This is a genomic window from Microbacterium sp. Soil_C_42 (assembly GCF_057656735.1).
On record NZ_JBDGJU010000004.1, the window covers coordinates 55,600 to 111,656 of the forward strand.

The following is a 56,057-nucleotide window of genomic DNA, read 5'->3' on the forward strand; positions in this document are numbered from 1 at the left end:
GGGCGTCTCGTCGACCCATTCGAACGCGCGGCCGAGCGGGATGCCCAGCTCCGCCTCGGCGAGGGCGCGGATCGCCGGGAAGGCGACCGGCGGGACCTCGTCCTGCAGCCCTTCCAGCTCCTTCGTGATCTCGGGCGGCAGCACGTCGAGCCGCGACGAGAGGAACTGGCCCACCTTGATCATGAGCCCGCCGTACTGGACGGCCAGCACGTGGAACCGGGAGGCGATGTTCTGGAGGCGGCGGGTGCGGCCGCGCGCGGCGAGCGCGCCGAAGCCGAAACGCGGCAGGATCAGCTCGTACCACCACGCCTGCGCGATGTACCGGCCGGCGAAGCGCAGGATCCGGCGGTAGCGGGCGCGCGGGTTCCCGACGTCGGCCATCGAAGCTCCTCGGACGGTGCTGTTCAGCGGTTAGGGGTGCCTGCGATCCCGGTCGCCCGGGATCGCGTGCCCCGCCGAACCCGCGGACTCGGGCCGACGCCGTCTGCCGGCACGCCGGCCGTCAGTCCTGAGCCAGGATCGAGTAGAGCTTACGCCGCGCGTCGTCGAGCACTTCGACGGCCTTGGCCACCTGCTCGGGCGTGCCGCTGCGGCCGACCGTCGCCGCCGCCTGCGCGAGCTTCGCGCCGGCCTTCGGAAGCGCGGTGCGTCCGGAGTCGCGCGACCCGGCCGCCTCCCACGGGGCCGACTGCCCCTCGGCGGCCGACGCCTCCGCACGGCCCGCCTCGGTGAGCGAGTAGGTCTTCTTGCCGTTCGATTCCTCGGCGGCGACGAGTCCTTCGTCGGCGAGCATCTGCAGCGTCGGGTACACCGAGCCGGGGCTCGGCTTCCACGCGCCGTCGCTGCGCTCCTCGATCTCCTGGATGATCTGGTAACCGTGCATCGGCTTCTCGGCGAGGATCGCGAGCACCGCTGCGCGCACGTCTCCCTTCGTGGCCCGCGGCGAGAAGCTCTTCTCGAACGTGTCTTTCAACTGATCCATCGCGTCCCAGAAGCTGCTCGGAAGCCCCGAGCCCTGCCCTGATGGACGCGAACCGAACCCCTGGAACGAACCGCTCATGACGACCTCCTGAACGAGTGTGTGCCGACACCCTGACGATACCTACCGATATATCGGTGAACAAGGGACGGGCCTGAGCGTTCGCTGTGCAGTCCGCAGCACGGATGCCGGAGCATCCGGGTGTCTCACCAGCCGAGCGAACCCGGCTCTCCCTTGAACGGGCCGACGACGTCGGGAGTGATCCACCCGCCGTAGAAGCGCCCGGGCTGGGGCACGGCCTCCACGCCGTCGAGCGTGCAGGCGTCCATCTCACGCGGGTACACCGCGACCCGGCCCGCGAGTTGCTCGAAACCCGGGGAAGGGCGCGGGTACGTCCACGCCGCGCGCGGGCGCACCTCTTCGCCTCCGCGCACGTCGAGATAGGCGGCACCGCCTTTGAACTCGCAGTACGAGGATCCCTCGCCGGGTGTGAGCGACCCCTCGGCGAATGCCTGGATCGGCAGATAGTAGACCGGCGGGTGGCTCGTCTCGAGAACACGGACGACATCGTCGGTGTCGACGATGACCTCGCCGCCCAGCCGTATCTGCACGCGGCGCCCGACCCGCTCGAGACGCGGCGGGCGCGGGTAGTCCCAGACAGATTCCTGGCCGGGTCCGGCGGGTAGGGGTTCGGGTCGCATGGCAAGCCTCCTCGCGGCGCCGGTCAGCGCCCGTACTCCTCGAGCCAGCGGAGCCAGACCTCGCTGATCGTCGGATACGACGGCACGGCGTGCCAGAGGCGCTCGACCGGAACCTCGCCCACGATCGCGATCGTGGCCGCGTGGAGCATCTCTGCGACGTCCTGCCCGACGAACGTGGCGCCGACGAGCACGCGGCGCTCCTCGTCGACGATCGCCCGCGCTCGGCCCTGATACCCGTCGGCGACCTCGCTCGCCCCCGCGATCCCGTACAGGTCGTAATCGATGACACGGATGCGGAGACCTGCCTCGCGCGCCGACTTCTCGGTGTGCCCCACCGCGGCGACCTCGGGATCGGTGAAGACCACCTGCGGCACCGCCGAGTGGTCGGCCGTGGCCACATGCCTCCCCCACGGGGCGTCGTCGACGTCGGCGGCCTTCGCGCGCGCGGCGATGACGTCGCCCGCGGCTCGGCCCTGGTACTTGCCCTGATGGGTGAGCAGTGCGCGGTGATTCACGTCGCCGACCGCGTACAGCCAGTCCACGCCGCGCACGCGGAGCGTGTCGTCGACGTCGAGCCACGAACCGGGCTCGAGCCCGATCACCTCGAGCCCGAGATCCTCCGTGCGCGGCACCCGGCCCGTCGCGACCAGCACCTCGGCTGCCCGCACCTCGGACCCGTCCGACAGCGCCAGCACCACGTCGCCGGCGTCGTCGCGGGAGACGCGCTCGACCTCGACGCCGGTCTTGACGGTGGTTCCGGCATCCGTCAGCGCCTTCTCGACGGCCTCGCCCGCGAAGGGCTCGACGCCTCCCAGCAGGCTGGAACGGGCGATCACGGTGACGGTGGAGCCGAACGACGCGTACAGGGTCGCCATCTCTGTGCCGACGGTGCCCCCGCCGAGCACCGCCAGCGACGCCGGAACGTCGTGCACGCCGGTGGCCTCGCGGCTCGTCCACGGCGCGACCTCGTGCAGCCCCGGTACGTCGGGCAGGAGCGCCGCCGAACCGGTGGACACCACGACCGCGTGGCGGGCGACCAGGTCGGTCTCCGTGCCGTCGGCACCGGTCACGGTGACCTCGCGCTCGCCGGCCAGGCGCCCGTGCCCGCGGACGAGATCGATGCCCGCGCCCCGGAGCCACTCGACCTGCGACGTGTCGTCCCAGTTGTGCACCAGTTCGTCACGGCGCACCAGGGTCCTGGCCACGTCGACGTTTCCTTTCACCGCCTCGGCGGCGCCCTTCACGCGCTGCGCGGCGCGCACCGCGGCGCCCGCGCGCAGCATCGCCTTCGAAGGGATGCAGGCCCAGTACGAGCACTCGCCGCCGACGAGCTCGTTCTCGACCACGACGACCGACAGGCCGCCCTGGGTCGCCCTGTCGGCGACGTTCTCGCCGACAGGACCGCCGCCGATGACGATGAGGTCGTACTCCCGAGCAGTCATGGGGTTCAACGTAGCGGCCCGCGATGACACCGGCGACGGCCTTGCCGTCAGCGGGCACAGGCGGAAGGATGGCGCAGGTTACGGCCTCTGTCCAGCGCCGCCGCCATGTCCGAGGGCTGTGGTTATCTGGGAACCCCGGCCGAAAGGGCAGCATGGCGATCGAATTCCGTGGGGTCTCGAAGCGATATCCCGACGGCACGGCCGCCGTCGAGGACTTCAGCGTGCTCATCCCCGCGCACAAGACCACGGTGCTCGTCGGCTCGTCCGGCAGCGGCAAGACCACGTTGCTGCGCATGATCAACCGCCTGGTCGATCCGACGGGCGGGGTCATCACCATCGACGACGAGCCGATCTCGGAGCGCGACCCCGTCACGCTGCGCCGCGGCATCGGCTACGTGCTGCAGAACGCCGGCCTCCTCCCCCACTTCTCGGTCGTCGACAACATCGCGACGGTGCCGGTGCTGAACGGCGTACCGAAGGCGAGGGCGCGCGAGCGGGCCCTGGAGCTGATGGATGTCGTGGGCCTCGAGCGCGGTCTGGCCAAGCGGTATCCGAGCCAGCTGTCCGGCGGCCAGCAGCAGCGCGTCGGCGTCGCCCGCGCCCTCGCCGTCGACCCGAACATCCTGCTGATGGACGAGCCCTTCGGCGCCGTCGACCCCATCGTGCGCCGCGAGCTGCAGACCGAGACGCTCCGCCTGCAGAAGGAGCTCGACAAGACGATCGTCTTCGTCACCCACGACATCGACGAGGCGTTCCTGCTCGGCGATCAGGTGGTGATCCTCGAGAAGGGCGCGCGCATCGCCCAGATCGGCAGCCCCACCGAGATCATCGAGAACCCGGCGAGCGACTTCGTCGCCGACTTCATCGGCGTCGAGCGCGGCACGCGGGCGCTGCGCGCCAAACGCACCGCGCGCGGCACGGTGCTCGTCGACGAAGCCGGCCGCACGCAGGGCGTGCTCGTGGGGGACGAGCCGTGAGCTGGGTCGCCGATAACATCGACCTGATCTGGGCGCTGACGCTCGATCATCTGCGGCAGAGCACGATCGCGATCATCGCGGGCTTCGTGCTGTCGGTGCCTCTGGGGTGGCTGGCGTTCCGGTACACGAGGCTGCGGGGCACCGTGCTGACCGTCGTCGGGCTGCTGTACACGATCCCGTCGTTCGCGCTCTTCGCACTGCTCACCACGCTGTTCGGCATCCCCTACCAATCCGAGCTGAACCTCGTGGTGGGGCTCACGATCTACGCCGTGGCGATCTTGACCCGATCCGTCACGGACGGGCTCGCCTCGGTCGACACAGGCACGAGATCCGCCGCGGTCGCAGTGGGTTTCGGCGCCTGGCGACGTTTCTGGACCGTGGACTTCCCTCTGGCCGGCCCTGTGGTGCTCGCGGGGCTGCGCGTGACGGCGATGTCCACGATCTCGCTGGCGACCGTCGGAGCGCTCATCGGCGTTCAGAACCTGGGCTACCTGTTCACGAACGGGTCGCAGCGACGCATCATCGCCGAGGTGTTCGCGGGCGTCGTCGCGGTCGTCGTGATCGCGGTCGTCATCGACCTCCTGCTCATGCTGGCGGGGCGCGCGCTCATGCCGTGGACCCGGCGCCTCACTGCGCCGCGCCGCGCCCGGCCCCGGGCGGTGACCGTATGAACCTGCTCGCCGAGGCGTTCGCCTGGATCTTCTCCCCCGCGCGGCTGGCGGGCTCCCTGCCGCTGCCGACCGCGATCGCCCAGCACCTCGCGTACACGTTCGGCTCGGTGGCGATCGCGGCCGTCATCGCCGTCCCCGTCGGCTGGCTGATCGGTCATACCGGCAAGGGTCGCGAGGTAGCGGTGTTCCTTTCGGGGGCCGCCCGCGCGCTGCCTGCGCTCGGGCTCGTCGTGCTTCTCTACCTGCTGTTCGGGGTCTCGCTCAAGACCGAGGCCGCCGTCGCCGCTTTCGTGGTGCTCGCCATCCCGTCGATCCTCGCCGGGGCGTATGCCGGCATCGAGGCGATCGACCGCTCGGTGATCGACGCCGGGCGCGCGATGGGAATGACCCAGTGGCAGATCCTGTTCCGGATCGAAGTGCCGCTCGGACTCTCTCTTCTCATCGGCGGGTTCCGCTCTGCGACGCTGCAGGTGGTCGCCACGGTGACCATCGGCGCCTACATCGGGGTGGGCGGCCTCGGGTTCTACATCCTCCAGGGCATCGCGCTGCGCGACTTCGCCGAGATACTCGGGGCCTCGATCATCGTCGTGGTCCTCGCCCTCGTGCTCGACGGGCTCTTCGCCCTGCTCGCCCGCTTCGCCGTGCCTCGCACCGACGGCCCTCGCCGTCGGCCGTCACGAGCTTCCCGCACCGACACGGTCCGCTCGCTGCAGGTCTCCCACTGATCCCCCACCACCACACCGGAGGTACGACAATGTCCACAGCACGAACCCGCCTCGCGGCCGCCCTGGCCGGAACCGCGATCGCGGCGCTCGCCCTCGCGGGCTGCGCCTCGAGCGACCCCCTCGGCGACGACAGCGGCGACACCGGCGACACCGCTGACTCGTCGACCATCGTCATCGGCTCGCAGGCCTACTACTCGAACGAGATCATCGCCGAGATCTACGCGCAGGCGCTCGAAGGCGCCGGCTTCACCGTCGAGCGCAACTTCAACACCGGCCAGCGCGACGTGTACATCCCGTCGCTCGAGGACGGCTCGATCGACCTGTTCCCGGAGTACACCGGCAATCTGCTGCAGTACTTCGAGCCCGACACGACCGCGACTACTCCCGATGACGTCTATGCAGCCCTCGAGGACGCCCTGCCGGACGGGCTGACGGTCCTCGAGCAGTCGCCCGCCACCGATCAGGACTCGTACAACGTCACGGCCGCGTTCGCCGAGGAGAACGGACTCACCTCGATCGCCGACCTCGCCGGCATCGACGGCCTGGTGCTGGGCGGCGCGCCCGAACTCGAGGAGCGTCCATACGGCCCCCAGGGTCTCAAGGATCTTTACGACGTCGACGTCACCTTCAGCGCCACCGCCGACACCACCGTCGACGAGCTGGTCGCCGGCAACATCCAAGTCGCGAACGTCTACAGCGCCGACCCGCGCATCGCGACCGACGAGCTGGTGACGCTCGAAGACCCGGAGGGCCTCTTCCTGGCGTCCAACGTCGTGCCCGTGGTGAACGCCGATATCGCCGACGAGATCGCCGACGTGATCAACGCGGTGAGCGCCGCGCTGACGCCCGAGGGCCTCGTCGCGCTGAATGTCGAATCGACGGTGGACCAGCGCTCGTCTGAAGACATCGCCAAGGATTGGCTCGCCGACAACGGCCTCAGCTGACACCGCGAAGCCACCGACAGCGCCTCCGGCGTCGCCCGCCCAGGGCTGCGCAGGGGGCGCTGTCGTCGTGCCGGGGAGCCAGAGGCGCCCGAACCCGGGCACGCGACTTCGCTAGGTTGGCACCCAGCAGACCGCGAACAGGAGCCTCATGCCTGATCCCCTGCCTCCGGGCGACGCCGACACGGCGACTCCGGGCGCGCCCGCCGACGCATCGACTCCGGACGGCGCGCCCACCCCGCGGCGCTATCGCACACCCGACCTCGACGCCCCGCAGTACGCGGTCCCGGCCTACGCGGCGCCGGAACCCGGTGACGCCGCACCCTCGCCCACGTCGCCGGGCGCCCCGGGCCGGTACGCGGCACCTCACGGCTACGCGCTCGCCGGCACGGACCCGCGCGGAGCCGACCACCTGCTCCCTCCCTACGCGCGGGACGGCGCAGCTCAGGCATCCGGTCACCCCATCGGGCCCGGGTACCCCACGACCTCGGAGTACCCTGCTGCGCCGGGCTCGCCGACGGCACTCGGTGCAGCCGGGTACCCCGTGCCCGGAGGCCGTGACAGCCGGCCCAAGACGGTCGCCATCGTCGCGCTGGTCCTCGCCGGCGCCGGCGTGGTCCTGCTCTTCGCCGGTGCAGGGCTCGGGTCGAGCTCCGGCTTGCTCGCTCCTCTGCTGCTCCTCGCGGCATTCGTACTGTCGCTGGTTGCTGTGCTCAGCCGGAATCAGGGAGGCAAAGGCCTCGGCGCGGGCGCGCTGGCGACCTCGGTGCTGGCCGGCCTGGTGTCCATCGTGATCGCGGTCGCGTGGCTCGGACCGTTCAGCACTTCCTCCAGCGACGACGTCGTTGTGGACTCCGGCGACGGCTACTAGGACGAGTACGCCATCCCCGGCGTCGCCGCGCCGGGCACGGACGGCCAGCCCGAACCCGGCGCGCAGTTCCCGGCCCCCCAGCGGCCGACGGTGACGGAGACCGCGTTCGGGCACGACCTGGACGACATCTGGTGGTACGTCGTCGTGGTCGACAATCCGAATGCCGACTATGTGTTCGACGCCGTCCTCGACGCACAGGCGTACGCCGACGACGGCGCCGTCATCGGTTCCTCGACCGCCATCGCGACTCTGCTGTCTGGCCAGACCGCGGTCGTCGGCTACGTCACCATCGAGGGCGGAGAGCTGATCGACACCATCGAGGTGACCGTGCCTGAGGCCTCGCACGCGACGCTCTCGCCGGCTAACGAGACCGGCTCGTTCAGCGTCGACGGGCTCACGGGCACGCCCGATCCCGCCGGCACATCGACGCGCACCCCGCCGGGCACCGCGACGGGCACCGTGAGCGGGCGCTTCGCGGACGACCAGCGCTACGTCGCCGTCACCGTCGTCGCGCGGGCGGTCGACGGCCGCATCGTGCGCTCCGCCACGGCGTATGTCGACGAGGTGCCCGGCGACGGGACTCCGGTGCCGTTCGAGGCGTGGTTCGCCGAGTTCCCTCCCGACGTGACCCTCCAGGCCTCCGCTCACCGCTGAAGCGCCGTACGCTGTCGCCATGGCCGTGGGCGACGCGATGGTGTGGGGATTCGTCTCCGCGGTCGTCGCGCTGCCGGTGTACTTCCTGTGGTTCGCGTTCGACACGCACCGCCGTCGCCGGCGCGGCGAGACGCCGTCGCACTCGTCGGGCGGACTGCTCGGTGTCGAAGAGTTCTTCTACCCGACGGCGGAGAACGCCCGCGCGGTGTGGGAGGCGGAGCAGATCACGCCGGCACCCGCCCCTCTCCCCGGCGACGGCCCCGGCGTGATCGAGGGCAACCGGATCGTGATCGAGACCGGCCTCCGCAAGACCGCCTGAGACCGCTCGGATCAGCGCCGGCGCACGCGACGCACGATCGCGACGATGACCCGCCAGCCCACGAGGGCGACCAGCAGCGTGAGCGCCGCCACGATGATGAACGCGAGCGCGGTGCCCTGACCCGACACCCCGCGCAGCAGCATCCCACCGGCGACGGTGATCGCCCAGACGCCCAAGCCGGTGCGCACGGGCGCCGCCGGTGCACGCCACGCTCGCGTGACGAGCCAGCCGACACCCAGGCCGGCGAGGAACGGCCAGGCGGTCTGCCAGAGGCCGGTCCAGACGTCGGAGTCATGGCTCGCGCGACCGATGGCGGCGAACGCGATCACCAGCACGACGTCGACCCCGAGCGCGACCAGGACCGCGGCGCGGCTGACGGGACGAGCAGCGGCCACCGGTTCCGGCGCGGTCACGCGACGGCTTCTCTTCGCGGCGCCAGCCCCGGCGTCAGGGCCTCCCGCTCGTCGAACACGAAGCAGTCGCCGCTCCAGTGGTCGCCGCCCACGTGCTCGAAGTAGCCGAGGATGCCACCGTCCAGCTGGTAGGCCTCGACGCCCGCCTCGCGCAGGTAGATCGCGGCCTTCTCACATCGGATGCCACCGGTGCAGTAGCTCACGACGGTCTTGCCTGCGAGGTCGGGCGCTGCGGCGGCCGCGGCAGCCGGGAACTGGGTGAACCGCTCGATGCGCCAGTCGAGCGCACCGTCGAAGGCGCCGTAGTCGACCTCGAAGGCGTTGCGGGTGTCGAGCAGCACGACCTCGCGGCCGTCATCGTCGTGACCGCTGTCGAGCCAACGACGCAGCGTGGCGGGAGCGACGGCGGGCGCGCGATCGCCCTCCGGGCGAATGGTGGGGTGGTCCATGCGGATGATCTCGCGCTTGACCTTGACGAGCATCTTGCCGAACGGCTGCGCGTCCGACCAGCTCTCCTTCGTCGTGAGCCCGGCGAAGCGCGGATCCACCCGCAGCTCGGCGACGAAGCCGCGCACCTCCTGGGCGTCGCCCGCGAGGAAGAGGTTGATCCCTTCCTCGGCGAGCAGGATCGTGCCCTTCAATCCCGCAGCGACCGCGCGCTCTCGCAGCAGCGGGCGCAGCTCGCCGGTGTCGTCGATGCGCGTGAAGAGGTACGCCGAGATGTTGAGAACGGATGCCACCCCTCCAGCCTAAGGAGCCCCCGCGGCGTCCTGTGCAGGAGCGGCCGCGCACCTGGCGGGTTCAGCGCCCTGAAACCGCCGCACACGGCGGTCGCGGCATCCGTCACCATGAAGTGAGGATCGACGTACGCCGCAGCGCCGCGGCGGACCAGAACGACGGAGACCCCATGCCCGAACTGACCGCACCACCCTTCGATCCCGAGCTCCACGCCGCGCTCGACCTCATCGCCGAGGTCATCAAGCCCACGCTGACGCCCGACATGATCCCGCTGATGCGCGAGATGCCCGCCGACCCGACGCTGGATGAGCAGGTCGCTGCCGTCGGCGCCGTCCACGAGGAGCGCACGATCGCCGGCTACGACGGCGGCGAGATCGTGCTGTCGATCTACCGTCGCCCCGACCAGACCACGACGGGGCCGGGGATCTACCACATCCACGGCGGCGGCATGGTGCTCGGCAACCGCTTCATGGGCGTGCAAGCCTTCCTGCCCTATATCGCCAGCCACGAGGCCGTGGTGGTGAGCGTCGAGTACCGCCTCGCGCCGGAGTTCCCCGACCCGGTGCCGGTGGAGGACTGCTACGCGGGCCTCGTGTGGACGGCGGAGAACGCCGACGAGCTCGGCATCGACCCGACGCGGCTGATCGTCGGCGGGGCGAGCGCGGGTGGCGGCCTGTCGGCCGGAGTGACGCTGCTCGCCCGCGACCGCCAGGGTCCGCCGCTGCGCGCCTCGCTGCTCATCTATCCCATGCTCGACGATCGCAACGAGTCGGTGTCGGCCCTGCAGATCCAGGGAATCGGTGTGTGGGACCGCACGAGCAACTTCACCGGATGGAACGCCCTGCTCGGCGACCGCCGCGGCACCGACGACGTGTCGATCTACGCCGCTCCCGGCCGCGCCGAGGACCTCTCGGGTCTGCCGCCCACCTTCATCGACGTCGGCAGCGCCGAGGTGTTCCGTGACGAGGACGTCGCGTACGCGTCGCGCATCTGGGCGGCCGGCGGGGTCGCCGAGTTGCACGTGTGGCCGGGCGGCTTCCACGGGTTCGACGGGTTCGCACCGCAGGCCCAGATCTCGATGGCGATGATCGAGACGCGCAACCGCTGGCTCACCCGCATGCTCGACGCCTGAGTCACGCTGCTGATCCCCGCCCGCGTAGGGTGGGGCTCAGCAGCGTCGAAGGGGATGCCGATGAAGGAACTCGTGGGCAGGCTCAGCGCCCTCGATCCCGAGGCGAGCGAGACGCTCAAGGTCATCGCGTACTTCGATGCGCTGGTCGACGGCCGCGTCGGCGCCGAGGGGATGCTGCGCGGAGCCGCCGTGCTCAGCGGCGCGCCGATCGGGCACGTGCGCGCCGGTCAGGCGGAGGGGCGCCGCTTCGGCGTGGATGGTGCCGAGTCGGCGCCGGGCCGTCCCGACGACTGGCCGGCTGTCCCTTCCGCCGACGGCTCGACGGTGTGGCTCGAGCGCGCCGGGGCCGCTCACGCGAACGACGCCATGGTGCTCGAACGGCTGGCGATCGCGCTGTCGATCCAGTCGGTGCGGCTCGACACCAGCGCGCCCACGCGTCGCGCGGTCGAGGTGCTGCTGGCGGGCGACGCCTCGGAACAGGAGCGCGAGGAGGCGGCCGCCCGGCTGTCGCTGGGCGCCCACACCGCGATCCACGCGGTCGCCGTGCCGCCGACGGTGCGCCTCGAGCGCCCTCTCGCCCACGCGGTGGTGGCGACGCGATTCGGCCTCGCGCGCGCCGCTCTCTCGCCCGACGATCGCGCGCCCGCACCCCGAGCGGGCATCGGGACGGCAGCCTCGGGGCTGTCCGACCTGCGCGAGTCGTGGCGCTCCGCCCTCGTCGCGCTGCGCCTCGCCGACGACGACGAGCCCGTCGTGCGCGCCGCCGACCTCGGCCCGCTGCTGGAGCTCGCCGAGACCGAGGACCTGCGCGCGTCGCCGCATCCCGACGTGCTCGGGATCGACGCGCTGCTGGCGACCGCCTGGAGCGAACGGATGCTGCGCGCCCTGGCGAACGGCGCTTCTCAGCGCTCGCTGGCCGCCGCCGCCGGTGTGCACCATTCCACGATGGGCGCACGGCTGCACGAGCTTCCGACGCGGCTCGGGTACGACCCGTCGACAGCGCGCGGGCGCACACGCCTCGACGTCGCGCTGATGCTGCACCGGCTGGCGCACGCGCGGTTCGATCCCGGCCGCGATCCGTAGACCCGCATCGCCTCGCGGTCAAGGGCCTCGCCACGAGATCGCGAGCGCCGCACGCTGGAGTCAGTGCAGGGGGCGCGACGCGCGGCCCTCGTTCCTCCCAGGAGACCTCATGACCGACCCCACAACTCCCCAGCCGCTGCCGGACCAGACCCCGCCGGGTGGGATGCCTCCCGGACCGGGCAGCCCTGACCCGGGTCCCGGCCCCAGCATCCCGTCGCTGCCGGACGAGCCGCTGGCTCCCTGGCCCGACGAGCCGCTGGCGCCCCACCCGGAGGAACCGCCGCTCCCGCAGACGCCCGAGACGCCCCGACCGTAGGCGGCGCTCCGGGTCAGGCGCGCACGGCGTCGCTGCGGTCCTGCAGCAGCTGTTCGGCTACGGCCCACATCCGCGCACCGTCGACAGGGTCGGCGAGCCGTCGATACGGGCGCACGGGGCCGGCCGCCCCACCGAAGTGCAGCGCACCCGTAGGCCCGAAGAAGCCTGGGGGCGGCGCATTCGTCACCGCGGCCAGCAGCGCGGGCTGCGCGGCCTGTGCAGGCGTATTGCCGAGGCCGTCGGCGAGTCGGCGTCCGAGCCCGCCGCGATCGCGGGCGCGCATGGCCGGCGCGATCCCGGTGTCGGGAACCACGCCGGGATGACTGAGGTGCACCGTGACGCCCTCGTCTTCCGCCGCCGCGCACCGGGCGAGTTCGTAGCCGAACAGGCCCAACGCCACCTTCGACGCCCCGTACGCGCGCAGCGGGGAGTAGCGGCGCTCGCTCTGCAGATCGTCCCAGCCCAGGCGCGAGACGCCGGCGGCCAGACTCAGCTGCACGACAACGCGCGCTCCCCGCTCCTTCAGCAACGGCAGCAGAGCCGTCGTGAGCGCGAAGTGCCCCAGGAAGTTCGTCTGGAAGTGCAGCTCGAAACCATCGGCGGTCATATGGCGCTCGCGGTCGCCGAGCAGCACGATGCCGGCGTTGAGCACGACCAGATCGAGGGGCGTGCGATCGGCCAGGATCGCCGTGGCGAGCGCGCGCACCGAGTCGAGGCGCGCGAGGTCGAGGTCGACCAGGTCGGCACGCGCGTCGGGCGCAGTCTCCCGGATGCGTTCGACCGCCCGCTCACCCTTGACGCAATCGCGCACCGGCAGCACGAGATCGGCGCCCGCCGCGGCGACGCCGCGCGCGATCTCGACGCCGACGCCGTCGCTCGCGCCCGTGACCAGTGCGGTGCGCCCACGCAGATCGGGCAGCGTGACCGGCGACGCCTGGGTGCGAGACATGGGTCCTCCGTTCGGCTCCGTCTCGGAGGAGGACGGACGGATGCCGCTGATACCTGCCCGCACCCCCGGCGGGCCTGCCTCAGCCTGGCGCAGGGGCGCCTGCGGGCGCCAGAGGTCGCGTCAGACCGGCGAAGGAATCGGAGGAAGGGCCGGCACTCCGGCCTCGACCGCACGCCCCGCCTCGAACAGCACCTCCTCGCCGAACGCGGGGCCGATCAGCTGCACACCGGTGGGCATGCCGTCGGCGCCGAGACCCGTGGGCAAGGCCAGCGCCGGCAGTCCGAGGAAGTTGACGACCACCGTCAGCCACAGGTCGCGCCAGGCGCGGTCCGCGGCCTCCTGACCGCCCAGGTCGTAGTCGGGCTCGCGCATGCGCGAGGTCGACACGGGCCCCAAGATCACGGGCACGTCCACCTGCAGCCGTCGCCACTCCGCCGCGATCGCGGCTCGGCGTGCCCAGGCCTCCGCGTACTCGCGCGCCGACTCGTACGGGCGCGCCGCCGCCGTGCTGTCGCGCAGGAATGCCGTGGCGGAACGCCCGAGCGGCAGACCGAGGGCCGCGGGGTCGAGCGAGATGAGCATGTCGGTGCACGACAGCCGCCGCCACAGCACGGCCGCCTCCTCGAGCAGGGGGACACCGACGTGGACGATCTCCCAGCCTTCACGCGCGAGGGATGCCGCGGCCCGGTCGATTCCGGCCGCCACCTCCGGGTGCACCTCGAGGCCCGCGAGATCGCGCGCCACGCCGACGCGGCGCGGCACCGCGTCGGGGTGCACCGCGGGTGCGGCGAGCGACACCGGGTCGTCGGCATCCCCTCCCTGCAGGAGCCCGAGTGCGAGCGCGACGTCGTCGACGCGCCGCGCCATGGGCCCGTTCACGGAGAACTGCTGGAGCGTGAGCGCCACCGGCTGCTCGCGCACCGCCGCGCGTGGCACGCGCCCTTGCGACGGGCGGAGGCCGACCACTCCTGCCGCGTAGGCGGGGAGGCGGAGCGAGCCGCCGAAGTCGTTGCCGAGGCCGATGGCGCTCATCCCGGTCGCCACGGCGACGGCGTCGCCTCCGCTGGATCCGCCGGCACTGCGCGCGCGGTTCCACGGGTTCAGCGTGCGGCCGAACACGTCGTTGTCGGTGTCCCACCGCATCCCGAAGTCGGGCATGTTGCCCCGCGCGATGGGCACCGCCCCGGCCTCCCGCAACCGCCTCACGACGGTGGCGTCTCGGACCGGCACGGCGTCGGCAAGCCCCCGCCAGCCGTTGGTCGTCGCCGACCAGGTGAGGTCGATGTTCTCCTTCACCGAGATCGGCACGCCCGCGAGGGGCCCGGGGTCGCGACCCGCCGCGACCGCGGCATCCACTTCGGCGGCCGTGGCCCGCGCACGGTCGGCGAAGACCACGGTGAGCGCGTTGAATGCGGGATCGACCCGCGTGATGCGGGCCAGATGCTCCTCCACGACCTCCTGCGCGCTCACTTCCCCCTGCCGCACGGCAGCGGCGATCGCGGTGGCGGAATCGAGGGAAGGAGGCGGCTCGCTCATGTCGGTCCCATCCCACCATGAGCACGCGAACGCCGGCGATCGGCACGGCCGGGTAGCGCTCTGGAGACGCCCAGGCAACCCCCCTTGCGAACAACGACGGCGCGCGTACCTTCGTTCTCAGACCCCGCGACCGCGCGCCCGGGAGCTTCAGCCCCCGGCGGACGGCGATCGCGGATGGTGAGCGCGGAGATCGCTCCCCCAGTGGCGGTTCTCCCCGGCGCCCCGACGCTGTCCGCCCGTCCCCGCCGGCGGACAGCGCCATGTCGGGGCGACATCGTGCGATGCCCCGCCACCGTGCGCCACTAGAGTCATGCCCATGGCATCAGGCAAGCAGCAGCAGAAGCCCGAACCCGAGCTCCACGGCGGCGTCCTCTCGGGTGGCGGAAGCTCCACCCTCTGGGGCTGGCTCATCGGACTCGTCGTCTTCGTGTTCGTGGCGGTTCCCATCTCGATCGCGGTCCGCTTCGCGACGCACCCGGCGACGCAGTCGCTGTTCGGCGGACGCCTCGAGGACGCGACCAGCGGCGCCTACTCCGCGTTCTGGTGGATCGTCGCGCTGTTCCTCTTCGCCATCCCCGTGCTGGTCGGCTGGGGCGTCGCGAAGCTCTCCGGCCGCACGCTCGCGATCATCGTCGGCATCGTCGCGGTGTTCTTCATCGCGATCCTCATCCTGGGCCAGCTGTTCTGATCCGACACGGGTGAACCTGCGGGCACCCGGTCGTCGTGGCGCCCCGCGATAATGGGACCATGACGACCGGGTACAGCGCGATCTCGAGCTACTCCCGCGTCGAGATCATGCACCTGCTTCAGGAGCGCCCGCAGCGGGCGATCTCCGAGCTGGTCGAGGCAACCGGTCTGCACGCCAACACCGTGCGCGAGCACGTGCAGCGCCTCATCGACGCCGGCTACGTGATCGCCGAGACCGAGCGCCGCACCACGCGCGGACGCCCTCGCGTGCTCTATTCCGCGGCCACCGGCTCCGACGCGGCATCGAGCCCGGTCGCCGTCCGCCGGGCGGAGGAGGCTGCTCGTCGCGGGGATCTGCTGCGCCGTGTGTACGGATCCGACGCGCACGCCGAACTCGGCGCAGACGCACTGCACCAGCTCGACGCGCTCGTGGAGGACCTCGGCGACGCCGGCTTCGACCCTCTCGTCGACGAACGCGACCTCACGGTCGATCTGACGCCCTGCCCGCACGTGCCCGCCGCCGAGCACCGCGGCGTCCTGTGCAGCGTGCACATCGGACTCATGGACAGCGTGCTCGCGCAAGCCGGTGGCCCGCTGCGCGTCGAGGGGATCGCACCGTCGTGCGACCCGACCCAGTGCGTCGTGCAGCTCGCCGCTTCGCGCGGCTGATTCCCGGCGCGTTCAGCGCACCGCGGCCGTGACACGCACCCGGTCCGGCCGCGCGTAGACGTTCATCGACGATCCGCGCACGAACCCGACCAGGGTGAGCCCCGAGGCCGCGGCCAGCTCGACGGCCAGCGACGACGGTGCCGACACGGCGGACAGGATCGGGATGCCGGCCATCACGGCCTTCTGCACCAGCTCGAAACTCGCGCGGCCCGACACCTGCAGCACCGTTCCGCTCAGCGGCAGGCGGTCCTGGAGCACAGCCCAGCCGACGACCTTGTCGACGGCGTTGTGCCGGCCGACATCTTCCCGCAGCACGAGCAGCTCGCCGGACGCGGCGTCGAACAGCGCCGCCGCGTGCAGACCTCCGGTCTTGTCGAACACCGTCTGTCCGGCGCGCAGGGCGTCGGGAAGACCGGCGAGCATGGTCGCATCGACGGCTGCGGCATCCGTCCCGACGTCGTAGCGCGACTGCTTCTCGATGGCCTCGATGGACGCCGTGCCGCACACGCCGCACGAGCTCGTCGTATAGAAGTTGCGGGCGATGTCGGTGACGAGCGGTGCGAGCTCGGGCGCGAGCGCGACGTCGAGGACGTTGTAGGTGTTCTCGCTCGAAGTCGTCGGCTCCGCGGGACCGATGCCGATCGTGAGCAGCGGGGTGGACGGCACAGCCGCGGTGCCCGGCCCACCGCAGTGGATCGCCGAACGCAGGTCTGCAGCGGCCGAGATCACACCCTCCGAGACCAGGAATCCGGCGGCGAGGTCGAGGTCGTTGCCGGGCGTGCGCATCGTGACGGTGAGCGGCTCACCGGCGACGCGGATCTCCAGCGGCTCCTCCACGACGAGCGTGTCGGCGCGGCGGCGCACCGCGACGTCTCCCTCGTTCAGCACGATGCGGGTGACGGGGGTGCGCGTGGTGATGCGGCCCATCTCAGCCGCCGATCGCGTTCATGCCCCGCGCAGGCTGCAGGAACGACGGGTCGTTGATCGCATGCCCCGGCAGCTTGCCGTGCACGCAGGAGCGCAGCATCCCATCGACCTCGCCGTCATCACCGCCCGCGCGGAGGATCGGCAGCAGGTCGTACTCCGTGGTCGAGAACAGGCAGTTGCGCAGCTGCCCGTCCGCGGTCAACCGCAGTCGGTCGCAGTCGCCGCAGAACGGGGCCGTCACCGACGCGATCACCCCCACCGAATGCGGACCGCCGTCCAGCGTCCACCGCGCCGCAGGCGCCCCACCCCGACCCGGCACCGGCGTCAGCGTCCACCTCGCGGACAGCGCGGCGAGGATCTCGTCCTGCGTCACCATGCGCGACCGGTCCCACGTGTGGCCCGCGTCCAGCGGCATCTGCTCGATGAACCGCATCTGCGCGTCGTGCGCGGTCGCGAACTCCACGAGATCGACGAGCTCGTCGTCGTTCACGTCCCGCATCGCCACCGCGTTCAGCTTGAGCGGCCGCAGCCCCGACGCCCCGGCCGCCGCGATCCCCTCGAGCACGTCATCCAGCCGGTCCCGGCGGGTCAGTGCGTGGAACCGATCGCGGCGCAGCGTGTCGATCGAGATGTTGAGCCGGGTCAGCCCGGCCTCGACCAGCCCTGGCAGCAGCTCGGGCAGCCGGATGCCGTTCGTGGTCATCGCGATCTCGACCGGCCGGCCATCCGGTCCCGTGATCGCCGACAGCCGGCGGACCACGTCGACGATGTCGGTGCGCAGCAGCGGCTCGCCGCCGGTGAGCCGGAACGTCGTGATGCCGTCGGCCGCGGCCACCCGTGCGATGCGCACGATCTCGTCCAGGGTCAGGATGCTCGTCTTCGCGAGCCACTCGTTGCCCTGCTCGGGCATGCAGTAGGTGCACCGCAGCGAACAGCGATCGGTCAGCGAGATCCGCAGGTCGCGGTGGACGCGCCCGTGCGTGTCGACCAGCGGTGCGCCGATCGCCGCCACCGGCGCCATCCCTTCGAACGCGCCGAGGTCCGCGGATGCCGCGGGGAGAGGCATCCGTCGACCGATCGTCACCGGGATCGCACTCACGCGTCCGGCTCCGATCGCTGCGCCCGGCTCGCCATGTCTCCGAGGGTAGTCGCGCCGCGGACGGCCGGCGCCGCTGCAACCTCATTATTCACGGCGGAGAGGCTCGCGTCCGCCCCGGAATCCTGGGAATCTGGGACCATCGGGCGCCCCTGGGGATTCGTCGCCCGTGTGGTCTGACCACATGCTACGGTGATCAGACCCAGTCCGGAACGATCGGAGAATCGCATCGTGGATCTGCTGGACCCTCTGCTGCTGGCGCGCTGGCAGTTCGGCCTCACGACGCTGTACCACTTCCTCTTCGTCCCCCTCACGCTCGGCATGGCGCTGACGGTCGCGATCTTCCAGACCGCGTGGTTCCGCACCGGCAACGTGAAGTGGCTGCACCTGACGAGGTTCTTCGGGAAGATCTTCCTGATCAACTTCGCCATGGGCGTCGTCACGGGCATCGTGCAGGAGTTCCAGTTCGGGATGAACTGGTCGTCCTACTCGCGGTTCGTCGGCGACGTGTTCGGCGCCCCGCTCGCCTTCGAAGGGCTCATGGCCTTCTTCTTCGAGGCGACCTTCATCGGGCTGTGGATCTTCGGCTGGGACAAGCTGCCCAAGGCGCTGCACCTGGCGAGCATCTGGATCGCGACGATCGGCGCGTGGTTCTCGGCGTACTTCATCCTCGCCGCGAACGCGTTCATGCAGAACCCGGTCGGCTTCAAAATGGCCGAGGACGGCTCGCGCGCCGAGATGACGGACTTCTGGGCCGTACTGACGAACCCGGTGGCGCTCGCCGCGCTCCCCCACACCCTCTTCGCGGCGTTCATGATGACCGCCGGCGTGATCGTGTCGATCTCGGCGTGGCACCTGCTGCGCAAGCAGAACGTCGAGATGATGCGCTCGTCGCTCAAGTTCGGCCTCTGGGGCCTGATCGCCGCCTTCGCCGGCGTCGCGATCTCGGGCGACCAGCTCAGCCTCGTGATGGTGGCGACGCAGCCGATGAAGATGGCGGCCGCCGAGGCGATGTTCGACAGCGCCTGCGGGGCGGACGCCTCGTTCTCGATCTTCACGCTCGGTACGCCCGACGGCACGAGCGAGCTCTTCTCGATCCGCGTGCCGTACCTGCTGGCGCTGCTGTCGACGCACTCGATCGACGGCTGCGTCGAGGGCATCAACGACCTCAACAACCTCTACACGACCGAGCTGTTCCCGCAGTTCGCCGACCAGGTCGACGGCAACTTCGCGCCGATCCTCTGGGTCACGTACTGGGCGTTCCGCTGGATGATCGGCCTCGGCGGCGTCGCGGCGCTCGTCGCCGTCGTGGGCCTCTGGCTCACCCGCAAGAAGGCCAAGCGCGAGGTTCCCGCGTGGGCCTGGCGCCTCGCGATCTGGGCCTGGCCGGCCTCACTCCTCGCGATCCTCGTGGGCTGGGTCTTCACCGAGATGGGCCGCCAGCCCTGGATCGTGTTCAGCCTCATGCTGACCGAGGACGGCGTCTCGCCCTCGGTGCCCGGTTGGACCGTGCTCATCTCGCTGACCGCATTCACTCTCATCTACGCGGCGCTGGCGGTGGTCGAGTTCGGCCTCATCCTGAAGACCACGAAGAGGGGCCCGGAGCCCCTCCCCGAGCCCGGAGCGCCCGATGCGCGCGACCTGGCGGTCGAAGACACCCCGACGACGGTCTACTAAGGGCTGCAGGAGCACATCATGGATCTCGCCTACCTCTGGTTCTGGATCGTCGGCTTCCTCTTCGTCGGCTACTTCGTGCTCGACGGATTCGACTTCGGCGTCGGCATGTCGCTGCCGTTCCTCGGCAAGAACGACATCAGCCGCCGCCAGGTCATCAACACGATCGGCCCCGTGTGGGACCTCAACGAGACCTGGGTCATCGTCGCCGGCGCCTGCCTGTTCGCCGCGTTCCCCGAGTGGTACGCGACGCTCTTCAGCGGGTTCTACCTCGCCCTGCTGCTGATCCTGCTCGCGCTCATCCTGCGCGGGGTCTCGTTCGAGTACCGTCACCAGCGCGATTCGCTCCGCTGGAAGAAGGGCTTCGACACGATGATCGTGGTCGGCTCCGCGGTGCCGGCCTTTCTGTGGGGCGTCGCCGTCGCGAACATCGTGCAGGGTGTGCCGCTGGACGTGGACCACGAGTTCACCGGTTCGCTGCTGACACTGCTCAACCCCTACGGACTCTTGGGCGGCCTCACGACGCTGCTGCTGTTCTTCACGCACGGTGTGTACTTCGTCGCGCTGAAGACCGACGGCCAGGTCGCCGCCGACGCACGCCGGCTCGCCGGACGAGCGGGGCTCCTCACGATCGTCGTCGCGGCGGCGTTCCTGGTGTGGACCGTCGCCATGGCGTTCTCCGAGGGCCGCGACTTCGCGATGGTGACCGCGATCCTGTCGGCGGTGGCGGCGGTGCTCCTCATCGCCTCCTGGATCTCGAACGCCCGCGGGCGCGAGGGCTGGGCCTTCGGGTTCGGCGCCTTCACGATCGTGACCGCGGTGCTGGCGGTGTGGTTCGCGCTGTTCCCGTACGTGATGCCCTCGACCGGCGACCCCGCGGGCTCGCTCACGATCGAGAACGCGTCGAGCACCGACTACACGCTGACGATCATGTCGTGGGCGGCCCTCGTCTTCCTGCCGCTGGTGCTCGCCTACCAGGGCTGGACGTACTGGATCTTCCGCAAGCGCGTCACACGCTCCCGCATCGAGAAGGCGGCTGCGGCGCCCGCGCACTGAGGCGTCGGTGCGGGTGCCTCGGGCCGAGGCATCCGTCCTCCGCGTCAGCTCGCCGACAGGCGCGTCCGCGAACGCGTCGGCGACAGAGCGACGGATGGGTAGGGTCGAAGAGCAATGAGTGAGACGGATGCCCCGCCTCGCGTGAACGGCAAGCCCGTCGACCCGCGGCTGCTGAGGTACGCGAGCGCCTCTCGCGGCTTCTTCGTCGCCATCGCCGCGATCGCGGCGGCGCAGACCGCGGTGATCGTCGCGTTCGCGTGGCTGCTGACGCGCGCCGTCACCGGAGCCATCGACGGGATGCCGTCGGCCGAGCTCGCCGCGACGCTCGGCGCGCTGGCGATCACGGTCGCTCTCCGCGCCGTACTTCTCTGGGCCCGCGAGGCCGTCGCCGCCCGCGCGGCCGCTCGGGTGCAGGGCCAGCTGCGCTCAGGGCTCGTCGAGGCGATCGGCGTGCTCGGACCCGAGTGGCTCGGCGCCCGCAACTCCGCCGCCCTCGCGGTGACTGCGGGACGGGGCCTCGACGCGCTCGAGGCGTACTTCGGCCGCTACCTTCCGCAGCTCGTGCAGACTGTCGTCGCGACACCGCTGATCCTCGCGGTGATGTGGTGGCAGGACTGGATCTCCGGGCTGACAGTCCTGCTCACGCTCCCCCTGATCCCCCTCTTCATGGTGCTCATCGGCCTCGCCACGCGCTCGGTGCAGCACCGGCAGTGGCGCACGCTCCAGCGCCTCGCCTCACGGTTCGCCGACACCGTGCAGGGGCTCTCGACGCTCAAGGTGTTCGGTCGGCAGCACCGGGCCGCGGCATCCATCGAACGGGTCACCGACGAGTACCGTCGCGAGACGATGCGGGTGCTGAGGGTCTCGTTCCTGTCGGGGTTCGCGCTCGAGTTCCTCGCGTCGATCGCCGTCGCGATCGTCGCGGTGTCGATCGGCTTCCGGCTCATCGACGGAGCACTGACGCTCGCCGTGGGCCTCTTCGTGCTGCTGCTCGCCCCCGAGGCGTACCTGCCCTTGCGCCAGGTCGGCGTGCAGTTCCACGCCGCGTCCGAGGGCGTTGCCGCGACCGACGACGTGTTCGACGTGCTCGACGCCGCGCGCACCCTGACGATCCCGAATACTCGAGGCGTTTCGTCTGCGGGCGCGAGAGCGCCCTTCGCTCAACGACCGGGGCTGGAGGAACCGCTGGTCGAGCGAGCGAGGAACGCGCGAGACGAAACGCCTGCACCCGGCGCACACCTCGTGCTCGACGGCGTCCGCGTCACACGCGGGGAGCGGATGCTGCCGCCCGTCGACCTGACGGCCGGGCCGGGCACCGTCACGCTCATCGAGGGACCGAGCGGCGCCGGCAAGTCCAGCCTCTTCGCCGCACTGCGCGGCGCCGCGATGTTCGACGGGGACGCCTCCTGGGACGGCGCCGACGTGCGCGCCCTCGCACCGTCTGCGTGGCTCGCGTGGGCGGGCCAGCGGCCGGGGCTCCTCACCGGGAGCATCGCCGACAACGTCACGCTCGGCGACGCGGCCCCCGATCCGGCGGCGGTCCGGCGTGCGCTCGACCTCGCGTGCGCCGGCGCGCTCGACCCCGCCCAGGAGCTGGGTGTGCAGGGCGCGGGACTGTCGGGCGGCCAGGCGCAGCGCGTCGCGGTGGCCCGCGCGTTCTACCGGCACCTGCGCGGCAACGCCCCGGTGATCGCGCTCGACGAACCCAGCTCGGCGCTGGACCCCGAGACGGAGGGCCGGCTGTGGCGAGGCATCCGTCTCCTCGCCGACGAGGGCGCGACGGTCCTGCTGATCTCGCACCGCACGTCGGCGCGCGCCATCGCCGACCACGTCGTGCGGCTCGAGTCGAGCGAGGTGCTCGCATGACCGCGCAGGCCTCGACGCCAGGGGCGGTGCTGAGGGGCGCGATGCCTCCCGCGCGGCGGTTCTGGTGGGCCCTCGCCGCCGGCTTCGCGTCAGAGGCCTCGGCCGTCGCCCTCCTCGCGGTGAGCGCCTGGCTCATCGTGCGCGCGAGCGAGCAGCCGCCGGTGCTCTACCTGTCCGCCGCGGTCGTGGGCGTACGGTTCTTCGCGATCTCGCGGGCCTCGTTCCGTTACCTCGAGCGACTCACCGGCCACGACGCCGCCCTGCGGCAGCTCGCCTCGACGCGCGCCGACCTCGTGCGCCGACTCGTGCCCCTGGCCCCGGACGGCCTGGCCCGCACCCGCCGCGGCTCGGTGCTCGGTGCCCTCGTCGACGACGTCGATGAACTGCAGAACCTCCCGCTGCGGGTCGTGCAGCCGCTCGTCTCGTCGGCGCTCGTCGCGCTCGGCGCCGTCGTCCTGGTGGCGTTCGTGTGGTGGCCGGCCGCCCTGACCCTGCTCGCATGCCTCGTGGTCGCCGCCGCGATCTCGACGCTGTGGGGATGGATGTCGGGCGCCCGCGCCGAGCGCGCCATCGCGCCGCTGCGCGGCCGCCTCGCCGACGCGGTGCTCGACCACATCGGCAGCCTCGACGTGCTCACGGCGTTCGGCGCCGAGGCGCAGAGCCGGGACCGCATCGCGCGGGCCGACGCCGACCTGCGGCGCGCCATCGTCCGCCGCTCGGGAGCGCAGGCCGGCACCGCCGCCCTGGTGTCGCTCCTCGCCGGTGCCGCATCGATCGCCGCGGTGCTGGTCACCGCACCGGGTGCGGCGTCAGGCGCCCTGACCGGCCCGTCGCTCGCCGTCGCCGTGCTGGTGCCGATGGCGGTGTTCGAGGTGTTCGCGTCCGTGCCGATGGCGGCGTCGGCGTGGCGACAGGTCCGCGCGTCGGCCGGGCGCATCGCCGACTCGCTGCCGGCCGCACCGCCCGCCGGACTCGCTCCCGAGACCGTCGAGCCCACCGGCGACGCCCCGGCGCTCGGCGACGGCATCCGCCTGCAGGCCGCCGGCGTGCGGTGGCCCGGCGCCGCCCGGCCCGCGCTGCACGATATCGACCTCACGATCCGGCCCGGCGAGCGCGTCCTCGTCATGGGATCGAGCGGCGCCGGCAAGAGCACCCTCGCGCACGCTCTCGTGCGGTTCCTCGAGACGGAGGGCGGCTACGACATCGGCTCCCGCTCGGTGCACGACCTCTCCCCCGACGACGTGCGGCTCACCGTCGGCCTGTGCGAGCAGCATCCGATGCTCTTCGACGAGGACATCCGCCAGAACCTGCTGTTCGCGCGCGACACCGCGACGGACGCCGAACTCGAGGCCGCGCTCGATCGCGTCGGCCTCGGGCCGTGGCTGCGCGAGCGCGGGGGGCTCGGCGCCCGCGTCGGCGAGCGCGGCGCGCTCGTGTCAGGAGGACAGGCGCAGCGGATCGCGCTGGCGCGGGCGCTGCTGCGGGGCTTCCCCGTCCTGGTGCTCGACGAGCCGACTGCGGGAGTCGACCCCGAGGCCTCCGAACGCCTGCTCACCGATCTGCTCGGCGCTGTCCGTGACGACCAGGCCGTGGTGCTCATCTCACATGTGGCGGTACCCGACGGCCAGGTCGACCGCGTCGTGCGCATCGAGGACGGGCGTCTGGTCGTGTGATCCGGGGCGCGTCGGCACCGACGCAGAGGCACGCCTCGTGAGCGACGGCATCCCGCGCCTGGTCTCGGGCGAACCGCGCCTCCCCGGCTGAACCGACGCGGTCACGGCTGGGCGGACTCCGCCGCGGCCTCCGCCGTCGCGGTGATGCGCCGCGCCATCCCGGCGAAGATGAACCCGTGGAACGGCACCACCGCGAGCCAGTAGAGGCGCCCGGCCAGTCCGCGCGGGAAGAAGACGGCGCGCTGATCGTAGCGTGAGCCGCCGCGATCGCCATCGGGCGACGCCTTCAGTTCGAGCCAGGCGAGCCCCGGCACCTTCATCTCGGCGCGCAGGCGCAGCATCCGTCCCGGATCGAGAGCCTCCACGCGCCAGAAGTCGAGGGCGTCGCCGACGGCGAGCCGCCCCTTGCTGCGTCGTCCGCGCGCGAGCCCGATGCCGCCGACGAGGCGGTCCATCCATCCGCGGATCGCCCACAGCAGGGGCGACGAGTACCAGCCGTTCTCGCCGCCGATCCCCTCGATCACGGCCCACAGCGCAGCGGGCGATGCGGGGGTGTGCGCGGTGCGCACATCGGTGAAGGCGACGCGTCCCGCCCAGTCGGGGTCGTTCGGCAGCGGATCACTCGGCGCGCCCAGCACCTCGGCGTCCTGCCAGCTGGTCTCGATCGCGTCGGCCTCGACCCGGCCGAGCGCGAGCCGCACCGCCGTCCGGTAGGGCGTGAGTCCGCCTTCGGGCGGCGGGATCAGGGCGTCGATCGCGTGGTCCTTGACGATGCACTCGTTCTGCAGCGACTCGACGAGCGGTCGCGCGATCGAGCGCGGAATCGGGGTCACGAGGTTCACCCAGTGCGACGCCAGCCGGGGCGTCAGCACCGGCAGCGCGGCGATGGGCCGTTGCCGCAGCCCCGCCTCGACCGCATACCCGTTCATCATCTGGCCGTACCGCAGCACGTCCGGCCCGCCGATGTCGACCGCCCGGTTCACGTCGGCGGGCAGACGCGCGGCGCCCAGCAGGTAGTGCAGCACGTCGCGCACGGCGATCGGCTGGATGCGATTGCGCACCCACTTCGGGGCCGGCATGTACGGCAGCACCTCGGTCAGGTGGCGCACCATCTCGAAGGACGCCGACCCCGACCCGATCACGACGCCCGCCTGCAGCACGATCGTCGGCACCCCGCTCCCGATCAAGGTCTCCCCCACCTCGACGCGCGACTCGAGGTGCGGCGACAGTGTGACGCCGTCGGGGTGCAGCCCGCCGAGATACACGATCCGGCCCACTGCGCCCTGGGTCGCCGCCCGCGCGACCGTCTGGGCCGCAGCGCGGTCGGCGTCGGCGAACTTCGTGCCGCCCGACATCGAGTGGACGAGGTAGTACAGCACGTCGACGTCCTGAACCGCTTCGCCGACGGATGCCGCGTCGGCGGCGTCTCCGCGGACGATCTCGACGCGGTCGCCCCAGGGGAACGCCGCGGCGCGGGCAGGGTCGCGCGCCAGCACGCGGACCTCGTACCCGGCGTTCAGCAGCCGCGGCACCAGGCGTCCGCCGATGTAGCCGGTGGCTCCGAGAACGAGCGCGCGCGGCGCAGAGCCGTCCGCACGCGCAACAGCGGTCAGTTCCGGCTCGCGGCCGGTCGGTGCCGAGACATCGTCCACGCCCGCAGACTACGGGAGGCTTCCCGCCTCCCCAACGGCTTGACGGCGGGGTGCCGAGGGCATACGTCAGAGACGCGTGGCGAAGACCTGCGTACCCTCCGGCGACGGCAGCGGCTCGAAGCCGACGCGCGGATAGAACGCGACGGCACCCGTGTTGTCGGACGACGCGACGAGGTGGAGGCCGGGCACGCCCGCGTCGCGGAGAGCCTCCTCGAGCGTCTCGATGAGGCGGCGGCCGAGCCCCTGCCCCTGGGTCTCGGGCAGCAGATCGATGTGCAGGTGCGCAGGGTACGCGTCGCCGAACGGCTGAGCGCCGCCACGGCGCGCGTACGCGTAGCGGACGATGCCGTCCTGCCGGGAGACGCTCACCGGCAGCGGGTCCCCCTGCGGCTTCGGCCACCGCTCGGCGAACCGCGGCCACCACTCGGTCTTGAACCAGTCCTCGAAGGCGGCGGAATCCGGCGCCCCGACGACGTAGCCCACGACGCGCTCATCGTCCGTCTCGACGACGAACGCGAACTCGGGGTGACGCGCCGCGTACGGGAGCACGAAGATCTCGGCCCAGAGGTCGTCGTCGTCGAGCAGACCGGTGGCGTCGGCGCCGGCGTCCGCGGTCTTGAGGCAGATCTCGGCGAGGGCGGGCTCGTCACCCGGCCGGAAGGGGCGGATTCGCGTCACCGGCCGAGTCTATGGCTGCGGCCTCGACGACGAAGCGCACGTCGGCCGGGTCCACCCGCAGCGTGATCAGGTCCCCCGGCGCGAGCCCCGCGGCGCGGTCGGCGGTGACATCCACCGCGACGTCGGGATCGGCGGTGCGCACCCGCACGCCCGCGGGCGTCTGCTCGAGCCGCACGATGTGCGCGGTCCACTCCCCCGCACCGCTGAGCGCCCCGTCGACCACCCGCACGTCGCTGGGCCGGAAGACGGCCGCGAGCGAAGGATGCTGCACCCCCGCCGGTGCCGGCAGCACGAGGTTCCCCGCACGCCAGGACGCGGCATCCACCGTCCCGACCACCCGGTTGAGGCCCGCCACCGCCGCCGCGAACCGCGTCGCCGGCGACGCGAGCACCTCGCGGACCGGACCGGACTGCGTGACGCGGCCGTCCTCGAGCACGACGAGGCGGCTCGCAAGCGCCACCGCGTCCACCGCGTCGTGGGTAGCGACGACCGCCGTGGTGCCCGTGGCGGCGAGCTGCTGATGCAGGAGGGCGCGCACGTCGCCGGCGGTCTCGGTGTCGAGCGACGTCAGCGGCTCGTCGAGGAGGATCGCGGCGGGCGCCGTCGCGAGTGCACGCGCGAGCGCAACGCGCTGTTGCTGGCCCCCCGACAGCTGCGCAGGACGGCGCCCGCCGAGATCCTCGAGGCCGACGCGCCGGAGCCAGTCGACGGCTCCGTCCGCGGCGGCGGCTTTGGTCGCGCCGTGCACGCGCAGCCCGAACGCGACGTTGTCGCGCGCGCTGAGGTGCGGGAACAGGCGCGGATCCTGCCCGAGCAGCACCACGCCGCGCGACGCGGGCGGTGTGCGGCGTGCGGGAGACTCGTCGAGCGTGCGACCGCCGAGACGGATGTGACCTTCGTCGAATCCCGTCAGCCCCGCGAGCACCCCGAGCAGCGTCGACTTGCCGGCGCCACTCGGACCCATGAGGGCGACCACGGATCCGCCCGGCACCTGTACGACGGCGTCGAGGGCGAACCCGCCGCGACGCACGACCACGCGGGCATCGAGCCCCGCTGCGGCGCCGGGGGCAGCATCCCTCCCTCGCTCCGGCACGACTCCGCTCATCGCGGGGCCTCTGCCCGCCAAGCGCGCACGAGGAGCAGCACGCCGACCGCGGTCACGAGCAGCAGCAGCGACAGCGCGACGGCCGTGCCCTGTGAGACGCCCGCGCCATTGAAGGCGGTGTAGATCGCGAGCGGCATGGTCTGCGTCACTCCGGGGGCGTTCCCGGCGAACAGCGCCGTCGCCCCGAACTCGCCGATCGCACGCGCGAAGCACAGCACGATGCCGGCGACCAGCCCCGGGGCGGCCAGCGGGAGCGTCACCCGGGCGAGGATCGTCCAGCGCCCCGCCCCGAGGCCCGCCGCCGCCTGCTCGAAGCCGACCCCCGTCGCCCGCAACGCTCCTTCGAGTGCGAGCACGAGGAAGGGCAGCGCGACGAAGGTCTGGGCCATCACGACGGCCGTCGTCGTGAACGGGATGCGGATGCCCCAGTCCGCGAGGATGCCACCGAGCCAGCTGGTGCGGCCGAAGAGGAACAGCATCGCCACACCGCCGACCATGGGCGGCAGCACGAGCGGCACCGTCACGAGGGCGCGCAGGACGGCTGCCGTGCGCACCGTGCTCCGGGCGATGAGGAGCGCGAGCGGCACCCCCAGCACGACGCACACCGCGGTGGCCGCCGCCCCGGTCGTGAGCGAGAGTCCCAGGGCCGACAGCGCCTCGGGCGAGGTGACGTCGCTCCACAGCGTCCCCCACTCGACCCGCAGCACGAGCGCGCCCAGCGGCAGGATGAGCAGTGCGAGCCCGATCACGGCGGGCACGGCGAGCACACGCGGCACGAACCCCGCGCGTTCCTCGCGTGCGGGCGCGTGGGCCGCTTCGGCGGTGGTCACGGCGCCCCGAAGCCGAGGCCCGCGAGCACCTCCTGGCCCTGGCCGCCCCGCACGAACGCGACGAACGCGTCGGCGACCGCGGGGTCCGCTGCGGCAGAGAGCGCCACGATCGGGTAGCGGTTCACGACATCCCCGGCTCCGTCGACCTCGACCGCGTCGACGTCGTCGGTCGTCGCCGCGTCCGTCACATACACGAGTCCCGCGTCCGCTTCACCGGCAGCGACCTTGGTGAGCACCGCCGTCACGTTCTGCTCGTAGCTGTCGACGCTCGCCGTGACGCCGGCGTTCGAGAGCAGCGTCGCGGACGCCGCCCCGCACGGCACCTCCGCGGCGCACAGCACGACGGTGAGATCGGCGTTCGCGAGGTCGTCGAGGCTCTCCACGTCCCCGGGGTTGCCGGCGGGCACCACCAGCACGAGCGTGTTGGTCGCGAACAGCTGCGGACCGGACGCCAGCTTCTCGTCGACGACCTTCTGCATGCTCTTCTCGTCGGCCGACGCGAACACCTCGACCGGAGCACCCTCGATGATCTGGGTCGCGAGCGTCGACGAGCCGTCGTACGTGATCGGCTGGACATCGACGGACGGATGCTGCGCCTCGAACTGGGTCGCCAGTTCATCGAATGCCGCCTTCAGCGACGCGGCCGCGTACACCGTGAGGTCTCCGGCGAGCTCGGGATCGGCCGAGGTCGTCGGCGCGGTCGTCGCCGGCGGACCCTGATCGGCGCCGGTCGCGCAGCCGGTGAGCAGCAGCGCGAGCGAGGCGAGGACGACGGCGGTGCGCACAGGCGCGGAGCACGGCATGTCAGCCCTTCGGGGTCTCGACGATGACGTTCGTGGCCTTGACCACGGCGACGGCGAGGGAGCCGGTCTCGAGCTCCAGCTCGCGGACCGCCTCGGACGACATGAGCGAGACCACGCGATGCGGTCCGGACTGGATGTCGACCTGCGCCATGACGCCGTCGATCTGCACACGTGTGACGAGCCCGACGAACCGGTTGCGGGCGCTGGAGAGCACGTCCGCCGGATCCTTCGGCGTCGCGGCCAGCTCGACCGCATGCGCCGCGAGTGCCTCACCGGGGATCTCGATCGGCGATGCTCCCGTCGTCGGCAGCGTCCCCGCGTCGACCCACCGCCGCACGGTGTCGTCGCTCACGCCGAGAAGGCGCGCCGCCTCGGCGATCTTGTAGCTGCTCACGCCCTCACGCTAGCACCGCGGATGCGGATATAGCTCTGCAGTATCTCCGCACATGCGGATCCGATGCGGTTCGGCCGCCGTGTCGTCTCGGCGAGGACGAGCCGGAAGTCACGTGCCGCAGAACGTGCGGTGCCGGGTTGTGCCGTCGGGCGCGGGCCGCGCGAAGCGGCGGTACTCGCCCCCGGATCGCTCGGTGTACGGGTCTCGCAGCAGGTCGAGCAGCCGCTCGAAGGGCGTGAGATCCCCGTCCGTCGCTGCCTGCAGCGCCTCCTCGACGATGTGGTTGCGAGCGATGTACAGCGGGTTCGTCGCCCGGATGAGCGCGGCATCCGGCGCCAGCGCCGACCATCGGGCGAGCCACGCGTCCAGCGCGGGCACCCGACCGAGGAAGCGATCGCGCAGCGGCTGCTGATCGTGCTCGGCAGCCGCCGCGAGATCCCGCCAGAACCCGGTGAAGTCGACCTCGTGTGCGGCGAGCAGATCCAGCGCCGCCTGCGCGAGCTCGGCGGCGAGTTGCGCGTCGATCCGATCGTCGAAGCCGAGCTTCCGCCGGAACGCCGCGGCCCAGTGCGACCGATAGCGCGCGTCGAAGGTGTCGACCACCTCCGCGGCGACGAGATTCCCGGCCACGGGATCGTCGGCGAGCAGCGGCGCCAGGGCGTCGCCGAGCCGCTCGAGGTTCCATCGCATGATCGAGGGCTGCCTGTCGTATGCGTAGCGGCCGAACCGGTCGATGGAGCTGAAGTACGCACCGGGGTCGTACTCATCGAGGAAGGCGCAGGGTCCGTAGTCGATGGTCTCCGCGGACACCAGCACGTTGTCGGTGCTGAGCACGCCGTGCACGAAGCCGGTGCGCATCCAGTCCGCTGTGAGGGCGGCGACCGCGTCCACGATCCCGTCGAGCAGCGCTCGATGGGGATGATCGGCGTCGGCCGCCGCCGGGTGGTGGCGTGCGATGACGTGATCCGCGAGCCGGCGCAACAGCTCGGAGTCGCCCTGCGCGTGCACGTATTCGAACGAGCCGAACCGCACGTGGCTGGCCGCGGTGCGCGCGAGCACGGCGCCGGGCAGCACGCGAGCGTCGTGGTCACGAGGCGCACCGGTGGCGATCACGGCGAGTGCCCGCGTCGTGGGAACGCGCAGCGCGTGCATCGCCTCGGTCATGAGGAACTCGCGGAGCATCGGCCCGACGACGGCGAACCCGTCGACCCGCGACATCGAGGTGGGGCCGATCCCCTTCACGTGCACATCGCGCAGTCGTCCCGCGCGGTCACGCCGCTCACCGAGGAGCGCCGCGCGACCGTCACCGAGGATCGGCTTGAAGACGCCCCACTGATGTCCCGCGTACACCTGGGCCACGGGGACGGATCCCGACCCGAGCGACTCACCGGTCAGGAAGCGCACCCCATCGGGCGTTCGCAGGTAATCGGGATCGAGGCCGAGTTCGACGGCGACCTCGTCGTTCAGGACGAGCACCCGCGGCTGCGGAGTGCGGACGGGAGCGACCGGGCGCGAGAGTTCCGGGAGGGCCTCGGCCCAGACTCGTTCGAGCGTCGGCGGCTCTCTCCCCTCGACCCGCGTGACCGCCCGGCCCGTCCGCGCCACGACACCCGCCACGTCACCCATGCACGCAGGCTAGGCCGGACGCCCATCCCCTGCGCCGGAACATGACGCCCTGCGGCCTGGTGCGTCGCCCCATGACGTGCTCGCCGGCGAAACCGTCGCGGAGCACGGAAGCGGCCATGCTCTCCCGCCGCCGGCACATCGCCGCGATGCGGACGATCGGAGCAGCCGAACGACCGGCCTCATGGCGCACGGGCGCGGCTAGCCTGAGGACATGGCATTTCCCCCGCTCGTCGAGCCGGTCGCCGAGCTGACCGACGCCGAACGCACGCGCACCGCCCGCCACCGTGTGCTGGCCGGCTTCGGCGAGATCGCCCAGCGCCGGCTCGCCGCGGCGCACGTCGCCGTCGTCGGGGCCGGCGGTCTCGGCTCCCCCGTCGTGCTCGCCCTCGCTGCGTCGGGGGTCGGCACCATCACCGTCATCGACGACGACCTGGTCGAGGCATCCAATCTCCAGCGACAGGTCATGCATCGGGTGAGCGATGTGGGGGCACCGAAGGTCGACTCCGCGGTGCGCATCGCCGCAGACCTCTCACCCACCACCGTGGTGCGTCCGGTGCGGGCGCTGCTCACGACCGACAACGCCGCGGAGCTCCTGTCGGACGCGCACATCGTGGTCGACGGCACCGACACGTTCGAGACCCGCGAGGCCGTCGCCGCAGCCTGCGAGCAGCTGGGCGTGCCGCTCGTGTGGGGTGTCGTGCAGGAGTTCCACGCGCAGGTCACCGTCTTCTGGTCGGCCCCGCCCGAGGGTGAGCGACCGGTCGGACTCGCGGATCTGTACCCGCCGGACGCCGGGCGCGAAGCACCGTCGTGCGCGCAGGTCGGCGTGCTCGGCTCGCTGTGCGTGCAGGTGGGGTCGATCCTCGCGACCGAGACCGTGAAGCTGATCACCGGGGTCGGCGAGCCGCTCCTGGGTCGCGTGCTCGTGATCGACGCGCTCCGTGGTCGCACCGACGAGGTGCCGCTGCGGCCGGCGTCGAGGGGCACTTCTGCTCTACCCACGGCACGGGCATCGAGCCACGGCGATGCGGCCCCGCGCCCCGTCATCCCGCAGCTCTCCCCCGCGGAGGCGCTGGCGGCGCAGCGCGCCGGTACCGTGCTGCTCGACGTACGCGAGCCCTTCGAGACCGAGCGGGGCGTCATCCCGGGTTCGGTGCTGCTGCCCCTCGGCGACGTGCTCGCCGACCCGTCGCGGGTCGGCGCGACGGCCGTGGTCGTCGTCTGCCAGGTGGGCATGCGCGCGCAGCGCGCAGCGACGGCTCTGCGTGACGCCGGGGTCGAGGCATCCGTCCTCGCCGGAGGCATCGACGCGTACGACCGTGACATCAGCGCGGTGCGCGCGTGAGCGGGCTCCGCGGCGTCGAGGAGCAGCTCGCCGACGTGCTCGCCGCCGTCCAGCCGCTGCCCGCTGAGCGCATCCCTCTCCCACACGCCCACGGCCGCACGCTCAGTGAGCCGGTGCGGGCGGCCGTCGACATCCCCGTGTTCGACAACTCCGCCATGGACGGCTTCGCCGTGCGGTTCGCGGACGTCAGGGATGCCGCCCCCGGCGCCCCGGTCAGCCTCCAGGTCGTCGCCGACCTTCCCGCCGGGACCGCCGCCGACCCGGCGCTCGCACCGGGCGAGTCCGCCCGCATCATGACGGGATCGCCCGTCCCGTCCGACGCCGATGCGATCGTGCCCTTCGAGGACACGGCCGGCGGACTCGCCGACTCACTCGGGACGATCTCGGTGCTGCGCGCGCCGCGCGCCGTCGGCGCGCATGTGCGCCGTGCGGGAGAAGACGCGCGCACCGGCGACGAGGTGCTCCCGGCGGGCATCGTGCTCGGCGCGCTGCAGGTCGCGGCAGTCGCGGCGTGCGGCGTCGCCGAGGTGGCTGTCTCGCGGCGACCGCGTGTGGCGGTCATCTCGACCGGCAGCGAGCTGGTCGAGCCCGGGGCGCCGCTGCGCCGCGGGCAGATCCCCGAGTCGAACAGCGTGCTGCTCGCCGCCCTCGCCACCGACGCGGGCGCCGAGGTCGTGCGGCGCGCCAGCGTTCCCGACGAGCCAGGCGACCTCGACGCGGTGCTGTCGGAGGTGACCGATCCGCGGTCAGCGCACCCGGCCGACGTCGTCGTCTTCTCGGGCGGTGTGAGCGCAGGCGCCTACGAGGTCGTGAAGACGACGCTCGCACGCACGATGACGTTCTCGAAAGTCGCGTTGCAGCCCGGCAAGCCCCAGGGCTTCGGCCGCCTGCCCTCGGGCGCGCTGCTGTTCGGTCTGCCCGGAAACCCGGTCAGCGCCGCCGTGTCGTTCGAGGTCTTCGTGCGGCCCGCCCTGCTGCTCATGCAGGGTCGGCTCGTGCGGGACCACCGCGTTCTCACGCTGCCCGCGGCGGCCGATTGGCGCACGCCGCCCGGTCGGCGACAGTACCTTCCCGTCACCATCGACCGCGCCGACCCGCGCGCGTGGCGCGTGACCCCCGCGACCTCTGGCGGATCCCATCTCGCCGGCGGACTCGGCCGCGCCGAGGCGTACGCCGTCGTGCCGGCGGAGGTGGACGCCGTCGCGGCCGGCGACCTCGTCGATGTCATGCTGATCTCATGAGCACCGAGCAGCCGACGTTCACGCACCTCGACGAGGCGGGACACGCCCGCATGGTGGACGTGACGCTCAAGCAGCCGACGGTGCGCTCCGCCACCGCGCGCGGGTTCGTCCGGTGCGCCCCCGACGTCGTCGCCGCGCTGCGTGACGGTTCGGTGCCGAAGGGCGACGTGCTCGCCGTCGCCCGCATCTCGGGCATCCAGGCCGCCAAGCGCACCCCCGAGCTCCTGCCCCTCGCGCACGTCATCGGCGTGCACGGCGCCACGGTCGACCTCGCGATCGTCGACGACGGGGTGAGCATTGAGGCGGCGGTACGCACCGCCGACCGCACCGGGGTCGAGATGGAGGCGCTCACCGCGGTCTCGGTCGCCGCGCTGGCGGTCGTCGACATGGTGAAGGGCCTCGACAAGGGCACCTCGATCGAGAACGTGCGCATCGTGACGAAGACCGGCGGCAAGAGCGGCGACTGGCACCGCCCGGGCGAGGCATGACTCCGACTCTCGGCGGCCTCGGCGCGATCCTGCTGGCCGGCGGCCGCGCGTCCCGCGTCGACGGTGCGGCGAAGCCCCTCTTCGATGTGGGCGGACGCACCCTGCTGGCGGCGGCAGTGGCAGCGGCGACGGATGCTGCCGCCCGGCCGCTCACGGTGGTGTCACCTGTCCTCGACGAGACGCTGCCCGTCACCTGGGTGCGCGAAGACCCGCCGTTCACCGGACCGGCGGCGGCCGTGATCGCGGCGCTCGCCTCCTGGCGGGAGGAGGACGACCCGACGTGGACCCTCCTGCTCGCATGCGACCTCCCCGGCGTCGGTGCCGCCGTGCGGCGGCTGGTCGACGACATCCTGCTCCTCCCCTCCGACAGCGACGGCGTCTGCCTCGCCGACACGTCGAGCCGGCCGCAGTGGCTGATCGGGGCCTATCGCACGGGCGCGCTGCGGGCCGCAGCATCCGTTCTTCCCGATGCCGGTCGTCACGCCCCCGTCCGCGCACTGCTCGACGATCTCGCGATCACGGTCGTCGCCGCGCCCGACGACCTGACCCGCGACGTCGACACGTGGGAGGATCTGAGCGAGGCCCGAAGGAGGGCCGAGCACGCACCGGAGGAGCCGTCATGAGCGAGCAGTCCCGCACCCTTCCGCCCGAGGCCCTCGACGCGTGGGCCGACGCGCTGCGCGAGCGGTTCGACCTCGCGCCGGAAGAGCTTCCCGTGGCGCTGATCCTCGATCTGGCACGCGACGTCGCACTCGGAGTCGCACGCCCGGCGGCCCCCTTCAGTGCGTTCGCCGCCGGACTCGTCGCCGGCCGCGCAGGCGGCTCGCCCGAAGACACGGCGGCCGCGGTCGCTGCAATCACCGCGATGGCGAAGGAGTGGGAGGTCTAGTGGCCGTCGTCCGCTACTTCGCCGCCGCCCAGGAGGCGACCGGCCTCGACACCGAGCGCCGCTCCGAGACCACGCTGGGCGCGCTGCGCGACGCGGTGTCGGCGGCCTACCCGGGCCTCGGCGGGATCCTCCCCCGCTGTGCCGTGCTCGTCGGCGGTTCGCGCGTCGACGACGACACCCCTCTCAGCGCCGACGCGCTCGTCGACGTGCTGCCGCCCTTCGCCGGCGGCTGACGAGCCGCGCCGCCCCAGCAACCCTCCGGCCCCAGCTTCCTCGCGCCCTCGAACACAGAATCGGATCCGCGCCTGCGGACCGAGCACGCGACACGCCGACACCGCCTGCCGCGCACCGGCGTGTCGACGCCCGCATCCGCTGCTGCGGATCCGACGATGGGCGCGGGCGGCGCCGACGTGCGCGATCAGCCGCCGAGGCCGAGCCAGGTCGCATCCGCTGCTGCGGATCCGCGCCTGCGGACCGAGCACGCGACACGCCGACACTGCCTGCCGCGCACCGGCGTGTCGACGCCCGCATCCGCTGCTGCGGATCCGACGATGAACGCGGGCGGCGCCGGCGTGCGCGATCAGCCGCCGAGGCCGAGCCAGGTCGCGGTGCCGTCGGACTCGACCTGGCGCTTCCACACGGGGAGGTCGGTCTTGATCGTCTCGATGAGCGTGCGGCAGACCTCGAAGGCCTCCGCCCGGTGCGCCGAGGCGACCGCGATCACGACGGCGGCATCGCCGACCTGCAGGGTTCCGACCCGGTGAGACACCGCGACCAGCGCTCCGGTCGAGCCGATGGCGGCCGCCGCCAGCTGGGCGAGCGTCACCGCGGCGTCGGGGTGAGCGGAGTATTCGAGGGCGACGACGGCGGTGGCGGCATCCGGATCGTGATCGCGCACGCGCCCCACGAACGTCGTGACGGCGCCCATGTGCGCGTCGTCGACCGCGCGCAGGTGGGCGTCGAGGTCGAGCGGCTCGGCGCTGATCGCCGCGACCCGGACGGCATCGGTCGACGCGGCCATCAGTGGTCGCTCCCGCCGAGCTGGTCGAGCACGTGGCGGGCGACCGAGACCACGACGGGCATGCCGGATGCCACGCCCCCGGGCGATCCCGGAAGGTTCACCACGAGCACCCCGTGGGGGTCGACGACGCCGGCCATTCCCCGCGTGAGCATGCCCACGGGCTTCTCGGCGGCACCGCGACGACGCAGCTCCTCGGAGATGCCGGGGATCTGGCGGGTCACCACGCGCGCGGTGCCCTCGGGCGTCTGATCGCGCGGCGAGACCCCCGTCCCGCCGGTCGTGACGATGAGCTTGACGCCCGCGACGACCTCCGCGGTGAGGGCGCGCTCGACGCTGTCGGCGCCGTCGGCGACGACGACGGCATCTGCGCAGTCGAAGCCGGCCTCGCGGAGCGCGGCGACGGCGATCGGTCCGCTCTCGTCCGTCCGCGAACCCGCGGCCGAGCGGTCCGACACGGTGACGACAGCGGCTCGGATCATGCGTCCAGCCTAGGTGCGGGCGCGGATCACGCGCGGCGCTCGAGCCGCACGATCACCGACTTCGACGTCGGGGTGCCCGAGACGTCGGCGACCGAGTCGAGCGGCACGAGCACGTTCGTCTCGGGATAGTACGCGGCGGCGTTTCCCCGCGGCGTGCGGTAGGCGACGATGCGGAACTCCTCGGCGCGGCGCTCCTCGATCGTGCCCTCGGGGCGCGTCCACTCCGACACGAGGTCGACGACGTCGTTCTCCACGAACCCGAGCGACACGATGTCCTTCGCGTTCACGAGCACGACGCGGCGGCCGCCGTGGATGCCGCGGTACCGGTCGTCCTTGCCGTAGATCGTGGTGTTGTACTGGTCGTGCGAGCGGAGGGTCTGCAGCAGCACCCGACCGCGCGGGATGACCGGATACTCGAGCGGGTTCACCGTGAACCGCGCCTTGCCGTCGACGGTCGCGAAACGGCGCGCGTCGCGCGGGCCGTTCGGCAGGTGCAGCGTGCGCCCCTTGTCGATGCGCTCCTCGTAGTCGTCGAAGCCCGGCACGACCCGTTCGATGTGGGAGCGGATGAGGGCATAGTCGGCCTCGAGCGCCGCCCAGTCCGCCTGAGGAACGTTGAGCGGATGCTGCAGCCCGGCCGGGTCGGGATGCTCGGCCTCCGCGGCGCCGTGCTCGGGAAGCCCATGGTCGGAGCGTGCGGGGCCCGAGTCTTCGCTGCGTTCGGGGCGTCTCGTCTGTGCGTTTCGACTCGCAGGCTCGCTCAACGACCCCGTTCCTCGCTCGCTCGCCGACCGGGGAACGGCATTCGGCGACTGCGCGCCGAAGACCAGGGCGCTCAGCCGCGCGACGATCGCGACCTCGCTGAGCAGCTCCTCCGAGGGCGGGGCGAGTCGCCCGCGCGACGAGTGGACCGCGCCCATCGAGTCCTCCACCGTGACCCGCTGCTCGCGTCCGCCGCGGCGGTCGCGGTCGGTGCGTCCGAGCGTCGGGAGGATGAGGGCGCGGCGGCCGGTGACCACGTGCGAACGGTTGAGCTTCGTCGACACGTGGACGGTGAGCCCCACCCGCGCCATCCCGGCTTCGACGACCGCGGTGTCGGGGGTGGCCGAGACGAAGTTGCCGCCCATGCTCATGAAGAACCGCACCCGGCCGTCGCGCATCGCCCGGATCGCCTGCACCGTGTCGAAGCCGTGCTCGCGCGGGGCGGCGAAGCCGAACTCGGCGTCGAGCGCGTCGAGGAACGCCGTCGACGGCTTCTCGTAGATGCCCACGGTGCGGTCGCCCTGCACGTTCGAGTGCCCACGGACAGGGCACACGCCGGCGCCCGTGCGTCCGATGTTGCCCTGCAGCAGCAGCACATTGACGACCTCGCGCAGCGTCGGCACGGAGTGCTTGTGCTGGGTCAGACCCATCGCCCAGCAGACGATCGTGGCCTTAGACGTGCGCACGGCCTCGCCGACCCGGCGCAGCGCCTTCTCGGGAAGCCCCGTGGCGACGACGAGGTCGCGCCACGCAGCATCCGTCATCGCCTGACGGTAGGCATCGATTCCGCTCGTGTGCTCCGCGATGAAGGCGTGGTCGAGAACGCCGCCCTCCGCGGCCTCGGCCTCCAGGAGGTGCTTGCCGATCGCCTGGAACAGCGCCTGGTCGCCGCCGAGCCGGATCTGCACGAACTCATCGGCGAGCTTGGTGCCGCCGAACGCGACGCCGCGCACCGTCTGCGGGTTCTCGAACCGCATGAGCCCGGCCTCGGGCAGCGGATTCACCGCGATGATCGTCGCGCCGCGCTGCTTGGCCTTCTCGAGGGCCGACAGCATGCGCGGATGGTTCGTGCCGGGGTTCTGGCCGGCGACGATGAGCAGGTCGGCCTCGTGGACGTCCTCGATCGACACGGTGCCTTTGCCGATCCCGATCGTCTCGGTGAGCGCCGAGCCCGACGACTCGTGGCACATGTTCGAGCAGTCCGGGAGGTTGTTGGTGCCGAGCCCGCGCACCAGCAGCTGATACAGGAACGCGGCCTCGTTCGAGGTGCGGCCCGACGTGTAGAAGACGGCCTCGTCGGGGTCGTCGAGGGCCGTGAGCTCGTCGCCGACGAGGGCGAGCGCGTCGTCCCACGAGATCGGACGGTAGTGCGTCGCGCCCTCCTCGAGCACCATGGGATGCGTCAGGCGCCCCTGCTGGCCGAGCCACCAGTCGTCGTGGGCGCGCAGCTCGTCGAGCGAGTGCGCCGCGAAGAACTCCGGGCCGACGCGGCGCAGCGTCGCCTCCTCGGCGACCGCCTTCGCGCCGTTCTCGCAGAACTCCGCGATGTGGCGCTTGTCCTCTTCCGGCCACGCGCAGCCGGGGCAGTCGAAGCCGTCCTTCTGGTTGACGCGCATCAGCGTCTGCACCGAACGAGCGACCCCCATCTGCTCGTTCGCGATCTCGAGCGCGTGCAGCACCGCCGGAACGCCCACCGCGACCTTCTTGGGTCGCGACACGTGCACGCGGGTCTCGTCGATGTCGGCTGTCGGGGGCTTCGTCGCCATGCCTCCAGGCTATGCCTCGCGCGGCTCTCGAGGGCCGCGCACCGGCCTCGCAGCCGGTTCCGGCTTTGGATGACGGATGCTGCGCCCCACATGTCCTTCGCGACGCCCTTCCCCGCTGCGCCCCGGCCTGTCCGTCGCGACGCCCTTCCCGCTGCGCCCCGGCCTCAACAGGTCAACCGGATCTCCACAGGACGGATCGGCCGGGCAACCGCCTGCGGAAGCCCGGTTGACCTGTCGAGCGACGGGCACGGGGTGAGTTCAGCCGCCCCACCAGAGACGCGCCGTCCCGCGGAGGTCGCCGAGCGGCACGGCGCCGTGGCCGGGCTCCGACACCGAGAGGCGCGAGTCCGCGGATCCGGCGCGGTTGTCGCCCATGACCCAGACGGCGCCGGCGGGCACTTCGACCCGGAATGGGATGTCGCCGCCCGGGCGCACCTCACCGGCGTAGGGCTCGTCGACCGGGTGGTCGTTGACGAGCAGCCGGCCGCTGCCCGCTTCGCAGCAGACCACGACGTCTCCGCCGACGCCGACGACCCGCTTCACGATGAGCGTGTCGGGCGTGCCCGACCAGCCCTCGCGGTCGACGAGGAGGACGACGTCGCCGCGGGCGGGCGCGCTCCAGCGATCGAACACGACGGTGGCGCCGCTGTGCAGGGTGGGGCTCATCGAGTCGTGGCGCACCGTTGCGACGCCGAAGGCGGCGGCGACCACGAGCGCGGACACGACGGGAGCCGCAACCGCTCCGATGGCCACGAGCATGCCCCGCCTGCCGCCGCCCCGCTTCGACAGGTCAACCGGGGTGTCGCAGGATCCGACCCGGGGCGAATCGCCTGTCGAAGCCCGGTTGACCTGTTGAGGGAACGGGGTCACGGCACCTCGGCGAGCAGCGCCGTCATCGCGGCGATCTCGCGTGCCTGTTCGACGAGCACATGCTTGCCGGAGTTGCGGACGAATGCGTTCGAGCCCTCGCGGACGGCGCTCTCGGCCATCTCGAGCGCGCCCTCGTGGTGCGCGATCATCAGCTCGAGGAACATCCGGTCGGCGGCGGAGCCGTCGGCCGCGGCCAGCGCGCCCAGCTGCTCGGGGGTCGCCATGCCCCTCATCTCCGCGTGTGCGTGGTCGCCGCAGCCGGTCGGGATCGCACCGGCGGCGGCCGGGCCACCGCCGTGACCCTGATGGCCGACGGCCGCGCCCTCGGCGGGGATCGCGCCGCGCCACGCGGTCTGCCACGCGCGCATCGTGTCGATCTCGGCGGCCTGGTCCGCGACGATGAACTCGGCGAGCGCCCGTGTGCGCTCGCGCACTCCGGAGGCCTCGAGCACCAGGCCGCTCAGCTCGAGCGCCTGCTCGTGGTGCGGGATCATGCCCTCGATGTAGCAGTGGTCCTCGAGTGTCGGGTAGGCGGCGGTGGCGGCATCCGTCATCGCTCCTGACGCCGCCGCCTGCGGAGCCGAGTCCTTCGGCGTCGTGAGCCCGAGCGCGACCGCGGTACCGCCGACGAGCACGGTCGACAGGGCCAGCACGACGCCGAGTGCGGCGATGCGGTTGCGCATCAGTTGTCCCCTTCTGTCGGATGCCTCGTCCCCGGCGAGGTGCGCCGAGGGAGGGTCCCGCGGGACGGCGCCGGGCGCCGCCCCGCGGGAGCGGGTCAGGCGTGAGCCTTCAGGCTCTGCTGACGCCGCAGGTACCACGAGGTGCCGGCGAGGCCCGCCCCGGCGACCAGGAGCACGAGCCCCGAGAGCGCCCAGCGGTTCGCGTCGGTGCCAGTGGTGGCGAGAGCGCCGAACACCGCCGCGCCCGACGCGGACGCCACCGTGAACGTGCCCTGCGCCACCGCCGACGAGGTCTGTCCGGTCAGCACGAGGGTGTGCTCGCCGGCAGGCGTGGCCGACGGGACGACGAACTGCGCGCTCACGACGCCCTCGCTGTCGGCGACGAACGTGCCGACGTCGACGGGGTCGGAGTGCAGCACGGCGCTCACGGTCTCTCCCGGGGTGAAGCCGCCGGCTGTGGCCGTCTGCGCGGCCCCCGGAGCGACCTCGCCCGAGCCGAACGTCACGGGCGCGGCGGCCGGCGCAGTCGCGTTCCCGTTGCCGTTGCCGTTGCCGTTGCCGTTCCCATTGCCGTTCCCGTTCCCGTTCCCGTTCCCGGTGCCGTTGCCGTTGCCGTTGCCCGGCGTGGTCGGCGTCGCGGTCGGGGTGGGCTCACCCGTCGGCTCGGTCGTGGGCGTGGGCGTGGGCGTGGGCGACGCGGTCGGCGTCGGCGTGATGTTGGGGTTCGGAACGCCCCGCATGTCGCCGTTGACCCACTTGCGGCCCTCGGGGATGTTGGGGTTCTGCGCGGCGAAGTCGCGCGGGTAGAGGGTGAAGCCCTGCCAGTGGATCGGCATGGGGCTCTGGTCCTCGTCGCGGTTGATGTGGTGGAAGCCGACGTTCACCCACGCCACCGGGTCCTCGAGCGACTCGCCGTCGGCGATGTAGTCGGTGACCATCTGGCCCGCCTTCGACGGGATGAGGTTGTGGCTCGCGTGGACCTCGTCCGACTTCGCCGACGTGAACGCGATGTCGAAGTCGGTCTCGGGGTTGAGGTTGTAGGCCTGGTCGCGCGGCACGATGATCTCGTACGAGCGGGCGTGGCCGTCCGCGTTGAGGCTCTCCGGGTTCACGACCCGGTACGCCTCGCGGTTCGCGCCCATCGTCTTGGTCTCGTTCGCGATCTGGGTGAGCTGCGTCTCCAGGATCGCGGTGTGGCCGGTGTCGCCCGTCGTTCCGTACTCGCCCGTCGGGGTCGTGGCGAACTTCTCGACGACCTGGTTCGCGCCCGAATCGATGCCGAAGTCCACGCGCCAGAAGGCCGAGTGGTAGTGGTTGACGGCGAAGTCCTCCTGGCCCGGCGCGATCGGCCAGCCCTGGTTGACGACGTTCACGTAGTCGTTGGGCGACAGGTCGCCGGTCGCGCCGAGGCGCACCGAGATCTCGCCGTCGTCGTGGAACCGGTACTCGGTCTGGTACTCGTACCAGCCGATCCGCGACACCGTGTGCAGCACGAGGTCGGTGCCCTGCGCGGCGTACAGCGCGTCCCGCGCGATGTTCGAGCGATATGCGAGGCCCGAGTCCTCCTCGCCGATGCACAGTGCGGGGATCTCGCCGCGGGCCGCGTCCGCCCACGCGCTGAAGACCTCGCCGACCGGGCAGTCGACGGCCTCGATCGCCTGCAGGCGGCGCCCGCCGACCTGGTACGTGGTGACGTCGTTGTACTCGGTGGCGCCGGTGTCGTACGGCACGTTGAGCTGCGCGAGTGCGATCGAGTCGAGCACGAGGATCGGCGCCGCGTCATCGCGCGGCTGGTACGCGATCTTGTCGAGGACGAGGCCGCGGTAGGTGTCGAGGCGCCAGCACATCTGCCAGCTCGAGCCGGACTCCAGCGTCTCCGAGACGAGGGATTCGCCGGAGCAGGATGCCTCGGTGACGGTCTGCGCGGATGCCGCGGCCGGCGCCGACAGCACGAGGCCGCCCGCGAGGAGGGCCATCGCGGTGCCCGCGCCGAGAAGCCGGCGGAGGGGGGTTCGTTTCATCGGGAGTGTCTCCATGGTCATGAGATGGACAGGACGGCGCGCGTCGACAGGTTGACGACGTACGTGCTGGTGGTGAGGAAGGCGCCGCCGTCGACCTGGGCGAGCACCTGCACGCACCGGTCGATGCCGCACGATTCGGCGCCGAAGGACCCGGCGTCCGTGACGAACGAGTGGGCGGTGAGAAGGACCTCGGTGGACGCCGGGGTCAGGACCGAGCCGCCGGTGAGGGCGGCGAACTCGTCGACCACGGGCTGCGCCGCGTCGTCGTCGAGCAGCAGCTCCCACGCGAACGAGGTCTCGGCGTCGGTCGGCGCGGGCTGCGTGCCCGACGCACGGTCGACCGATTCGATCGCGCCGTTGGTGACGTTCACCATCATGCTGACCAGCTCGTTGGTGGCGTAGTCGTAGTACAGCGAGAGCAGCCGGCGGTGCCCGTCCGAATACGCCTGCGGGTCGGCGACGTCGGTCGAGAGGAACTGCAGGCCGGGCTCGCCGAACAGGTCCTTTCCCGCGGCGAAAGCGGCGTCCTGGGCGCCGAGGAAGCGCACGTACTCGACCTCGGCACCGGTGAGCCCGTCGTACGCGGCGGCGACGGTGGCCGGCTTCGGAACCTCCGTCGCCTTCTCGGGGGCGTCCTCGTCGGTGCTGTCGGCGGCGATGGGGGTGGACGCGGGCGATTCAGGAGACGAGGTCGCCTGCACGGCGGTCTGCGTCGCGAACACGAGCGCGACAGCCGCGGCGGTCGCGGCGAGCGCCGAGCCGATGCCCAGCGTGCGGGGCGTGAGGAAGCGGCCTCGCCTCGAGGGCCGCGGGTCCGAAGGCGGCGAATCCCCCTCGGTGGAGAGCTGTTGTTCGGTCACAGGGTTCCTTTCGACGGCGATGACGCGGCTCGCACCCGCATCGAGGCCGATTCTCGGACGCCGCCGTTTCCCGATGATTCGGCGCTGCGAACGCCGGGCGAAAACCTGATGAGACGCGGGCGCGCGCCTGACGCACTCCGCTCCCACGGCTCGTCACGAGGCCGAAACATGCCCTGTCGTTCCCGGCAACGCGCACCCGGTAGCGTCACGCCCAGCCGCACGGCGGCGGGAGCCGGAAGCGAGGAGGTCGCGTGAGCAGTGCACTCGCGGACGCGATCGAACGGGCTCGCCCGCGCAGCGATCTCGGAGCCAGCTCTCCGTTCTCGGGACTCCATCGGCGCCACGCGCACACGATCGACGTGGTCGCGCAGTCCGTGGCCGCCACCGCTCCCGCGGGCGTGCTGCTGATCCATCCCGCCGCCGCCTTCGCCCGCAGCGGCTCCTTCGCCTTCCTCGACATCGCGATCACGATCACCCTCGTGGTGGGCGTGGGCCTCGTGATCGGCATGTTCGCGCGACGCATCGCGAGCACGGGCTCCCTCTACACGTTCGCGGTGAGGGGGCTCGGCTCGCACGCCGGTCTCATCACCGGTGCGGCGCTGGGCGTCGGCTACCTCGCCGTGGCGATGAACACGCTCGCCTCCGGGTCGACGCGACTGGCGAACATCTTGAGCGGAGGCGACGCGCCCCCGTGGCTCGTGATGGTGCTCGTCGCCGGGTTCGGGGCGGTCATCGCCCTCGTCGTCGCCCGTGGGCTGCGCATGTCGACGCGCGTTCTGCTCGTGCTCGAGTCGATCGCCGTCGTGACGGTGCTCGGGCTCTCCATCGCCGCGCTCAGCCTCACCCGGTGGGACATCGGTCTGCTCATCCCCCGCGCCCCGGACGCGTCGCTCGAGGCGATCATCACGGGGGTCGCCTTCGCCCTGATCGGCTTCGTCGGCTTCGAGAGCGGCGCCGCGCTCGGCCCCGAGACCCGTCGTCCGTTCGCCGCCGTCCCTCGCGCGATCATGGTGAGCGTCGGAGCCACGGGGCTCGTGATGCTCGTCGGCACCGCGGCGCAGCTGTCGATCGTCGCGGAGCGGCCGGGTGCAGCATCCCTCGCCTCCGTCACCGGCCTCGCGACCCTCATCGACGTGATCGTGGCGATCTCGTTCCTCGCGTGCGCGCTCGCGATGACCAACGCCGCGACGCGCTTGGTCTTCGCGATGAGCCGCGAGGGGCTGATGCCCGCGGCGTTCGGACGTGTGTCGCGACGCGGGGTGCCGGCGATCGGCGGCGTGCTGCTCGCTTCTGCGGTCACGCTGGTGCCGGTCGCGATCCTCGCGTGGGGCGGCAGCCGGCAGGACATGCGCATCGTCACCTCGCCCGCGTCCATCCTCGGGTTCGTGCTCGCGTATGCATTGGTCTGCGCGGCGGCTCCGGTGTTCCTCACGCGGATCGGGGAGCTCACCGTCCGGGCGGTCCTGCTCAGCGTCGTGCCGCTCGCCGGGCTGCTGTGCGTGCTGGGCTTCTACCTCGCCGCGACGCTGCGCGACAATCCGGCGGGCCTGCTGTGGTCCGTGGGCATCCTCGCCGCGGTCGTGGTGGCCGGATCGGTGCGTCTGGCGCGCCATCCGCGTGTCGCCGCCAGAGTCGGCGTGCACGATTGGCCGACCGACGCCGACTGCATCGACGGGCCGGCGCGAACGTGAGCGGCGCGGGCCTCGCGGGTGACACTCGCCTGCCGGAGAAGGGCCTGGGCCTGGCCCTGGAGATCCTCGAGCAGGTCGCGCGCGACGATCGCGGCGCCTCGGCGGCCGAGATCGCCCGTGCCGTCGGCGCGCCCCGCGCGACGGTCTACCGCGTCGTCAACTCGCTCGTGCGCGACGAGTACCTCGTGCGCCGCGGCGACTTCTCGGGGTTCCTCCTCGGCACTCGGGTGCTCGAGCTCGCCGCGATCGTGGGCGCGCGCGCCCGACCGGACCACGCCGCCGTCGTCGACCGGCTGCGCGACGACACCGGCGAGGCGGTGCATCTGTTCGCGTTCCACCGCTCGGGCCTCATGGTCCTCGACGAGGACGCCACGCGACCCCTGTCCGACCCCGACGCCCTCCTCGCTGACCCGACGCGCTCGGCGATCGGACATCTCTGGCTGGTCGCGCACCCGGACCGCCGGCTGCCGCAGGCGCCGAACTGGCGCGTCGCCCCGCCCGCAGACGAGGTGCGCGCGATCCACGAGGCGTACGCCGTCCGCGGCTACACCGAGCAGGTCGCCCTGCTCACCTCCGATCGCGGGTGCCTCGCGGTGCCGATCCACGACGACGCTGCGCGACCCGTCGGCGCCGTCACGCTGTCGACGTCGATCTCGCGCCTGTCCGTCGCGGCCCGCCACGTCAGCGCGCTGCGCGACGCGGCGCGTGAGCTGGCTCCTGTCGGCTCCCTCAGCGGCTGGTGACGTCGCGCCGCCGCACCACTGCAACAGGTCAACCGGGCTTGCACAGGACCGGAACGCGCTCTCCGGTCATGCAGAGGCCCGGTTGACCTGTCGCAGGAAGGAGGAACACGGATGCTGTGGGCCGCTGCATCCGCGCGACACCGCGCGGCGGTGATCACGGCAGCGAGTCGAGAATCCCCTGCAGGGTCTCCTGGTCGGCCTCTGCCTGCTTCAGCACCTCTGCGGCCGATTCCGCCGCCGACGGATGCGGGGCGCCCTCGAGGATGAGCGCGACCAGAGCGATCATGCCGGCATTCTGCGCCTGGAGGATCTCGGCGAATCGGCGCTCGGCGTCGGGGTGCTCCGCGTCGACGAAACCCTGGAGCGTGCTCCACGACGCCATGCCGGGCATCTGCGCATGATCGGCGCCGTGCCCGCCGCACGGGCCGTCGGTCGGCGGCTCGGCCGGGCGCGCATCCTCCCAGGAGAGGTACCACGCCCGCAGCCGTTCGAGCTCGTCCTCGGCGCGCGCCGCGATACCGGTGGCGAATCCGCTCGCCGCGGCGTCGAGTCCCTGCTTGCGCAGCAGGGTCTGCGCGAGCTCCTGCTCCTTGACGCGGTAGTAGATCATCGCTTCGACGTAGCAGTAGTCGTCGGCCGTCACGGGTGCCGCGGGCGACGCCGAGGGCGACGCGGACGCCGAGGGCCCGGCCGGGCCCACGCGGCCGGAGGCTCCGCCCGACGCGCCAGCGGCGGGTGAAGCGGCCGTGGGGACCGTGTTCCCCGCCGTCGCGGCGATCGCAAGCCACGCACCGCCCGCCGCCGTCGCCAGGGCGAGCGTCAGCGCGACGACGAGAACCACTCTGCGGCGCACGCGAGACCTTCCGGATCGGGAGCGATCCGCCGGGGTCGGGATGCGTCAGCGCTTGCCGGTGCCGAAGATCCCGCGAATCACCCCACCCAGTATCGTCTGGGTGGACTTCGAGTTGAGAATCTGCTCGATCGGCGACTTCTGGGCCGACCGCGACGTGCGCGTCGTGCCGGCGGTCTTCTTGAGCAGGCGCTCGTACTCCTGCTGGGCCTTCTTCTCGGCCGCGGCGCTCGCCTTGTCGGCCGCGGCCTGCTGCTTGTCGATCGCGGACTTCTGCTTCGCGTACTCGGCATCGGCCTTCGCCTTGGCGAGCTCGGCGTCCTCGGCGGCGGCCGCGTCGTCGGCGGCCTGCATCTTCTTCGCGAGGATCTCACGCGCCGATTCGCGGTCGATGGCCGTGCCGTACTTCGCCAGCAGCGGCGACGCGTTCACGGCCGCGACGATCGCCGGCTCCGGCGTCGGCGACATCAGGCCCTGCGGCGCGCGCAGCCGCGTCCAGGCGACCGGTGTCGGGGCGCCCTTCTCGCTCATCACCGTGACGATCGCCTCGCCGGTGCCGAGCTCCTGCAGCACGCGCTCGAGGTCGTAGCCCGACTTCGGGTAGGTGCCGACCGTCGCGCGCAGCGCCTTGGCGTCGTCCGGCGTGAAGGCGCGCAGGGCGTGCTGCACGCGCGAGCCGAGCTGGCCGAGCACGTCGGAGGGCACGTCCTTCGGCGTCTGCGTCACGAAGAAGACGCCGACACCCTTCGAACGGATGAGGCGCACCGTATGCACGATCGCCGCGAGGAAGTCCTTCGAGGCATCCTTGAACAGCAGGTGCGCCTCGTCGAAGAAGAACACCAGCTTCGGCTTGTCGGCGTCTCCCACCTCGGGGAGGATCTCGAACAGCTCCGCCAGCAGGTACATGAGGAAGGTCGAGAACAGCGCCGGCTTGTCGATGACGCCGGGCACCTCGAGCAGGCTGATGACGCCACGGCCGTCGGGCGCTGTGCGGATGAAATCGGCCACGTCGAACTCGGGCTCGCCGAAGAACACGTCGGCTCCGGCATCCGCGAAGGTGATGAGCTCGCGCAGGATCACGCCGGCCGTCGCCGCCGACAGTCCGCCGAGCTCCTTGAGCTCGGCCTTGCCCTCGTCGCTCGTGAGGTGCGTGAGCACGGCGCGGAGATCCGACAGGTCGACGAGCGCCAGGCCGTTCGCGTCGGCGTAGTGGAAGACGAGGCCGAGGCTCGACTCCTGCGTGTCGTTGAGGCCGAGCACCTTGCTGAGAAGCAGTGGGCCGAAGCCCGACACGGTCGCGCGCACCGGCACGCCCTTGCCGACGCCGCCCAGCGCGAAGTACTCGGTGACGGATGCCTCGGGCTTCCAGTCCTGACCGATCGCCCGGGTGCGTGCGAGCAGCTTCTCGCTCGGCTCGCCCGGCGTCGCGACGCCCGACAGATCGCCCTTGATGTCGGCGGCGAACACGGGCACGCCCTTCGCCGCGAGCTGCTCGGCGAGGCCTTGCAGGGTGCGGGTCTTTCCCGTGCCGGTCGCGCCCGCGACGAGCCCGTGGCGGTTCATCATCGGCAGGGGGATGCGGATCTGTGCCGAAGGGACCGGGTCGCCGTTGAGAAGGGCGCCGAGATCAAGGGTCGCGGTGGCATCGTCGAAGGTGTACCCGGCGGTGACCTTCTCGACCTCTGATGCGGCGAGAGGGCCATCGTGCGTCGGCTGCGTGGCTGATCCGCCCGGATTCTGCTCCCGCGTGGTCGGGTCCGAAGCGGGCGCTCGCGCGGGCCCCTGGGCCTGCGAACCCTCCGCCGCCTCCGTCGTCCTCGATTGAGGATCTGCGCCGAGTTGAGGAGCCGCACCGCCGGGAGCCTCCGCATTCCGGCTCTCGTCCTCAGTTGAGGATGCCGCGGGCGTGGGTGCGGCGGTGGCCCTGGCCTTCGCGGCAGCCGCCTCGGCGGCGGCGAGCGCGGCCTTGGCCTGGGCGGCCTTCAGCTGGGCCTCTGCGGCCTCGGCTTCGGCGCGAAGTCGCGCGAGTTCGGCCTCGGCGGCGGCGACGGCCGGATCGGGCGCGGGCGAATCGGGCGCGGAGGCGGTCATGCGCTCAGCCTAGCTACGGCGTTTGGCCGAGGCATCCATCCCCTCCCGTGCCATCGGAACGGCGAACGCCGCCGCCACGAGCAGCGCCGCGCCGGCGCCGAGGAGCGCCCCGCCGACCGTGTCGCTCAGCCAGTGCGCGTGGAGGTAGGTGCGGCTGAAGGCCATGAGCACGACCCACGCGGCGCCCACGACACCCACCCAGACGCGCGGGAAGATGACCACCGCGGCGACGGCGAGCGTGGCGGCGTTGGCCACATGCCCCGACGGGTATGAACCGTAGTCCGAGATGACGAGGATGTCTTCGGGGCGCACGCGGCCGAAGAGATGCTTCAGCACCTGCACCCCCGCCGCCGACACCGCCTCGGCGACGAGGAAGTACGCGGCCGCCCACGGCCGCCGCAGCACGATGAGGGCGATCGCGCCGCCGATCGGCACCGCGAACACGCTGAACCATCCGCCGCCCACGAAGTCCAGGACCTGCGAGAACCCGGTCAGGACCGGATGCCACAGCTCTGCCACGAGCAGATTCCACGCCGTGTCGATGGCGAACGGCTCGTCGCCGCGTGCGAAGATCCACCAGCCCAGGAGGCACGACAGCGCCACCAGGGTCGATCCCACCGCGAGGTAGGCGATGACCGGCGTGGCCAGGCGGCGCTGGACTGTCGTCATCGCCCCATTCTGCCCGGAAGGCTCGTCCCCGCCACCCCCTTGCGAACCCGGCGCGCCGCATGGCACCGCCCCCACCACGTCGCCGCGCGCGGTCCGGCGGCGCCGCTGACCCGCGCGGGACCGCACGATAGCACCGGGTTCGAACGCAGCCCGGTGCTATCGAGCGGTCTCGTCGGGCGGCGCGTGCGACCGCCGGACGGACGCCGGCTCAGGGGGCGAGGCGTTCGACGGTGCGCGGGCGCACGACGAACCAGAGCGCCAGCACGCCGATGACGGCGCACCCGACCATGACCGCCGCCATCGTCGTGGCGGTGATGCCGGCGTCCTTCGCGAGCCAGCCCACGAGCGGCGAGATGAGGCCGGCGACACCGAAGTTCGTCGCGCCGATGATCGACTGCGCGGTGCCCGCGGCCTTGCCGTGGCGGTCGAGCGCGAGCACCTGCACGCACGGGAACGTGAATCCGCACGCGGTCATGAAGACGAACAGCGGCACGATCGTGCCCCACAGGCCCAGGCCGAGCTGATCGGTCACGATGATGGCGGATGCTGCGACCACGAGCACCGCGGTCGACCAGGCCATGACCCACTGCGGGCCGAAGCGCGCCGCCAGCCGCGACGCGGTCTGCACGCCGACGACGACGCCGAGCGAGTTGACCGCGAACATCAGCCCGTACTGCTGCGCGGAGAGGCCGTAGCTCAGCTGGAAGAGGAACGACGAGCTCGACAGGTACGAGAACAGGCCGGAGAAGGTCATGCCGCCGATGATGAGCACGCCGATGAAGACACGGTCGCCGAAGACGCTGCGGTAGCGCTGCCAGACGGTCGTGGCGCCCTTGTCGTGGCGGCGCGCGGGGGGCAGCGTCTCGGGGAGCAGAACGATCGATGCGACGAGCATGACCGCGCCGTACACCGCGAGGACGACGAAGATCCCGCGCCACGGCATGACCGCGAGGAGTGCCGAGCCGACGAGCGGCGCGAGCACGGGGGCCACACCCGACACGAGCGCGAGCCGCGAGAGCATGACCACCAGTCGGCGCCCGCCGAACAGGTCGCGGACGATCGCGGCGGCGACGACGCCACCGGCCGCGGCGCCGGCGCCCTGGAGCACGCGGGCCACCGACAGCAGCTCGAGCGTGGGCGCGAGCGCTGCCCCGACGCTGGCCACGACGTGCAGCGCGGTCACCGACAGCAGCGGGATGCGCCGGCCGACCTTGTCGCTCAGCGGGCCGACGATGAGCTGCCCCAGGGCGAAGCCGATCATCGTGCCCGTGAGGGTCAGCTGGATCATCGCGGCCGTGGTCTGGAAGTCCGCCTCGAGCACCGGGAACGCCGGCAGGTAGAGGTCGATCGTGAACGGGCCGAGCGCGGTGAGCGCGCCGAGCAGCACGATGTAGAGGACGCGGCGGCGGTGCGGGATCGAGTCGCCCGGGTGGAGGACGATCGGCGCGGTGGCCGGGTTGCTGCCGAGCGTGCGGATGGCACCCGTGGAGGTCGGCTGGGGCCTGGACGCGGCGGGGAGGTGGGCTTCGGGCTTCTGCGTGGGGATGGAGGCGGTGTCGAGCAACAGTGGACTTCGTTTCGTGGCAAGGGGTTCGACGGGGCGGCGAGCGAGGCGGAACGGCGTGGAGACCGGCTGAGCCGGTCTGGGCGCGCAGGGAGGAACGGACCGAGATGACGCGGGTCGTCCGGCGCTGCCGATCGGCACCGGGGCCCGCGATCGACCGTGGAGGTCGAATCGATTCGAGTACCCATGATAACGGATGCCTCCACCCTGCCCGCAAGCGGTATCCCGCGGCTGAGCCGGCCCGCCGGCCGAGGCGCCGCTGTCGGCGCCTTCCCAGGGGGCCGACTCATGCGCTCGCATAAGATGAGGGCAACCCGTCAGCCGCCCCGAGCGGTTCGCGCCGGGCGCCCAGACCCCTGTTCATCGATTGGCAGAGATCACGAGCATGACCCCGACCTCCGACGACAAGCGCAAGAGCGGCAACCCCGCCACCCAGGCCAAGATCGACCTCACCGTCAAGCAGCAGCGCGAGCAGAAGCGCCAGGAGAAGCTCGCCGAGTACCAGAAGCAGCTCGCCAAGCGCAAGCGCGGCAAGCTCGTGTGGTGGATCGTCGGCTCGACCGCCGCCGTGCTGGTCGTCGGAGCGATCGTCGCATCCATCGTCTTCGCGCCGGCACCCGCCCCGTCGTACGCCCGCGGCGACAGCGACGGCAGCGGCATCGAGGGCGTCGAGACGTACACGAACACGGCGAACCACGTCGACGGCGCTGTCGAGTACCCCCAGGCTCCCCCGGCCGGCGGCGACCACAACGCCATGTGGCTCAACTGCGGCGTCTACACAGAGCCGGTGCCGAACGAGAACGCCGTCCACGCGCTCGAGCACGGCGCAGTGTGGGTCACCTATGACCCCGCGCAGGTGTCCGACGACGACATCGCGAAGCTCGAGGCCGAACTGCCCTCGACCTACACGGTGCTCTCGCCCTACGACGACATGGACACCCCCATCGCCCTGAGCGCCTGGAACGCGCAGCTCAAGATCGACTCGGCCGACGACGAGCGCATCGAGGAGTTCATCAAGGCGTACTGGAAGAGCACCAACGCCCCCGAGCCGAACGCCGCCTGCACCGGCGCGTACGACGCTCCCGGCAAAAAGTAGGCCGCAGCGTGACGGACGAGCCTTCGGCGGGAAGCTCCCGGCGATGGTTCGTCATCGCCGTCGCGCTCATCCTCATCGCGGGCCTCGCGTTCGCGGTGGGGCGCTTCTCGACGTTCGGCTCACAGGCCGCCGCGTCCAGTCCGGGAACCGGCTCGCCGGAGGCCGGGTTCTCGCGAGACATGCAGGTGCATCACGCACAGGCGATCGAGATGGCGATGGAGATCTATCGCAAGACAGACGATGACGAACTGCGTGTGCTGTCATACGACATCGCCACCGGTCAGGCCGGCCAGCGCGGCGAGATGTTCGACTGGCTCGTGCAGTGGGGGCTCCCCCAGTCCGGCGGACCGATGATGCAGTGGATGGATGCCTCCGACACTGAGCACGCGCACAGCGACTCGTCCGCCGCGCCGATGACCGACGATGAGGCCCACGCCGCGATGGGGATGGCGTCGGCCGACGAGATCGCGGCGCTCCAGGCGGCGACCGGTATGGCGGCGGACTGTCAGTTCCTCACGCTGATGATCCGCCACCACGAGGGTGCCATCCCGATGGCGGAGGCCCTTCTCGAGCTCGGCACCGACCCGCGCGCCCTCGAGGTCGCCACCGCGATCAAGAACGGCCAGACCGCCGAGATCGACGCGATGGAATCGATTCAGACGCGCCTCGGCTGCACCGGCTGACCGCTCCGGCGAGTCGTTACAGTGGTCGCGTGACCGTCGACCCGCGCGCCGCGCCCACGCCCGCAGGCACCGAGCCCGCCGCTGCACGTCGCCCCGTCGTGGTCACGATCGCCGTCGTCCTGGTCTACGTCAGCGCATTCGCCGCGGTTCTGCTGGGAATCCTCGTCCTCCTCAGCCGCTACGAGGTCGTGCGATCGGACGTCCTCCCCGTCTCCCTGCTGGGGGCAGGGATCATCCTCTTCGGCCTCCTGCTTGTGGCCGTCGCGTCGGGCATCGCACGCGGCAGCCGCCTCTCGCGCGCCCTCGCGACCGTCTACCTCGCGATTCTGATCCTCCTGAACGCCGCGACGATCGCGACGACCGACGGGTGGGACTGGAGTGCGGCCGCGCAGTTCGCCGTCGAGGTGCTGATCGTCCTCGCGCTCTGGCTCCCGCCGGGCGCTCGCCACTTCCGCCGCCCGGAAGCGGCGGGCCCGGCTGATCAGGCGGCGGCCAGCGACCGAGCGACGTAGCGGCGGTGGAAGAATCGCACGATCTCGATCGCGCCGATCGTGAGCACGGTGACGATCGTCACCAGCCATGCCGCTTCCTCGCCCGGGTCGACGAGCTGGAAGAACGCGGTCAGGACCGGCACCGTGAACACGGCGACGAGCGCGATGAACATCCCGCCGATCACCAGAGCCTTGAACCGCGTGATCGGGCGTGAGAGCACCGTCAGCACCCAGATTCCGACGATCGCGAGAATGATCGTCGACCCCGTCCGCAGCTGCGGCTCGCTCACGCCGAGCTGCATGGCGCCGAGCGTGTAGAGGGTCAGCGCGACGGCGATGATCGAGCCGGCCGGAATCGCGAACGCGAGCGAGCGTCGCAGGAACCCCGGCACGTAGCGCTGCGTGTTGGGAAGCAGCGCGAGGAAGAACGCCGGTATGCCGATCGTGAGGCCGTCGGTGATCGACAGCTGCCGTGGGAGGAACGGGAACTCGAGGACGAGGACGCCGAACAGCACCGCGAGCACCGTCGCGTAGACGGTCTTGTTGAGGAACAGCATCGAGACCCGCTCGATGTTCGCGATGACCTGACGTCCCTCCGCCACGACTTCGGGCAGGTGGGAGAACCGGCCGTCGAGGAGGACGATGCGCGCGACGGCCTTGGTCGCGGCGGCGCCGGAGTTCATCGCGATACCGAGGTCGGCGGTCTTGATGGCCAGGGCGTCGTTGACGCCGTCCCCGGTCATCGCCACCGTGTGCCCGCGCGCCTGGAGCGCGACCACCATGCGCTTCTTCTGCTCCGGCGTCACCCTCCCGAAGACGATGTTCTGCTCCAGCACCTCGCCGAGCTCCGCGTCGTCCTCCGGGAGACGACGGGCGTCGAAGCCGTCGGTGACGTCGAGTCCGACGGCGCGGGCGATCGCGGCGACCGTGCGCGGATTGTCGCCCGAGATGACGCGGATGCCCACGCCTTGCCGCGAGAAGTACGCCAGGGTCTCCGCGGCATCCGGGCGCACCTGCTCTCGAAAGGTCACGACGGCGATGGGCGTGAGCGCCTCCGGCAGGCGCTCGGCCGCGACGTCCTCCGCGCTGATCCGCGACGCGGCGTGCGCGAGCACGAGCGTACGGCGCCCGGACGAGGCGAGCGCGGTGACGGTTCGCCCCAGGTCGGTCGCCGCATCCGTCGATGCATCTGAGAACACCATCTCCGGCGCACCCAGGACCCACGCGCCGTCGGGCCCGGTCGCGAACGACACCGCACTCCACTTGCGGGCGGACGAGAAGGGGATGTACGCCACGGCGTCGAGCCGCGCCTCGAGAGGGAAGGGCCCCCGAAGACACCTGGCTGTGGCGTTCGCATCCGGCGCCGCACCGAACCAGGCGAGAGCCTCGTCGCCGCCCGCGGCACCGCCGGGCATGCGGTCGATCGCATCGAAGGCGATGTCGCCGCCCGTCAGGGTCCCCGTCTTGTCGAGGCAGATGATGTCGACGCGCGCGAGCCCCTCCACCGCCGGCAGCTCGTTGACGAGCACCTGGCTGGAGGCGAGCTTCGCCGCGCCCACCGCGAACGTGATCGAGGTGATGAGCACCAGGCCGAGGGGGATCATCGCTGTGAGGGCCGCGATCGTGTTCACGACGGCCTGGACCCAGCCGCCGTTCTCCCAGGCCTGCACCCAGCCGCCTGCGACCATCATCTGCGCGTTGAGCACGAGCAGGCCGACCGGCCCGATGATCCAGCTCATCCATTTCAGGACGCGGTTCACGGACGTGCGCACTTCGGAGGCGACGAGCGAGAACCGCTTCGCCTCGCCGGCGAACCGGTTCGCATAGGAGTCGGCGCCCACCCGCGAGACCCGCGCGGCCCCCTCCCCCGCGACGACGATCGAGCCGGACAGCGCGTCGTCGCCGGACTTCTTGTCGACCGCGTCGGACTCGCCGGTGAGCATGGACTCGTCGATCTGCAGCCCGCGCGTCTCCACGACCACCGCGTCAGCGGGCACCTGGTCTCCGGCCCGCAGCACCAGGATGTCGTCCAGCACGACGTCGGGCGGGGCGATCTCGGCCTCGACCCCCTCCCGGCGCACCCGCGCGCGCGGGGCGTTCAGCAGGGCGAGCCGGTCCAGAGCCGCCTTCGCCCGGAACTCCTGCACGCAGCCGATGATGGAGTTCGCGAACGCCGCGAGGCCGAACAGCGCGTCCTGCCAGCGCCCGAGCACGAAGAGCACGAAGAAGCACGCGAAGACGATGCCGTTGAACAGCGTGAACACGTTCGCGCGGACGATCGTCCAGACGCTGCGACTCGTGTCGGCGACGTACGCGTTGGTGCGACCGTCCCGGACGCGCACGGCGACGTCGCCCGCGCTGAGCCCGCGCTCTGCTTCGACCGTGGTGGAGACGTCGGCGGGGGCATCCATGCGATCAGGTTAGCGAGAGGCGTGCGGACGGACGGATGCTGCGACCCCTCGCACGCGGCGGGTCGCAGCATCCGTGGTCCTGTACGTCAGCCCTTCGTACTGCCCGCCAGCAGGCCTCGCACGAAGAACCGCTGGAGCGAGAAGAAGACGATCAGCGGCA

The 56,057-nt window shown here is 71.9% G+C and carries 57 protein-coding genes (2 of these 57 only partly in view); 27 read left to right on the forward strand and 30 right to left on the reverse strand.

Translation table 11 applies throughout. The annotated features are described in order from the left end of the window. The 4 genes from AC3A46_RS04145 to AC3A46_RS04160 all read right to left on the reverse strand — a co-directional run. On the reverse strand, positions 1–381 hold the start of the coding sequence (locus tag AC3A46_RS04145) for an ABC1 kinase family protein (RefSeq protein WP_487663945.1). 1,320 nt of this gene lie to the left of the window's left edge; only the first 381 of its 1,701 coding nucleotides appear in the window; the start codon lies at positions 379–381; its stop codon lies off the left edge, out of view. Between the two features lie 121 nt (positions 382–502). Beyond that, on the reverse strand, positions 503–1,060 hold the full coding sequence (locus tag AC3A46_RS04150; RefSeq protein ID WP_487663946.1) for a PadR family transcriptional regulator: 558 nt from the start codon (positions 1,058–1,060) through the stop codon (positions 503–505). Positions 1,061–1,185: 125 nt separating this feature from the next. After that, positions 1,186–1,680, reverse strand: a complete 495-nt coding sequence (locus AC3A46_RS04155) for a DUF427 domain-containing protein (RefSeq protein ID WP_487663947.1) — start codon at positions 1,678–1,680, stop codon at positions 1,186–1,188. A 23-nt stretch (positions 1,681–1,703) separates the two neighbouring features. After that, a complete protein-coding gene (locus AC3A46_RS04160) occupies positions 1,704–3,122 on the reverse strand; it encodes a dihydrolipoyl dehydrogenase family protein (RefSeq protein WP_487663948.1) in 1,419 nt (472 codons plus the stop codon). A gap of 152 nt (positions 3,123–3,274) precedes the next feature. Between AC3A46_RS04160 and AC3A46_RS04165 the strand changes: the two genes are divergently transcribed. The 7 genes from AC3A46_RS04165 (at position 3,275) to AC3A46_RS04195 (ending at position 8,280) form a co-directional block, all read left to right on the forward strand. Then, positions 3,275–4,099, forward strand: coding sequence for an ABC transporter ATP-binding protein (locus tag AC3A46_RS04165; RefSeq protein ID WP_487663949.1), 825 nt, complete (start codon positions 3,275–3,277; stop codon positions 4,097–4,099). After that, positions 4,096–4,770 carry an ABC transporter permease gene (locus AC3A46_RS04170; protein ID WP_487663950.1) on the forward strand — a complete coding sequence of 225 codons (675 nt, stop codon included), beginning with the start codon at positions 4,096–4,098 and terminating at the stop codon, positions 4,768–4,770. Before AC3A46_RS04165 ends, AC3A46_RS04170 begins: the two co-directional genes overlap by 4 nt. Beyond that, positions 4,767–5,495, forward strand: a complete 729-nt coding sequence (locus tag AC3A46_RS04175) for an ABC transporter permease (RefSeq protein ID WP_487663951.1) — start codon at positions 4,767–4,769, stop codon at positions 5,493–5,495. Before AC3A46_RS04170 ends, AC3A46_RS04175 begins: the two co-directional genes overlap by 4 nt. Before the next feature lie 29 nt (positions 5,496–5,524). After that, positions 5,525–6,439 (forward strand): ABC transporter substrate-binding protein, encoded by a 915-nt coding sequence (locus AC3A46_RS04180; RefSeq protein WP_487663952.1) that lies wholly within the window; start codon positions 5,525–5,527, stop codon positions 6,437–6,439. 148 nt (positions 6,440–6,587) lie between these two features. Beyond that, positions 6,588–7,307, forward strand: coding sequence for a hypothetical protein (locus AC3A46_RS04185; RefSeq protein WP_487663953.1), 720 nt, complete (start codon positions 6,588–6,590; stop codon positions 7,305–7,307). Between the two features lie 90 nt (positions 7,308–7,397). Continuing rightward, positions 7,398–7,961, forward strand: coding sequence for a hypothetical protein (locus AC3A46_RS04190; protein WP_487663954.1), 564 nt, complete (start codon positions 7,398–7,400; stop codon positions 7,959–7,961). A 19-nt stretch (positions 7,962–7,980) separates the two neighbouring features. Then, positions 7,981–8,280, forward strand: a complete 300-nt coding sequence (locus AC3A46_RS04195) for a hypothetical protein (protein ID WP_487663955.1) — start codon at positions 7,981–7,983, stop codon at positions 8,278–8,280. A gap of 11 nt (positions 8,281–8,291) precedes the next feature. Here the strand turns inward: AC3A46_RS04195 and AC3A46_RS04200 are convergent, their stop codons facing one another. Together AC3A46_RS04200 and AC3A46_RS04205 are read right to left on the reverse strand one after the other, a co-directional pair. Next, positions 8,292–8,693, reverse strand: a complete 402-nt coding sequence (locus AC3A46_RS04200) for a DUF3054 domain-containing protein (RefSeq protein WP_487663956.1) — start codon at positions 8,691–8,693, stop codon at positions 8,292–8,294. Next, complete coding sequence (locus AC3A46_RS04205) at positions 8,690–9,433, reverse strand: sulfurtransferase (RefSeq protein WP_487663957.1); 744 nt, start codon at positions 9,431–9,433, stop codon at positions 8,690–8,692. The genes AC3A46_RS04200 and AC3A46_RS04205 overlap by 4 nt, the downstream gene beginning before the upstream one ends. 167 nt (positions 9,434–9,600) lie before the next feature. Here AC3A46_RS04205 and AC3A46_RS04210 point away from each other — a divergent pair, with 167 nt between their 5' ends. The 3 genes from AC3A46_RS04210 to AC3A46_RS04220 all read left to right on the forward strand — a co-directional run bounded on the left by AC3A46_RS04210 (position 9,601) and on the right by AC3A46_RS04220 (position 11,962). Further along, positions 9,601–10,563 carry an alpha/beta hydrolase gene (locus AC3A46_RS04210; RefSeq protein WP_487663958.1) on the forward strand — a complete coding sequence of 321 codons (963 nt, stop codon included), beginning with the start codon at positions 9,601–9,603 and terminating at the stop codon, positions 10,561–10,563. Between the two features lie 60 nt (positions 10,564–10,623). Continuing rightward, positions 10,624–11,646 carry a helix-turn-helix domain-containing protein gene (locus AC3A46_RS04215; RefSeq protein ID WP_487663959.1) on the forward strand — a complete coding sequence of 341 codons (1,023 nt, stop codon included), beginning with the start codon at positions 10,624–10,626 and terminating at the stop codon, positions 11,644–11,646. Positions 11,647–11,755: 109 nt separating this feature from the next. Continuing rightward, a complete protein-coding gene (locus tag AC3A46_RS04220) occupies positions 11,756–11,962 on the forward strand; it encodes a hypothetical protein (RefSeq protein ID WP_487663960.1) in 207 nt (68 codons plus the stop codon). Positions 11,963–11,975: 13 nt separating this feature from the next. Here AC3A46_RS04220 and AC3A46_RS04225 read toward each other — a convergent pair whose 3' ends face one another. Further along, entirely contained in the window at positions 11,976–12,911 is a 936-nt protein-coding gene (locus AC3A46_RS04225) for an SDR family oxidoreductase (RefSeq protein ID WP_487663961.1), read from the reverse strand. A gap of 120 nt (positions 12,912–13,031) precedes the next feature. Further along, positions 13,032–14,447, reverse strand: a complete 1,416-nt coding sequence (locus AC3A46_RS04230) for an amidase (RefSeq protein WP_487663962.1) — start codon at positions 14,445–14,447, stop codon at positions 13,032–13,034. A 316-nt stretch (positions 14,448–14,763) separates the two neighbouring features. On the opposite strand from AC3A46_RS04230, the gene AC3A46_RS04235 reads away from it, so the two are divergent. Further along, positions 14,764–15,135 carry a hypothetical protein gene (locus AC3A46_RS04235; protein WP_235560214.1) on the forward strand — a complete coding sequence of 124 codons (372 nt, stop codon included), beginning with the start codon at positions 14,764–14,766 and terminating at the stop codon, positions 15,133–15,135. 59 nt (positions 15,136–15,194) lie between these two features. After that, the gene (locus AC3A46_RS04240) at positions 15,195–15,803 is read left to right on the forward strand and encodes an ArsR family transcriptional regulator (RefSeq protein WP_487663963.1); all 609 of its coding nucleotides are present in this window, start codon (positions 15,195–15,197) and stop codon (positions 15,801–15,803) included. Positions 15,804–15,815: 12 nt separating this feature from the next. On the opposite strand, the gene fdhD is transcribed toward AC3A46_RS04240, so the two are convergent. Beyond that, positions 15,816–16,730 carry a formate dehydrogenase accessory sulfurtransferase FdhD gene (fdhD, locus tag AC3A46_RS04245; RefSeq protein WP_487663964.1) on the reverse strand — a complete coding sequence of 305 codons (915 nt, stop codon included), beginning with the start codon at positions 16,728–16,730 and terminating at the stop codon, positions 15,816–15,818. 1 nt (position 16,731) lies between these two features. Continuing rightward, positions 16,732–17,796 (reverse strand): GTP 3',8-cyclase MoaA, encoded by a 1,065-nt coding sequence (gene moaA, locus AC3A46_RS04250; protein WP_487664058.1) that lies wholly within the window; start codon positions 17,794–17,796, stop codon positions 16,732–16,734. 261 nt (positions 17,797–18,057) lie between these two features. On the opposite strand from moaA, the gene AC3A46_RS04255 reads away from it, so the two are divergent. The 4 genes from AC3A46_RS04255 (at position 18,058) to cydC (ending at position 24,095) form a co-directional block, all read left to right on the forward strand. Then, positions 18,058–19,503 (forward strand): cytochrome ubiquinol oxidase subunit I, encoded by a 1,446-nt coding sequence (locus AC3A46_RS04255; protein ID WP_487663965.1) that lies wholly within the window; start codon positions 18,058–18,060, stop codon positions 19,501–19,503. A gap of 18 nt (positions 19,504–19,521) precedes the next feature. Beyond that, positions 19,522–20,556, forward strand: coding sequence for a cytochrome d ubiquinol oxidase subunit II (gene cydB, locus AC3A46_RS04260; protein WP_487663966.1), 1,035 nt, complete (start codon positions 19,522–19,524; stop codon positions 20,554–20,556). Between the two features lie 114 nt (positions 20,557–20,670). Beyond that, a complete protein-coding gene (gene cydD, locus AC3A46_RS04265; RefSeq protein ID WP_487663967.1) occupies positions 20,671–22,422 on the forward strand; it encodes a thiol reductant ABC exporter subunit CydD in 1,752 nt (583 codons plus the stop codon). Then, on the forward strand, positions 22,419–24,095 hold the full coding sequence (gene cydC / locus AC3A46_RS04270) for a thiol reductant ABC exporter subunit CydC (protein ID WP_487663968.1): 1,677 nt from the start codon (positions 22,419–22,421) through the stop codon (positions 24,093–24,095). The genes cydD and cydC overlap by 4 nt, the downstream gene beginning before the upstream one ends. Before the next feature lie 101 nt (positions 24,096–24,196). On the opposite strand, the gene AC3A46_RS04275 is transcribed toward cydC, so the two are convergent. From AC3A46_RS04275 to AC3A46_RS04305, 7 genes are all read right to left on the reverse strand, one after another. After that, positions 24,197–25,747: an SDR family oxidoreductase gene (locus AC3A46_RS04275; protein WP_487663969.1), complete on the reverse strand. Its 1,551-nt coding sequence runs from the start codon at positions 25,745–25,747 to the stop codon at positions 24,197–24,199. A 66-nt stretch (positions 25,748–25,813) separates the two neighbouring features. Then, complete coding sequence (locus AC3A46_RS04280; RefSeq protein ID WP_487663970.1) at positions 25,814–26,425, reverse strand: N-acetyltransferase family protein; 612 nt, start codon at positions 26,423–26,425, stop codon at positions 25,814–25,816. Then, on the reverse strand, positions 26,394–27,530 hold the full coding sequence (locus AC3A46_RS04285) for a sulfate/molybdate ABC transporter ATP-binding protein (protein ID WP_487663971.1): 1,137 nt from the start codon (positions 27,528–27,530) through the stop codon (positions 26,394–26,396). The genes AC3A46_RS04280 and AC3A46_RS04285 overlap by 32 nt, the downstream gene beginning before the upstream one ends. Continuing rightward, positions 27,527–28,360 carry an ABC transporter permease gene (locus AC3A46_RS04290; RefSeq protein ID WP_487663972.1) on the reverse strand — a complete coding sequence of 278 codons (834 nt, stop codon included), beginning with the start codon at positions 28,358–28,360 and terminating at the stop codon, positions 27,527–27,529. Before AC3A46_RS04290 ends, AC3A46_RS04285 begins: the two co-directional genes overlap by 4 nt. Then, positions 28,357–29,163, reverse strand: a complete 807-nt coding sequence (gene modA, locus AC3A46_RS04295; protein WP_487663973.1) for a molybdate ABC transporter substrate-binding protein — start codon at positions 29,161–29,163, stop codon at positions 28,357–28,359. The genes AC3A46_RS04290 and modA overlap by 4 nt, the downstream gene beginning before the upstream one ends. Position 29,164: 1 nt before the next feature. Further along, positions 29,165–29,557, reverse strand: a complete 393-nt coding sequence (locus tag AC3A46_RS04300; RefSeq protein WP_487663974.1) for a TOBE domain-containing protein — start codon at positions 29,555–29,557, stop codon at positions 29,165–29,167. Positions 29,558–29,665: 108 nt separating this feature from the next. Beyond that, a complete protein-coding gene (locus AC3A46_RS04305; RefSeq protein WP_487663975.1) occupies positions 29,666–31,183 on the reverse strand; it encodes a protein adenylyltransferase SelO in 1,518 nt (505 codons plus the stop codon). Between the two features lie 211 nt (positions 31,184–31,394). On the opposite strand from AC3A46_RS04305, the gene AC3A46_RS04310 reads away from it, so the two are divergent. From AC3A46_RS04310 to AC3A46_RS04335, 6 genes are read left to right on the forward strand one after another with little or no spacing between them, the layout of a single operon-like run. Then, positions 31,395–32,528 carry a ThiF family adenylyltransferase gene (locus tag AC3A46_RS04310; protein ID WP_487663976.1) on the forward strand — a complete coding sequence of 378 codons (1,134 nt, stop codon included), beginning with the start codon at positions 31,395–31,397 and terminating at the stop codon, positions 32,526–32,528. Next, entirely contained in the window at positions 32,525–33,769 is a 1,245-nt protein-coding gene (locus tag AC3A46_RS04315) for a molybdopterin molybdotransferase MoeA (protein WP_487663977.1), read from the forward strand. Before AC3A46_RS04310 ends, AC3A46_RS04315 begins: the two co-directional genes overlap by 4 nt. Then, positions 33,766–34,257, forward strand: coding sequence for a cyclic pyranopterin monophosphate synthase MoaC (gene moaC / locus AC3A46_RS04320; protein ID WP_487663978.1), 492 nt, complete (start codon positions 33,766–33,768; stop codon positions 34,255–34,257). Before AC3A46_RS04315 ends, moaC begins: the two co-directional genes overlap by 4 nt. Beyond that, complete coding sequence (gene mobA, locus AC3A46_RS04325; protein WP_487663979.1) at positions 34,254–34,880, forward strand: molybdenum cofactor guanylyltransferase; 627 nt, start codon at positions 34,254–34,256, stop codon at positions 34,878–34,880. Before moaC ends, mobA begins: the two co-directional genes overlap by 4 nt. Next, positions 34,877–35,146, forward strand: coding sequence for a DUF6457 domain-containing protein (locus AC3A46_RS04330; RefSeq protein ID WP_487663980.1), 270 nt, complete (start codon positions 34,877–34,879; stop codon positions 35,144–35,146). Before mobA ends, AC3A46_RS04330 begins: the two co-directional genes overlap by 4 nt. After that, positions 35,146–35,379 (forward strand): MoaD/ThiS family protein, encoded by a 234-nt coding sequence (locus AC3A46_RS04335; protein WP_487663981.1) that lies wholly within the window; start codon positions 35,146–35,148, stop codon positions 35,377–35,379. Before AC3A46_RS04330 ends, AC3A46_RS04335 begins: the two co-directional genes overlap by 1 nt. 347 nt (positions 35,380–35,726) lie before the next feature. Here the strand turns inward: AC3A46_RS04335 and AC3A46_RS04340 are convergent, their stop codons facing one another. From AC3A46_RS04340 to AC3A46_RS04370, 7 genes are all read right to left on the reverse strand, one after another. Further along, the gene (locus AC3A46_RS04340) at positions 35,727–36,167 is read right to left on the reverse strand and encodes a molybdenum cofactor biosynthesis protein MoaE (protein WP_487663982.1); all 441 of its coding nucleotides are present in this window, start codon (positions 36,165–36,167) and stop codon (positions 35,727–35,729) included. Continuing rightward, complete coding sequence (locus AC3A46_RS04345; RefSeq protein ID WP_487663983.1) at positions 36,167–36,646, reverse strand: MogA/MoaB family molybdenum cofactor biosynthesis protein; 480 nt, start codon at positions 36,644–36,646, stop codon at positions 36,167–36,169. Before AC3A46_RS04345 ends, AC3A46_RS04340 begins: the two co-directional genes overlap by 1 nt. Positions 36,647–36,672: 26 nt before the next feature. Next, a complete protein-coding gene (locus AC3A46_RS04350) occupies positions 36,673–39,174 on the reverse strand; it encodes an FdhF/YdeP family oxidoreductase (protein WP_487663984.1) in 2,502 nt (833 codons plus the stop codon). A gap of 258 nt (positions 39,175–39,432) precedes the next feature. Further along, on the reverse strand, positions 39,433–39,933 hold the full coding sequence (gene lepB / locus AC3A46_RS04355; RefSeq protein ID WP_487663985.1) for a signal peptidase I: 501 nt from the start codon (positions 39,931–39,933) through the stop codon (positions 39,433–39,435). A 107-nt stretch (positions 39,934–40,040) separates the two neighbouring features. Beyond that, complete coding sequence (locus tag AC3A46_RS04360) at positions 40,041–40,727, reverse strand: DUF305 domain-containing protein (RefSeq protein ID WP_487663986.1); 687 nt, start codon at positions 40,725–40,727, stop codon at positions 40,041–40,043. 95 nt (positions 40,728–40,822) lie between these two features. Continuing rightward, positions 40,823–42,748 carry a copper amine oxidase gene (locus AC3A46_RS04365; RefSeq protein ID WP_487663987.1) on the reverse strand — a complete coding sequence of 642 codons (1,926 nt, stop codon included), beginning with the start codon at positions 42,746–42,748 and terminating at the stop codon, positions 40,823–40,825. Between the two features lie 17 nt (positions 42,749–42,765). Continuing rightward, positions 42,766–43,608 (reverse strand): hypothetical protein, encoded by an 843-nt coding sequence (locus AC3A46_RS04370; RefSeq protein WP_487663988.1) that lies wholly within the window; start codon positions 43,606–43,608, stop codon positions 42,766–42,768. A gap of 251 nt (positions 43,609–43,859) precedes the next feature. On the opposite strand from AC3A46_RS04370, the gene AC3A46_RS04375 reads away from it, so the two are divergent. Then, positions 43,860–45,299: an APC family permease gene (locus tag AC3A46_RS04375; RefSeq protein WP_487663989.1), complete on the forward strand. Its 1,440-nt coding sequence runs from the start codon at positions 43,860–43,862 to the stop codon at positions 45,297–45,299. Next, the gene (locus AC3A46_RS04380; protein ID WP_487663990.1) at positions 45,296–46,042 is read left to right on the forward strand and encodes an IclR family transcriptional regulator; all 747 of its coding nucleotides are present in this window, start codon (positions 45,296–45,298) and stop codon (positions 46,040–46,042) included. Before AC3A46_RS04375 ends, AC3A46_RS04380 begins: the two co-directional genes overlap by 4 nt. A 154-nt stretch (positions 46,043–46,196) precedes the next feature. Here AC3A46_RS04380 and AC3A46_RS04385 read toward each other — a convergent pair whose 3' ends face one another. The 4 genes from AC3A46_RS04385 to AC3A46_RS04400 form a co-directional block, all read right to left on the reverse strand. Continuing rightward, positions 46,197–46,895 (reverse strand): DUF305 domain-containing protein, encoded by a 699-nt coding sequence (locus tag AC3A46_RS04385; protein ID WP_487663991.1) that lies wholly within the window; start codon positions 46,893–46,895, stop codon positions 46,197–46,199. Between the two features lie 45 nt (positions 46,896–46,940). Next, positions 46,941–48,983: a helicase HerA-like domain-containing protein gene (locus tag AC3A46_RS04390; RefSeq protein WP_487663992.1), complete on the reverse strand. Its 2,043-nt coding sequence runs from the start codon at positions 48,981–48,983 to the stop codon at positions 46,941–46,943. A 9-nt stretch (positions 48,984–48,992) separates the two neighbouring features. Then, positions 48,993–49,652 carry a phosphatase PAP2 family protein gene (locus AC3A46_RS04395; RefSeq protein ID WP_487663993.1) on the reverse strand — a complete coding sequence of 220 codons (660 nt, stop codon included), beginning with the start codon at positions 49,650–49,652 and terminating at the stop codon, positions 48,993–48,995. Positions 49,653–49,860: 208 nt separating this feature from the next. Then, a complete protein-coding gene (locus tag AC3A46_RS04400) occupies positions 49,861–51,216 on the reverse strand; it encodes a multidrug effflux MFS transporter (RefSeq protein ID WP_487663994.1) in 1,356 nt (451 codons plus the stop codon). A 385-nt stretch (positions 51,217–51,601) separates the two neighbouring features. Here AC3A46_RS04400 and AC3A46_RS04405 point away from each other — a divergent pair, with 385 nt between their 5' ends. The 3 genes from AC3A46_RS04405 to AC3A46_RS04415 are packed head-to-tail and all read left to right on the forward strand — an operon-like array spanning position 51,602 to position 53,507. Next, positions 51,602–52,312, forward strand: coding sequence for a thioredoxin-like domain-containing protein (locus tag AC3A46_RS04405; RefSeq protein WP_487663995.1), 711 nt, complete (start codon positions 51,602–51,604; stop codon positions 52,310–52,312). Positions 52,313–52,320: 8 nt separating this feature from the next. Then, positions 52,321–52,995, forward strand: coding sequence for a DUF305 domain-containing protein (locus AC3A46_RS04410; protein ID WP_487663996.1), 675 nt, complete (start codon positions 52,321–52,323; stop codon positions 52,993–52,995). A gap of 29 nt (positions 52,996–53,024) precedes the next feature. Next, complete coding sequence (locus AC3A46_RS04415) at positions 53,025–53,507, forward strand: hypothetical protein (RefSeq protein WP_487663997.1); 483 nt, start codon at positions 53,025–53,027, stop codon at positions 53,505–53,507. On the opposite strand, the gene AC3A46_RS04420 is transcribed toward AC3A46_RS04415, so the two are convergent. After that, positions 53,477–55,897 carry an HAD-IC family P-type ATPase gene (locus AC3A46_RS04420; protein ID WP_487663998.1) on the reverse strand — a complete coding sequence of 807 codons (2,421 nt, stop codon included), beginning with the start codon at positions 55,895–55,897 and terminating at the stop codon, positions 53,477–53,479. The genes AC3A46_RS04415 and AC3A46_RS04420 overlap by 31 nt on opposite strands. A gap of 86 nt (positions 55,898–55,983) precedes the next feature. Beyond that, positions 55,984–56,057 carry the end of a carbohydrate ABC transporter permease gene (locus AC3A46_RS04425; RefSeq protein WP_487663999.1) on the reverse strand. It continues 907 nt past the right edge of the window, so only the last 74 of its 981 coding nucleotides appear in the window; its start codon lies off the right edge, out of view; the stop codon is at positions 55,984–55,986.

Bases quoted from the DNA above. Each gene is read 5' to 3' on its own strand.
- AC3A46_RS04150 (WP_487663946.1), bottom strand. From the start codon at position 1,060: ATGAGCGGTTCGTTCCAGGGGTTCGGTTCGCGTCCATCAGGGCAGGGC.
- AC3A46_RS04155 (WP_487663947.1), bottom strand. From the start codon at position 1,680: ATGCGACCCGAACCCCTACCCGCCGGACCCGGCCAGGAATCTGTCTGG.
- AC3A46_RS04160 (WP_487663948.1), bottom strand. From the start codon at position 3,122: ATGACTGCTCGGGAGTACGACCTCATCGTCATCGGCGGCGGTCCTGTC.
- AC3A46_RS04165 (WP_487663949.1), top strand. From the start codon at position 3,275: ATGGCGATCGAATTCCGTGGGGTCTCGAAGCGATATCCCGACGGCACG.
- AC3A46_RS04175 (WP_487663951.1), top strand. From the start codon at position 4,767: ATGAACCTGCTCGCCGAGGCGTTCGCCTGGATCTTCTCCCCCGCGCGG.
- AC3A46_RS04180 (WP_487663952.1), top strand. From the start codon at position 5,525: ATGTCCACAGCACGAACCCGCCTCGCGGCCGCCCTGGCCGGAACCGCG.
- AC3A46_RS04185 (WP_487663953.1), top strand. From the start codon at position 6,588: ATGCCTGATCCCCTGCCTCCGGGCGACGCCGACACGGCGACTCCGGGC.
- AC3A46_RS04195 (WP_487663955.1), top strand. From the start codon at position 7,981: ATGGCCGTGGGCGACGCGATGGTGTGGGGATTCGTCTCCGCGGTCGTC.
- AC3A46_RS04210 (WP_487663958.1), top strand. From the start codon at position 9,601: ATGCCCGAACTGACCGCACCACCCTTCGATCCCGAGCTCCACGCCGCG.
- AC3A46_RS04215 (WP_487663959.1), top strand. From the start codon at position 10,624: ATGAAGGAACTCGTGGGCAGGCTCAGCGCCCTCGATCCCGAGGCGAGC.
- AC3A46_RS04220 (WP_487663960.1), top strand. From the start codon at position 11,756: ATGACCGACCCCACAACTCCCCAGCCGCTGCCGGACCAGACCCCGCCG.
- AC3A46_RS04225 (WP_487663961.1), bottom strand. From the start codon at position 12,911: ATGTCTCGCACCCAGGCGTCGCCGGTCACGCTGCCCGATCTGCGTGGG.
- AC3A46_RS04230 (WP_487663962.1), bottom strand. From the start codon at position 14,447: ATGAGCGAGCCGCCTCCTTCCCTCGATTCCGCCACCGCGATCGCCGCT.
- AC3A46_RS04235 (WP_235560214.1), top strand. From the start codon at position 14,764: ATGGCATCAGGCAAGCAGCAGCAGAAGCCCGAACCCGAGCTCCACGGC.
- AC3A46_RS04240 (WP_487663963.1), top strand. From the start codon at position 15,195: ATGACGACCGGGTACAGCGCGATCTCGAGCTACTCCCGCGTCGAGATC.
- fdhD (WP_487663964.1), bottom strand. From the start codon at position 16,730: ATGGGCCGCATCACCACGCGCACCCCCGTCACCCGCATCGTGCTGAAC.
- moaA (WP_487664058.1), bottom strand. From the start codon at position 17,796: ATGCCTCTCCCCGCGGCATCCGCGGACCTCGGCGCGTTCGAAGGGATG.
- cydB (WP_487663966.1), top strand. From the start codon at position 19,522: ATGGATCTCGCCTACCTCTGGTTCTGGATCGTCGGCTTCCTCTTCGTC.
- cydD (WP_487663967.1), top strand. From the start codon at position 20,671: ATGAGTGAGACGGATGCCCCGCCTCGCGTGAACGGCAAGCCCGTCGAC.
- cydC (WP_487663968.1), top strand. From the start codon at position 22,419: ATGACCGCGCAGGCCTCGACGCCAGGGGCGGTGCTGAGGGGCGCGATG.
- AC3A46_RS04285 (WP_487663971.1), bottom strand. From the start codon at position 27,530: ATGAGCGGAGTCGTGCCGGAGCGAGGGAGGGATGCTGCCCCCGGCGCC.
- modA (WP_487663973.1), bottom strand. From the start codon at position 29,163: ATGCCGTGCTCCGCGCCTGTGCGCACCGCCGTCGTCCTCGCCTCGCTC.
- AC3A46_RS04305 (WP_487663975.1), bottom strand. From the start codon at position 31,183: ATGGGTGACGTGGCGGGTGTCGTGGCGCGGACGGGCCGGGCGGTCACG.
- AC3A46_RS04310 (WP_487663976.1), top strand. From the start codon at position 31,395: ATGGCATTTCCCCCGCTCGTCGAGCCGGTCGCCGAGCTGACCGACGCC.
- moaC (WP_487663978.1), top strand. From the start codon at position 33,766: ATGAGCACCGAGCAGCCGACGTTCACGCACCTCGACGAGGCGGGACAC.
- mobA (WP_487663979.1), top strand. From the start codon at position 34,254: ATGACTCCGACTCTCGGCGGCCTCGGCGCGATCCTGCTGGCCGGCGGC.
- AC3A46_RS04330 (WP_487663980.1), top strand. From the start codon at position 34,877: ATGAGCGAGCAGTCCCGCACCCTTCCGCCCGAGGCCCTCGACGCGTGG.
- AC3A46_RS04340 (WP_487663982.1), bottom strand. From the start codon at position 36,167: ATGGCCGCGTCGACCGATGCCGTCCGGGTCGCGGCGATCAGCGCCGAG.
- AC3A46_RS04345 (WP_487663983.1), bottom strand. From the start codon at position 36,646: ATGATCCGAGCCGCTGTCGTCACCGTGTCGGACCGCTCGGCCGCGGGT.
- AC3A46_RS04350 (WP_487663984.1), bottom strand. From the start codon at position 39,174: ATGGCGACGAAGCCCCCGACAGCCGACATCGACGAGACCCGCGTGCAC.
- lepB (WP_487663985.1), bottom strand. From the start codon at position 39,933: ATGCTCGTGGCCATCGGAGCGGTTGCGGCTCCCGTCGTGTCCGCGCTC.
- AC3A46_RS04360 (WP_487663986.1), bottom strand. From the start codon at position 40,727: ATGCGCAACCGCATCGCCGCACTCGGCGTCGTGCTGGCCCTGTCGACC.
- AC3A46_RS04365 (WP_487663987.1), bottom strand. From the start codon at position 42,748: ATGAAACGAACCCCCCTCCGCCGGCTTCTCGGCGCGGGCACCGCGATG.
- AC3A46_RS04390 (WP_487663992.1), bottom strand. From the start codon at position 48,983: ATGACCGCCTCCGCGCCCGATTCGCCCGCGCCCGATCCGGCCGTCGCC.
- AC3A46_RS04395 (WP_487663993.1), bottom strand. From the start codon at position 49,652: ATGACGACAGTCCAGCGCCGCCTGGCCACGCCGGTCATCGCCTACCTC.
- AC3A46_RS04405 (WP_487663995.1), top strand. From the start codon at position 51,602: ATGACCCCGACCTCCGACGACAAGCGCAAGAGCGGCAACCCCGCCACC.
- AC3A46_RS04420 (WP_487663998.1), bottom strand. From the start codon at position 55,897: ATGGATGCCCCCGCCGACGTCTCCACCACGGTCGAAGCAGAGCGCGGG.